Genomic DNA, 57,671 nt, shown 5'->3' with positions numbered 1-57,671 from the left:
TGTGTAGTGTTTTTGTATGACTCTAGCTACCGTACTGAAGGATTATAAATCTGAGAGATGAAAAGGTAGGCTTCCCCATAAATGAGTTTGGATTAATTGCACTGATTGGTAAGGGTTAAAAATAACCGGTATTCTCTTTTCCACTTGAGTGAAATCAATTTTAAGAAAATTCACCTAATAATAGGTGTTGTTTACTTTCAAATAAGTATTATTTCCATGTCTCTTCACAATAATAACATTATTTAACATATTAGTTTTATGTTTTTAGTTGAATTATTACTATACTTGTAGTAGTATGATAGTCAATAGTATAGTGCAATATTTCAGTATTTGTTGATTTTTTACTGAATGGTACTACTTGAAAGAAGAAAGTTTTGATTTGTTTAAAAAGATAACTATACGAAGAAGAGAAGTGAGGGGGCATATATTATTAGAATTTGAAGCTCAAGATTAAAATTTAAAAAAGTCGATTAAGCGATGTAAAAAATAAAACTCGTTCAACTACAACTTTTTTAGCTGGATTCATTTGCATCGCATTCAATCCTGAGCCTGTTTTCTGACACTACCAATTCACCTTGTAATAAATGAACTGATAGTGAAAAATGTTGTGATAGTTTTTAGTCAAATAAATTATTATTAAAAACATTAAACTAAAAAAAAATGAAATTACTCATTTCATGCCTTCTTCTGGCCTTCATCAATTTTGCCTCCTATGGCCAATCCAAACTTAGTATTCGGGGAGTGGTGAAAGATACCACGAATATGCCACTCGACTACACCTCCATTCTACTACTTAGTCCGAAAGACTCTGCCTTGGTGGCGTACACCCTAACGAATAAAGACGGAGAATACCAATTCAAAAACGTAGATAAACAACCACTACTCATCAAAGCCACCTATATGGGTTACCTGCCTGTGCAAAAGGAACTGGTTCTACCCGAAACAGGTGACTTGGAGGTCGATGAGATTCAGTTGATGCCCATCTTACAGGAACTCTATGAGGTGGTAGTGAAAGCCGCCAAAGCACCCTTGATGATGCGAGGAGACACGCTAGAGTACGATGCGAGCAAATTCAAAGTTCCACCAGGAGCGACCCTGGAAGAATTGCTTCGCAAGCTGCCCGGAATACAAATAGACAAGGACGGAAATATAGTGGCACAAGGGGAACAAGTACAAAAAGTAACAGTGGATGGAAGGCGCTTTTTTGGAGGCAACACAAAAATGGCTACACAAAACTTGAATGCAGAGTCAGTAAGCAAGCTTCAGCTATACGATGACAAGTCAGAACAGTCAAAGCTAACAGGCGTGGAAGATGGAGTGAAAGAAAAAACCTTAAACGTTGAGTTGAAGGATGAAGCCAGGAAAGGAGGTTTTGGTAAGCTTTCTGCAGCATTGGGTACAGATGGAAGATGGTCTACAAATGCCTCATTCAATAAATTTGACAAAGTAAACCAATTTTCGGTGATCGGCTACGGCAATAATGTCAACCAATCTGGGCTGAGCTGGGATGATTTGCAGGAGTTTAAAGGGAGCGGTGCTTTCCAATTTGGTGACACTGGGGACTTTGGTTTTAATGGAAGCGGTGGGAATTATTATTCGTTTTCAGGTGGGGACAATGAAGAATCCTTCGAAATTCCCTTCAATAACCTCAACTCTGGCTACTCCAACAACCAAGCCATAGGCGTTAATTATAACTACCTAAAGGATAAGAAAGATTTTAATAGCAACTATTTCTATAGCCGCAGTGACCAAGCACTAGAGAGTATCAATAGCAGGACAAATTTCTTGCAGGACAACACTTCGTTCACTTCCGTTGACCAAAGCACACAAAATAACATGGCAGGTCACCATAGGGTAAACCTTCGCTTTCAGAACGAATTGGACAGCGCCAACACCATCACCATTAACGCAAAAGGAAGGCTAAGTTCACTCACTACCTACTTGGCCAGTCATCAAGAGCTGATTCGCAGTAGCACGGAGCAAAGTCAAATGGATAGGAACAACCAATCGGATAAATGGTCAGGGGCCTTTCAGGGTACAGCAATTTATAGGCATAAGTTCAAAAAAAACGGACGAAACTTTGCTGCCAGTATAAGTGATACTTATAGTAAGGCAGATCAAAATGGCATACAAAAATCTGTCGTAGATCTCATGAACTCAACAGACCCAAATACCTATTTCCGAAACTTGGATCAATTGAACCAAGCAATGAATGGCGCTAACTTGATCAAGTCTAGCTTACTCTTTGTCGAACCAATCAAAAAAGTTTTTTTCTGGGAGACTTTTTACAATTTCAGCCAGTCACAGAGCGAAACAGACCGACAAGTATACGATGTAGAATCAAGCGACACCCAAGAGCTAAACCCTGACCTCAGTCGATTTTTTGAAAATACGATTACCTACAACAGATTTGGTTCTAGCATCCGATATGCCAACAAAGGCTCTAACTTAAGCCTAGGTTTAGCCGCCTCAAATTATCGATTAAATGGACAATTTTCAGTCGTAAAAAATAGTGAAATATTAGGCCGAGTGAACAAAAACTACCTCAATTTCACCCCTAATGTAAATTACTCAAAAACAATGAAAGGGAACAAGCGTATCAACGCAAGCTATGCCATGGGCGTCAATCCCCCGAATATCACCGACCTACAGCCTTACAAGGACATATCTAACCCATTGTATATACGAGAAGGAAATCCTGATTTAGAGCCTGAAGTATCCCATTCTTTCAATACAGGATATAGCATGTATGATCCAGCCACCTTTATAAATTTACGGTTTTCATTCAATTCAACATTCTATCAAAATCAAGTAGTTCAAAATCAGACCATAGACCCAGAAACTTTTGTCACTACCTACAAGGCAGGAAATGTTTCAGGGGGGCAGCGGTATAATCCATATTTAGGTTTTGGTTTTCCCATCGTAAAGACCAAGGCTTCTGCATACTTATCTGCAAATCCCTCTTATTCTAAAAGCCTCTCCCTCATCAACTCAGTGGAGACTGAGACCCAAACTTTTAGCAATAACTTTGGAATAAATTTTAATCTGACACCTTTAGAATGGTTCAGCCTATATACTGGGTCATCTTTCCGACTCAGCAAAACCAAATACGAACAAAATCCCTCCCAAAATCAGGACATAATAAATTGGAGTGCTTATGGTAATATGAACATTAAATTCCCCAAAGATTTTTACTTAGATGTGAAATTCAACTACAACCGATATAAAAACGAAAGTTTTGGATTTGACCAGAAAATACCTATCCTCAATGCATTCGTCTATAAACTACTTGGAAAGGCTAAAAAATGGGAAGTCAGGCTATCCGCATACGACATCTTCAAGGAAAATCAAACCATCAGCCAGTATGCAGGCCAAAATTACGTTTCCAATGGAAGGATTGAAACGCTATCAAGGTATTTTCTTCTTGGGGTAACCTATAATATGCGTGGGGTAGAGGTGAAAAGTCGTAGGTAGGTTAGGACGTTCTAAGATGTGGAAGTTATAAAGTCACCGGAGGCAAGTCTAATAAATGGACCTTTCCCCCGTTAACCGTTTCGGCATGATTAATAGTCGTCGGGATCTCATAAAATCTGCATTTTTAAGAGTTTAAACCACCTAGCTAATAGGTAAAAAAGCGGACTCTTTCTAGTTTACCATGGTAAATGCAGTTAAATAGCTTGATTCAACTTTGGTATATTTTGCCAATTCTTTTCACAAATACTGATTCAGCCAATTCTTAAATTTAAAAAAAATGAAATTAAAATACTTAAAGATCCTTATCTTATTATTGATTTCTACAGGACTGAGGGCCCAAAATATGGTGGGTGAGGTAGAGTACCGATACCGCATATTCTATGATAAAATCTATTCCAACCTCCCTCACATTACTGAGCAGGAAAAGGATAGAATCTTACTCTCCTGGAGTAATCCTGATGGCTACAGCACTCGGATGAAACTTCAGTTTTGGCCAGAAAAAAGTATCTATACTTTCGGAGAACCCTATCAAGTCCAAAGCTACTCTTGGCAAGTAAATGACTATCTCATAGAAAACAATTTAGAAGACCAGACCTATCTGAAATACATGGACCAAATGGGTAAAACTTATATCGTTCGTGATAGTCTAAACACTCCAAAATGGAGGGTAATGAACGAAATAAGGGACATTCTCGGACACATGTGTATGAAAGCGGTGTCTGAAGACAGCATTAAAGGCCAAAAGATCACTGCTTGGTTCGCCTCAGATATTCCCGTCCCAACGGGTCCGGAGGAGCAATTCGGGCTTCCAGGTTTGATTTTGGCTTATGATATCAACGACGGCATGCTTATCGTGGAAGCCGAGAAAATCACTTTTGGAGAACCGGAAGAAATCATCACCCTGCCAAGAAAAATGAGAGGGAGAGAAGTATCGGGCACTAAATATCAGGACTTAGCCCGAGAGTTTATCCAATCTTCCATCAAAAGCAAGCGAGCTTGGATGTGGGAAATAAGATATTGAAGGCTGTAGAAAATTACACCTGAAATATGCAATAGACCTGCGTAATCATTCAAATTAGCGTATTTGATTGCTCAACTATAGTGGATGTGGATTGTTGAAACCTGAGAAAATCAGGATCCGATCCAAATTTACTTTTGTTTAATTTTGTATATCAAATAGCGCTTCATTTGCACTAAAAATACATCTTTGGCATTTTTTAAGTCATTGCCCTATTCAGTCAAAAAAATTAATGGATGTGCTATAACAGGTTTATCCACCACCTGCTTTCAATTTGGCATTCCAATTGTTTACAATCCTTCAAATATTTTTAGGTAACGGTTATGAAAATCAAATTGATACAAGAGTTCAAGGAATTTGCTGTGAAGGGAAATATGATCGACATCGCAATAGGTGTGATTATAGGCGCGGCTTTCAACAAAGTAGTAGATGTATTGGTAAAAGAAATTTTCTTACCGCCTCTATCTTTTTTGACCAATGGAATCAATTGGGAAAATAAAAAAATAGTCTTGAGGGAAGAAGTGATCTTAGATGGGGTCGCCCACCCAGAAGAAATTGCAATTGGTTACGGAAAATTACTTGAGGCGAGTGTGGATTTTATGATTATTGGCCTTACGGTGTTTTTTATTGTAAAACTGATGAACTCCCTTCAGAAAAAAGCTGAAGATCCTAAAAACAACACCGTAACCACTCCTAAAAACATTGAATTACTAAGCAGAATGACAGAATTGATGGAAAAGCAAGTGAAACTCCTAGAAGCGAAAAACACTAAAACCTCTGAGTAGCATAACCGGTAGATACTAAGGTAGCCGCATTTCCCTTCTAAAGTTTTGGTGATAATATTGCAATTCGAAGTGTGTGCCAAACTGAACAATTTGCAGCTTTAGCGAAATTCGGGTATCCATCTTATAACAAGGCATTGGCCGCCACCAAATTTATTAAACATTTGCAAAACCAAGTTTCACTAACCTATTTATAAGATTACAAAGACCTATCTTTAAAAAAAGACCATGCCTGAATAAAATAAATATTTAACTGATTAAATATTTATTTAGCCATTCTAAGCTTTAATAAAACAATTTTACATAGAAAATTTAGCATTTTAAGATTAAACCAAGTTTGGCACAAATCTTGAGAAATTAAGGGTAAATGATTTTCTCATTTAACCAACTATTAAAATGGATAATAAAAATAATTTTCAGTTAAGAGGAACGGAATTAATTTCACGTAAAGTAAAAACGGCGAGAGATGAGTCTGTAGGCGCAGTCAAAGACATTGTTCTAAACAAAACAACGGCTCAGGTAGAATATGTAGTGCTTAAAGTAGACGAAGGTTTTCTAAACCTTGGTTCAAAACTTCTTGCGCTGCCTTTTGAATCTTTTGGCTTTAACCCTTCTTATGATGATGCCATATTTGTGAGAGAAACCAAAGAAACGCTAGAAAACGCTCCAGGTTTTGACGAAGACAACTGGCCCACTGGTCCTCAAGGGGAATTTCTTCATACCATGCGTACCTATTACAGCGCAGAGGACCGTAGTCTAAATGGACGATATGACTTTGAAAATCGGACCATTTTCAACCATCAGGATACTTTGGATGTAAGCGCAGAAAGAATTAAAGAAAAAAGTTCCGGTAGCGGTTTTCTAGAAAAAGACCGTAGAGGTGACAGACCTTCTCATGTTGAAAGAGGAGGAAATCCTATAATATAAAACGCCCTTAAATAGCGTTGTTGAAAGCTAATCCATCTAATGGGTTAGCTTTTTTTTGTGAAAAAATAAGCCATTCTTCTTCCTGAGTGGATTAAAACAAACCTCTTCATTATAGGTCACTTAAATAATTTAGAGGCAACATTAAGTAATATGCCTAAGACGGATGATTATTATTAAAGCATTTAAATAGGGCGTAATACCGGGATTTTTTCAAAATGGGAAAAATTGCCAAGTAGCAAGGCAATTTGACCTAACCATTAGGGCTGTAAATGCTGAATCTTTGTATTGTTATTAATCAACAAACAAAACTTAAAAACATTTTATTATGACAACTACAGCATCAGCATTTAACGTACCAACAAAATCTGAAGTATCTGAAAACAACCAGGCTATTTTTGATCAACTGGAAAAACAAATTGGCTTTGTCCCAAATCTTTACGCTTTTTATGCAAAAAATGAAACGGCATTAGCGGATTACCTTGCCCTTCAAAGTAGAAAAACTACACTAAAAGCCAAAGAGAAAGAAGTGGTTAACCTTGTTACGAGTCAAATCAATGGTTGCAGATACTGCCAGTCAGCCCATACTGCACTAGGTAAAATGAATGGATTTACCAACGAGCAAATTATTGAAATTCGAGGTGGTTCAGCCAGTTTTGATGAAAAGCTTGATGCCTTGGCTAAATTTACGTCCGCGACGGTAAGTAACCAAGGTAAGGTCGACGAAAAAGTCAAAGCATCATTTTTTGCGGCTGGATACAGTGAAGCGAATTTGATTGATGTGGTCATACTTATTGGTGACAAAATCATGAGCAACTACCTTCATAACCTTACAGGTTTTGAAATCGATTTCCCATTGGCTCCAGAATTATAATATTAACTAGGGTTTTGCAATAAGTATTTATTTTGAATATTGTTGCAAAACCTACTTTTAAACCCAGGTTATGCAAATCAAGATTTCAACACTCGGTTATAATATAGGAGTATTCGGCACAGCCCTCATACTAATATGGATAGGATTGTTTAAGTTTACTCCTACAGAGGCCGCATTAATAAAGCCATTGGTCGAAAATCATTTCGCGATGAATTGGCTTTACAGTATCTTTTCCCTACAGACGGTTTCAAACCTTATAGGTTTTTCTGAAGTAGTCATAGGGGCGTTACTAATTGGTACATTATACAGGCCACAATTAGGGAAAATAGCCGGAATAGGTTCCGCAGTGATTTTTATTACCACACTTAGTTTCCTTATCACCACTCCTGGAATTTGGAAATTAGTTGATGGCTTTCCAGTTACTGATTTCTTTCTGATCAAAGACATCCCATACCTTGCCATATCATTAATGGTTTGGGGAAATTATTCAAAGGCTAAAGTTGAAACTAAATTTTAAAAGACACAAAGATGAACGAGATAACACTTTATGGTGCCGATTGGTGTCCTGATTGCCGGAGAGCAAAAGCTTTCCTAATAGAAAACAATGTAGATTACACTTTCATCGATGTGGATCTCGATGAAGCGGCTACAAAAAAGGTTGAGGCAATCAACAAGGGCAAACGTATCATTCCGACCTTGATAATCAATGGTAAAAGTTATACCAATCCCGATAACCCTGCTCTTTCCAGTATTTTAGGGATAAATGAACAGGGCAGGGTCATACTTTACGGTGCAGATTGGTGTCCGGATTGTATCAAGTCAAAATCCTTTATGGTAGACAATAAAATAAATTTTCAATACATCAATATTGATGAAAACGAATGGGCCATTCCCATCATTGAAAAAATCAACAATGGGAAAAGGAAAATCCCTACCATTCTCATTAATGAGGACATCTTGGTAGAGCCTGAAAACGAAGCGTTGAGGATTGCTCTCAAACTTGACGAGGAGAAAATCACCAAGGTATTTGATAGTATTATCATCGGTGCTGGTGCCGCGGGCTTGACCACTTCCATTTATGCGCAAAGAGACCGATTCAGTACTTTAATTTTAGAGAAGAAAACAGTCGGTGGAAATGCCTTTTTAACCGAGAAAATTGAAAACTACCCAGGCTTTACTTCCATATCAGGTCCGGCGCTTATGGACAAAATGGAGGAACAAGCGCGTGTGTATGGTGCAACCATAAAGACAGGTGAAGAAGTAGTAAGCATAGAGAAGGTCAACAACCTTTTCAACGTGAGAACCAAAACGAATCTCTTTTTAGGGCGCTCCGTAGTTCTTTCTACAGGCTCTACTTATGAGAAGCTGAACATACCAGGCGAAAGTGAATTATTAGGTGCCAGCGTGCACTTCTGCCCTACCTGTGATGGTGCCTTTTACAGAGATCGCGAAGTAATTGTCGTAGGTGGTGGCAACTCAGCCTTGGAAGAAGGCATCTTTCTTTCCGGATTCACAAAGAAAGTAAAAATCATTAACCGAGGTGCCACCTTTAAGGCATCCCAGACTTATATCGATAAACTGCCTGAGCTAGACAATATAGAAACCCATTACAATAAGGAGGCTTTAGCGCTGGACATTGATCCCGATGGGAAATTTGCAGGACTGCGGGTCAGGGATTTGATAACTGGGAAAGAAGAGGTGATTACAGCAGATGGTGTTTTCATCTTTGTTGGCCTGAAACCCAATAATGCAAGTTTTAAAGGTTTGGTGGACATGAATGAACGCGGATTTATTACGACCACAGGTCTGGCAAAAACTTCGGTCAAAGGGATTTTTGCTGCTGGAGACAACCGTGATGGCGCCATTGCTCAGGTAGCCGCTGCTACTGGCGAAGGTGTTTTGGCCAGCTATGGGTTAAGAGAGTTTTTAAAAAATTAACGAAATAGCCTTGGCATCGTTTTTGGCAGATAAATACAATATAAAGGGAATCAAAAGCTAAAGATATTATGATCGAACAACCAAACATAACACTAAAAGTAGAATTGCAACAGCAAAAAGACAAGTTCAATGAAACTGCTCCTGATGATACTAAGATCATCTATAAAAAAGGCATAGATGAAGTTGTCCAAAGTGGTATTGTTGAAAAAGCCCAGCAGGTAGGGGACGTGGCTCCTGATTTTGCCTTGAGCAATGCAAAGGGAGAGATGGTAAAACTTTCCGATCAATTAAAACATGGCCCAGTAGTTCTCACTTGGTACCGCGGAGGTTGGTGTCCTTATTGCAACCTTACCCTGCATCATTTACAGGAGGCTTTGCCCGAGTTCAAGGCACTTGGTGCTCAACTTTTAGCGCTAACTCCAGAACTCCCTGACAAATCACTAAGTACTTCAGAAAAACACAATTTAGCTTTTGAAGTTTTAAGTGACATTGACAACAAAGTGGGTAAAGAATATGGTATTGTTTTTCATCTCATTGACGGAGTAGCGAAAATATATGACCAAAAGTTCAACCTCAATGCTTACAACGGCAATGAAGAAAATGAGCTCCCTCTTGCTGCCACCTATATTATTGGTCAGGACGGAATTATAGCCTATGCATTTTTGGATGCCGATTACAGAAACAGGGCAAATCCAGAAGACTTGATAGCCTTCTTGAAAAACAGGAATTAAAATACCTTTCAGGCTTCGATACTGTCCACAAGTCAAAACCTTTGGGCCAGAAATATTCAGCAAAAAATTTTGTTAGCATTGTTGCTTTTTTTCGCAACAATGCTGACAAAACCAAACGGAAATTAGTTCAATTAAAACTTTAATAGGTTGATTCCTCATTGCTTTGCAGCAACTAACGTTATATTACTAACTATACAAATGCTTTAATTTATCAGAAAAGTGAAATAAAATATTGGAACAATTATTGAACTACAATTGGCAACTCAAAAAATATAATCTTAAGTATTTATTTAAAGAAATTTGAAATGTTTAAACTAATCTCCATTTTCAGTTGTGTGCTCATATTGGCTGCCTGTGATGTTACTTCCGACAATGAGCCAGATAATGACATTAACCCTAAAGTTACCGGCACAAAATATGGGATAAGTAAAGTCTCCATGGATGAGACTTACTCCGCATTGAAAACGGCACTGAATAACAATGATCAAATCGGAATCGTGGCAGAAGTAGATCATGCACAAAACGCTACATCTGTGGGTAAAGCGCTAGAGCCAACCAAGATTATCTTTTTCGGAAACCCTAATCTTGGCACCCCTTTGATGCAGAAAAATCAGCTTGCGGGATTAGACCTCCCTCAAAAAGTGCTTTTTTACACAATGAAAGATTCCGTTTTTGCCCTCTACAATAGCACAGAATATTTGGCATCGCGTCATGCCTTAGGAGGAGAAGCGAGCCTCACTCAAATTTCCGCCGCACTGGAAAACCTAGTAGGTGGAGCAATACAAAATGACCTAAGCAGTAGTGTTTCTCAATCTGTCACAGCGAATGAGGGAATAGAAACAGTAACGAGCTCGAAGGATTTTGAAACAACCTATCAAAGTTTAAAAACCATTGTTTCGGAAAACGAAAACCTCTCCATTTTGGCGGAATTGGACCACCAGGCAAATGCCCAAAACAAAGGACTTGAATTAAGGCCTACAAAAATCATAATTTTCGGCAATCCCAATTTAGGTACGCCATTAATGCAGGAATCTCAAACAATAGGTTTAGATTTACCCCAAAAAATTCTTGTGTGGGAAGACGCTAATGGAGAGGTTCATCTTTCATACAATGATCCTGAATTTTTAAAAATGCGTCATCAGATAACAGGAAGTGATACGGAAATCGGTCAAATCAGCAATGCCCTTCAAAATATAACAAACGCCGCAGCTGGGAACAATTAATTTTTCCTCTTGCTCTGTTAGCTCCTTTTAGGCTAAAACTTCAATATGATTTTATAAGAATCTTCACTTGATCATTTGGTCAGGGGAAGATTTTACTTTTGGACCAATCCTACTCATTCTAATAGAAGAGGCTTTCTTAAATAATTTATTTGGTTTAAGTGCTTGTTTTAGGCAACACTTTTTGATAGCTTAAACAGCTCGAAATTTGCCTAACCTATTTAACCCGAAATATGCAATAGACATTCTATTACATGCGGAAATGGCTGTAAAATCAGCCACTTCGTTGCTGTTTTCAATTTCACCATAGCGGTGCTATGCTAAAATCTCCAAACAGCCTCATTTTCTTGCGATTGCAACACTCATCACAAATCCTATTACATAATCCGGGTTTAACATTAAACCTATGAAACCATTCAAACATTTTTCATTCCCATTATTATTCTTACTCCTCATAAATTACTTCTGTGGGGCGACTTATGCCCAGAAAAAACCATTTAAGCCAAGGGTCATCGTCACCAGTGATGGAGAAATAGATGATGAATGCTCCCTGGTTAGATTCCTGCTTTATGCCAATGAATGGGACATTGAGGGCATCATTACCTCAAGCTCTCAGTACCATTGGCACGGACACAAATGGGCAGGAGACGACTGGGCGGTTCCTTACCTGGAAGCTTATGCAAAGGTACAACCCAACCTCCTCAAACACGACAATGCGTATCCCTCCGCAGCTTACCTCAGAGAACGCACTTTTCTCGGTAATGTAGAAACCGAAGGGGAAATGGATAAAATAACAGCAGGATCTCAACACATCGTTAAAGTGCTGCTGGATGAATCAGATGATCGGCCAATTTGGATTCAGGCCTGGGGGGGTACCAATACCATGGCAAGGGCATTGAAAACAATTGAAGAAGACCATGCAGACAAGATGGAAAAAGTAGCCAGAAAAATCCGATTCTATTTTATCTGGGAACAAGACGATACCTACCAAAAATACATTCGTCCCGTCTGGGGAAAATTAGTTAAAATTTATGACTGGAAAATAAATTTTCCAGTCATAAATCTACTTTATCAAATGTCCGAATAATCGGTAGGGTATAAGAAAGTGGTTACATTTTTTGAGACATTGTTCTGGTATTGTGAAAGGGAAGACAACTCTTTCCAATAAGGATCTGAACGAAATTTATCCCAATGGGCATCACGGTCGGCTTTATTTTCAAAAGTCGTCATGTACATCAGGTTTGGCATTGTTGGACCCGAAATAACCTCACCATAGAAAACAGCATTAAACCCTAATCTTTTAAAAAGCCCTACTTCGTCACCATCATTGAACATCTTGATCTTGTTTTCTGATATCTTCTCCGTATGGCCTTCATAGCTACGCAATTCATAAATCCTGTCTTTATTTGGCCCACTCAAATCAGGAACACCATATTTTGGATTTTTCTCGAAGGCATTCAATAAAATTGATTCGATTCTATCGTATGGCGGATTGGTATAGGGTGCATTTAGATATTCGGCACCTGCTGATTGAAATTGTTGGTCCTTGGCAAGCTTGGAATCTATTTTAGAAAACTCCTTCTGTGAACTAAAGGGTATCAGCACATAAATTAACTTTTCACTGAGCTTATTTCCCTCAGTTGAAGCAACAGGTTTGAATACCCCAATATGCTCAATCCCTGCTCTATGCATGGCAGGAAGGTAGGCTTTTTCAAGGTATTCGTCAATAACACTTTCCTGATCGCTTGAGGAGAAGTGATAAATTTTTATCTGGTAAAAGTCTCCTTTTCCAGCAAAGGAAAACCCAGTATTCAGCATTATAATGGCTAGCGCTGAAAATAACATATTGGTGTTTTTCATGATATTTTGGAATTAAATGAAATTGCTTGTAAGTAATATGCCACTTAAATGTGTCACAGTCACAATGATTTGAACCTTCGTGATAAATTTTTCTCAAGTTATCTAAAAAAATAGATATCCTGAAACTTCTAAACCTACAATTTAAAAAGCCAAAATGATCAATTATTAAGATCCGTAAATATTATTGCTTACTGCTTTAACCTTAGTTTTGCCAATACCGGCAAGTGATCAGATGCGTAATGTTCTTGAATCACTTCATGAAACAATGTCTGGATTCCTAAACCAGAGGAAAACAAAATAAAATCAATGGCTTTACTGGGCTTGATCACAGGAAAGGTATTTGGGCAAGCCTGGGCACATGTTCGTTCATAGGTTTTGTCCAGATGAGCCATGGTCTGGCTGTTTGCCTCCACATTAAAATCTCCCACCAATACTACAGGTAACGCTTCATTTTGAAAGTAACTTGTGATGGCCTTTGCCTGAGCCAGTGCATTGGCGTCACTTGTATAATCCAAATGCGTATTGCCAAACCTGATTTTTTCCCCTCCGGGGAGTTCAACTGTAACAATGGAAAGTGTCCGTCTCTCTGTACCTGTTTCCTCGGGAAGGTAAAGGGTTTCCATTTGTGATATTGGATATTTCGATAAAATGGCCGTTCCAAAAGCGCCCCCTTTATAGTCGATACCTTTGGAAAAGTAAAATTCCATTCCCGTGAGCCTTGCCAACTCTTTAGCCTGATCCAGGTGTTTTCCAGATCTTTCATTGTTAACGTCAATTTCCTGCAATCCCACTATATCCGCCTTTGAATCAATTATTACCTTGGCAATCCCATCCACATCTATTAAACCTGGTTTACTTGCAGGATTGCAATGATGAACATTGTAGCTGAGTACTTTTAGCTCAAGCCCATCAACCTGTTCAGGTTGGTCTTCGGAATCACCAATGTCGGAAGGCTCCTGGGCATTGGTGCAAGAAGTAAAAAGAAGGGTGAAGACTAAAAGTAAAAGGTAAGGTGATTTATTCATAAAATTGGTGGTAGAAAGTTTATAAGTTGAGTTCGATCAAATTTCATATTTAATTGTCAACCATAGGTTTAGGAAGGACATTGAGAAGAGAAAACCAAGGGAATTTTCCCTGCGAAGAGGTACTGCCGAAACCTTTCTTGACTCAACTTCTCCTAAGAGGTCGAAGTGACTATTTGGTCGGTTTTAATTCGATTTAAAATCAAGTTCAGGTTTATAATTAATGATCAGTTAAAATTCAGTACCAAATGGGCTTCAAGGGGCAGATGATCTGACCAATGGATGCTAGGAATATGGACCTTTTTTACCTTTTTCAGGTTTTCCTTACTCGTCCAGATAAAATCAATTTTTTTGACCGGATGTATGGTGGGGAAAGTATTTATCAGATTTTCATCTGCCATTTTAAACTGTTGAGAAAGCAAGTTCATTTCGTCCGTGCCTGGTAAGGCATTGAAATCTCCAGTAAGGATCGCAGGCACATCTTTCTTAAAAAACTCCAAAGCCTCAGCAGCCTGAATCATTCTTGTAGCTTGGTCCAAGGCGTAATGAACCGTAGCAAAATCAAGCTGCTGTCCATTTGGTAAGGAGATTCTTGCACCCAACAACCCTAAAGACTTTTTTTCACCATTTTTCATGGAAGTGATCTTTCCATTTTGTTGGCTGTCTATGGGATATTTGGACAGGATTCCCAGGCCATAAGCACCACCGTCATAGGCAAAATGTCTTAGGAAAACATAATACATACCCGTAATCTCGGCCAAAACTTTCATTTGATCTACATTGCCTGAACGGTTGCACATACTGTCCACTTCCTGTAAACCGACCAAATCTGCCCGGCTGCGCTTGATGTATGCCCCCATTTCCTCAAGCGTATTGACTTCCTTTTTGTCTGCCCCATGGTGAATATTATAGGAAATTACTTTGAGAGATTGTGCATGCAAAGCTTGCTCCTTTACCAGGAGCAAGCAAAAGGCGAATAATAAAATTTTATAATTCATGGGGCTAAATAATTTACTTTTTCCCTTCGGTAGAAAGTATAAATTCAGTAGTTAGACCTGCATCAGGTGAAACCAGTACGTTTTCAACAGTTGCCTTAATGCGTGTTTCCTCAGGATATTTCCATACCGCTTTCAAGATTACTTTTGTGGTATCATGGGGGCTAATTTTTACTTGTCCTAAAGGATACCCTTCTATATCGTATTCAGCTGTAATTGTAGTCTGAAAAGGAATATCACTATTATTAACGAAGTTAACAACCATCAGTGGTTCTGCTTTCCGTAATTTTCGCTCTACATATACCTCTAAGGAAGCCTTGAATAAAGCTTCGGCTTCGGATTTTCTTGCGACAACATAGTCACCAAAATACAAAGCTGTTCGCTTCGCAAACAATGCTTCTTCGACCCCTGCTCCTGATTTTTCTTTTGCAAAAACCAAGGTCATGGGTCGGTGAGAATCTTTGTACCTCGGGTGATTGTCATAATGCTCATCCGTATTACAAAGCATGGCCAAATCATGTTCCATGGCCATCTTATGGGCTATCACATTGTAATTTCCGGAATTGACCACTTCCACACCGGCCAAAATATCTCTGTCCAATAATTCCTGATGAAAAGCAGTAAACAATACGGTGTCCTTCTTGTCCCACCAGCTCCAGCTTGGGTGATTATATACCACAAAGGCATTCTGTTTTTTGGCAGCAAGAAATGGCCCCATCAACTGATCATGCGTAATGCTGTCCTTCATCACAAATTCAGCTTTTCCACTTTTCATATAAGCGGTGGGTAAAATATTGGCATCCTCCAGAAATAATGCATTATGATGGTAGGGGGCTACCCGTGGGGAAATTTCTACCCCTCTGATGATGATCAATCCCTTATTGGCTGCCGCTTTTGATGCAATTTCATAGGATTGATTGTAATCTTTATCAATTAGATCGGGAAAGCCTTCGTAATCTATGTGCTCGATAAGCGAAATCACATCCAGGTCATCCCTTAGTGCCTCTTTGACCCGAAAGGTAGGCCATACATGTCCATCAGAAAAAACGGTATGCATATGGAAATCACCTTTGAGCGTATAAAACCCAGGAATATCAGGAACAGTTATTTTACTGTTTTGAGCGAAAGAAATACTGCTGATGACCATGGCCACCAGCAGTAAAATTTTAAATTTCTGTTGCATAATTAGCAATAAATCAATCCCAGCCTGGGTTTTGTTCAAGGTTTGGATTCAACAGAATGTCTGAATTGGAAATGGGATGAAGGTATTTCTTTTCAGAAAATTCTCTTTCTTCATCATCTCTCCAGATCAGGTGACCTTTAGTACCTTCAGAAAGTTGAGAAGCAGTTCCATCAATAATATAATAGATCACGCCAGGGACTTTTGTCTCAGGAACCGTCTGCACGAAAGAAACATCAGGTGTTCCATTGCCATCCAAATCCATTGGCATATCTAATCCGGGAACGTAGATTCCTTTCCATTGCATTTCCATTAATTCACCTTTTTTCCAACGAAGAAGATCATCATACCTAAACCCTTCGTAACAAAGCTCTATGCCCCTTTCCCTTCTAATTTCAAGTAAAAACTTGTCTGAAATATTAGGGAAGTAGGTGTTTTGGAGATAACTATCTGCAGTAGCCGGTACCACTGGATTAACGCCAGCTCTTTCCCGAAGCGTACCAACGGTTTGATACCAAATGTTTTCATCAAATTCTCCTAGTTCGGCTTTTGACTCTGCATAATTCAAGAGAACTTCTGCGTATCGGATCAGCGGAATAGAATTGTAGGCTTCTGAAATTCCGTCTAGTCTTTTGTCGTCAAGACTATGTTTCAATATATGATAACCAGTGAAAGTATAACCGAAATTTGGTGGGGCTGCACTCCCATCACTTCTGGTATAGCCAAGGGAACGGACAGTTTGTCCAAGTCGGGCATCTCTATCTTTCATTTCCTCAACAAATAAGAATTCATCATACCCTTGCTTGTCTGTAAAGCGACTTCCATCAGTCATCAGGTAGGTATTGACAAATTGCTTGTTCAAGCCCCAGCGTGCGCCATAGGTAGCGCTATTAAACTTCCATGTGATATTGTGCCACCTTCGCAAGGCATTGTTGTAAACCACAGCAAACATTGTTTCTGTGTTGACTGGATTTTCGCTGGTAAAAAGCACCCTATAATCTGTAGCAGGAGTTCCATTATTATACAGCGAATACATGCCGGCATCCATTACTTTTTTTGCTGCATCTGCAGCTTCCGTCAAAAATACATTTGCGGTAGCAGCTAGTCCAGCTTCAGAATGGTATTTTCTGAACGTTCCTTCAAAAAGAGTGACCCTTGATTTGAAAGCCAAAGCAACTTGTCGGGTAACCATTGAGGAGGTATTGTCCTTGGTGTCCCTAATATGCTCTACTGCAAAATTTAAATCTTCCAATACATTGTTCATCACCAATTCACGAGAATCTCTGGGTTTGTAGAGTTCTTCCTGATCAGAAGTATCAAGCGTTTTGGTATACCAAGGCACATCTCCATACTGTTTCACTTTTTCAAAATAGAACCAGGCTCGAAAGAATCTTGCAATGCCTTCGTAATGGTCTCTGGCTTCCTGCGGAATGACTTCATTGTCAAAGTTTTCAAGAAAATAGTTGATATTTCTTAAATTTGTCCAGTTCCATGAACCTTCATCTACGGAAGAATACGTTCCTGAAATGAAAGTAGGAGATTGATTTTTAGAAGTAAAATCACCCATTTCGTCACTTTGAACTACTGCCAACCCACTTGGAAGCATCCGTTGATAGAAGGAAGTGATATATAACTCCAGGTCTTTTTCGGATTGGAAAAAGGTATTCGGCACCAATTTATCCACTGGCTCGGTTTCCAAAAAGTCTTCACAGGAACTGAGAGACAAGATGGAAAAGATGGCCATTGATAGTAATAGCAATGATTTTTTCATAATCAAATAGCGTCAATAATTAAAATGAAAGGTTCAAACCGAGGGTATAGGTTTTTAGCATAGGATAGGCATCTCCCTGTCCATGGCTATTGGTCATGCCTCCAGTTGGAGATTCGATAATTTCCGGATCAAAATTGTCCGTATGTTTGTAGAGTCCTGAAAATGTCAGAATATTCTGGCCACTTACGTAGACCATCGCTTTTTTCAGCCCCACCTTACTAATAAGCTGTGCTGGAATAGTATAATCGAGGGTCACGTTTTTCAATCTTAAATAACTCGCATCTTGTAAAAACCTTGTTTGAGGTGCACCAAGTGACCTGGTAGTACTCAATGCGGTATAGCCTCTGAATCTTGGGAAATAAGCTTCAGGGTTTTCTTCAGACCAGATGTCATTCATCATGATTTCAGGCTGGAAACCATAAGGACGGTTATAAGGGCCATAGAAAAGATCCGCCTCAGGAGCAAAATACCAATCCCGCTTGCCTATACCCTGGAAGAATGCGGAAAGACCAAACCCATTCCAATCGCCAGAAAGCGTGAAACCAAATTGGTATCTTGGCGCATTGTTTCCAATAATTCTTCGGTCTCCCGGATCATCTACTGAGTTAGTACCTCGGTTTATAACTCCATCATTGTTCAGGTCAGCAAACTTTAAATCCCCTGGAAGCCATTGCCTGTTATTAGAGTTAATGATGTAACTCTGATCAGCATGGCTGGCAACATCTTCTGCTGAGGTGAACAATCCCATGGTTTCATATCCCCAGATTTCGCCAATACTGGAACCCTCATAATAGGTGCTTGAGATAAGTTTATTGGGATTATTAAACTTTGTGATTTTTGCTTTACTGTCCCATACTGAACCAGAAACACTATAACTGAAAGGTTTGGAGGCCAAGGAAAATTCATCTCTCCAAGCCATGGTGTATTCCCAACCTTTGGTAGACAAGTCCGCAAAATTCCCATATGGAACTGTTGCCCCAAACACATTTGGCAAGGGCTCACCATAGGTGAACATATCGGTAGTCAATCGATTGTACCAATCAAAACTTAAGGTGAATTTTCCACTGTACATAGAAGCGTCCAATCCAATATCTAAGGTGGTGGCCTTTTCCCAGGTAAGCCCAGAAGGAATCGCTCCAGGTAAATAAGTATACCCCTTTTGAATGCCATCCAAAATCACACTTGTTTTGGCAACAGTCATGGTTTCCATGTACCTGTAAGGCGCCACATTCCCATTGCCTAGTGTGCCATAGGAAGAGCGGATTTTAAGGTTATCCAACCAACTTTTAGTAGTACTCATAAAACTTTCTTCAGAAAGATTCCAACCTGCAGAAACAGAGGGGAAAAAACCAAATCGTTGATCACTAGGGAATTTGGAAGAACCATCATACCGACCATTGAATTCCAACAGGTATTTCTCATTAAAGCGGTAATTGAGTCGGTAAAAAGCTCCCATATATTTCCATTCACTGCCTCCACCACTTATGGTATAATTAAGGCCATCCATTAAGTTAAAATCTGGCTTGGTCTCAACTAATAAGCCATCTCGCTGTGCGTTTAAGTTTGCCGCACGATTGCTTTCCACGTTATAGCCCAGTAACAAGCTGAAGTCATGCACTTCGTTAAAACTCTTTTTTAACTCAGTAGTAATATTTGAGCCCCAATAGGTGTTTTCATCTGTAAGCTCCCGTAGTAAACTTTGACCAAATCTTGCGCTCTGATCAGGTGCCGAGCTGTAGTTCACAAAATTATTGAACCGAGAGTCTTTATTAAAGGTCTTGGAAAAAGTGAAATTGGCTTTAAAAGTCAATAAGTCACCAAAAGGGGTGGCGGTAAGCGTAGGGGTATTCCTAACAAAAAATTTGCTCTGATCCGATCTACTGCTACCATCTACATAGGATGCGCCAATATAAGATCCGGACTGCGTAAATGTACCGTCAGGGTTTTGCATTACCGCCATTGGAAAGCCCTGGACTGCTAAATACCTCCAAATCCCCGCATCACCATTGGCCAATAGGGGATATTCATATTTGTAAGTACTGAGGTCAAAGTTATTTTGAATGGTCAACCAATCCGTAAGCTTTACTTCTCCTTTTGCCCTTAGGTTGTACTTGTCAAACCTGTCTGAGGAGTACCTGAAAATTCCATCCTGGTGATAGTAGAGGCCTGAAATATAATAACTGGCTTTGTCAGTTGCCCCCGATGCACTTATAGAAGCTTCTGTGGCAGGCATTTTGTCTTTATGCAGGTAATCGAACCAATCGGTACTACCAAAATACTCATAACGATTCAACTCCTCATTAAAAACCGTTTCTGGCAAATTTGGGTTCTCGTTGTGATTTTTCAGCTCTTCCAGGTATTCGAGTGAAAAAGGAAAAATACTGTTTACAGAGATGGGGTGGGTTTTGTAATCGTACCAGCCAGTAAATGCCTCATCAAAGCTTTTTGCCCATTCATAACCATTGGTCACCAGGTTAGGAACAACTGTTCTTTGGTTTACAGAATGACTGATTTTAACATCTACTCCTGAATGTCCTTTAACTGGATTTTTGGTGGTAATCAAAACCACCCCAAAAGCTGCTCTAGAGCCATACACAGCGGCAGAGGAAGCATCCTTCAAAACAGTCACACTTTCTACATCATTGGGATTAACCAAATTTGGATCTCCTTCTACTCCATCTATCAAAACCAAGGCATCACCACCTGCTCCTATGGATGTCGCTCCACGAATATTGAAAGAGGCGGATCGTGTTGGGCTACCATCAACCATCTTGATGTTCAGGTTGGGCAAAGCTCCCTGAAGCATCCTTGTCAAATTGGGAGAGGGCCTGTTTTCAATGGCTTCTGAGCCTATTTGAGATACAGCCCCTGTCAGGTTTATTTTTTTCTGGGTGCCATATCCTACTATTACTACCTCTTCCAGCTCCTGAGGATTTAGGGTGAAAACAATCTTTTCTCTAACAATTGGTAGCACCTTAGAATCATAGCCCAATGCCGATGCCTTGATTTCTTTGCCTAACAATGATTCATCAATCTCCATAGACCAATTTCCATCAAGATCCGCCATTGCCCCTTGGCTGGTTTCTGATAGGTATACACTCGCACCTGTAATGGGCTCCTGCGTCTCAGCATCCAAAACCCTACCAGAGACATTGATCTTCACTTCAACCATTTTCTGGGATTTCTTTAAGGTAGGTTTTACGGCTATGGATTCATTCACTTGTTTAAAACCTAGCTTTGCCTGAGCTGCTACCTCATAAAGTAATGTTTCAAGGTCTGAATTACCAGAAAGAGCAATTGCTTTGTTTTCAACCGCCTCAGGGTTAAAGTGAAACCTAAACGTAGTTTGTTTTTCAACTACGTGAAAAAAAGCAAGTACAGAAGTCTTTCTAGACTCAATGGAAATTTGTGTTTCGTTTAAATGCTGCCCCTGAATTTTGTTGGCACTCGCCATTCCAGTTAGGCAATTGTTCAGCATAAACACAAGCATCAAGAACTTGGAGGTATCCCAAATGCTTTGTAGTAGTTTTTTTTTCATAATTTTGATAAATAATAAAAGGTTGAGACTGGTAGGTGTCCTATCGTCAAATTTGTACACCAACCCGCCAGTTAAATCATTCGATCTATTTTCCGGTGGTATCATTTACCACCGGATTTTATTTTGCATGGGGAAGCATAAATAGTTACATGAGTGTCATCTAGTTTATATGTTATGTTTAGTGCATAGCTGAGTGTTTCCAAAATTTGCTCGAGGCTTGCTTGTTTAAATTGACCACTGTAATGGCAGTTTTTTTTACTCCCCATTATTTCAATGGGTATTTTATACCATTTTTTTAAGGTGCTTTGAATCTCCTCTAGTCCAGCATTTTCGAAAGTAATCAAGCCCTGATGCCAATCAGGAAGTTTGCTAACATCAAATGAATGGATGTCACTAATTCCCTTCTCTTCCGTCCAACTGATTCTTTCTCCCTTTACCAGTATGGCTGAATTTTCATGGGATTGTTGGTCATAAAACATCACCTTTCCAGAATAAACAGAAAGTTCTATTTCATTCTGTTCATAAGATTTAAGGTTAAAAGAAGTGCCTAGAACTACAGTGGAAAATGCTCCAGTAGTAATTTGAAAGGGGAATTCTGGATTGCGATTTACCTTAAAGAAGGCTTCTCCACTGAGTTTAACTTTGCGGTTGTGGGAAAAATCTTCCGCATACTCCAATTCAGATCCTGTACTCATCAGAACTTCGCTGCCGTCAGGTAGAAAAAAAGTGGAGACTTTTCCTATGTCATTGGTATATATCCCAGCTGCTAATTTGACTGGCGTTTCCTCTACTGAAAGGCTCCTTAACAATCCGTAAGAAGTAAAACATATCCCAAGGAAAATTGCGGCCTTCCATAACCAATTCTTCAAAAATGGAAACTTTTTGTTCTCTAGGCGCCTTTCTACAGGATGTGTTTTTTCAAGGATAGTAACCCATGAATCGGATTTAATTTCATAAAGATTTTCAGGAATAACCGTCTGCTCATTAAGAGACTGGTACCAAAGATTTAATTCATCAACGGCTGTTTTGTTCTCTACTTCCCTATTGAAAAGCTTCCGTATTTGTTTTATTATTTTTTGTGAATTCATAAAGGTGCTCTCTGTATATAAGAGCTTGAAATCACTTTTTCTATCTAGTCAAAACCCATTAATGAATGATGAATAAAAAAATGAACTTGGTAACAAATTGGTAATAGAATCAAACGATAATTAAGGAAAGGATTGCTACTGAAAGTAAATTGTTCTCAAGTTGTCCTTGTATTTTTGCATTCGCCTGGCTTAAATGATTTCGAACTGTGGATTCTGCCACATTATAGGTCTCTGCCAACTCTTTGACGGTTTTGTTTTCAAACCTGTTTTGAATAAAAATTTGTCTGCTCTTTTGAGGCAAGGCATCTATCGTATCCATTAGGAAAACATACAATTCATTAAATTCCATAATCTTAAATCCATCGTCCCTATCAATAAAAAAATCATTAGGTACAGCGGTATCAAGCTCATCAAAAACAATTTTTTCCTGGTCGATCCATTTGAGAAACTGATATTTCAACATCGTAACCAAATAGCTCTTTAGGTTGTGGATTTGCTTGAGGCTTTTTCTATATTTCCAAAAGGCAATAAATGTCTCTTGAGCCAGGTCTTTCGCTAGATCTTGGGATTTTGTTTTTTGAAGGGCTTGAAGAAAAAGCAGTTCCCAATAGGCATCAAAAAGCAGTTTAAAGGAAGCCTCATCACCCTCATTTTGTATTCTCTGAAGAAGCAGTTGTTCGTTTGGAATCGCTTTCATGAGCTAAGTATTTAAAGCAAAGTTAGCTTTAGCACGATCGACCCAAGAAAAAATGATGTTAAGGATTGATTATGATTTAGACTTTGTATTTAACTCAAAATAAGCAAGAGACATTTCATGAATGAGACTACATCAATTCAAAATCAACTGGTTAACGTTTGGAAAACTTTTCGTGGCAACACTGTCCTAACCCTCCAAATGACCTGATTTTCTTGGGATTTCAACTGTTCTAGGTAGCGAAAAAAATTCTGTTCTATTATTTCAGTATAAATAAGGGGATTTATGATAATAGAGAGGTCGAAAAATAGGTAGTTTCTTTGCCTCATGTTTAAGCCCAATAGTCAAACAATAATTTTGACTGGTTTTTTATCCTTATCAATCGCCACAAAAGTGAAAGTTCCGGAAATGGCTTTTTCACGTCCGACTTCGTACATCTGTTCAATAAAAATTTCAACGCTTACTTTAAGACTGGTATTTCCTACGCGAACCACCCGACCACAAAGTTCGATAATTGTTCCTGCAGGAATCGGTCTGGTAAAATCAATTTTATCGCTGCTGATGGTCACCATATGCTGTCTACTGAAGCGAGTTGCGGTAATAAATGCTACTTCATCCATCCATTGCATGGCCTTTCCGCCAAATAAGGTGTCGTAATGGTTGGTAGTATTGGGGAAGACTGCTTTGAAGATCCGGGTTTCAGATTGATTGATTTTGTCTTCGAGAATCATGCTGGTTTATTTCTTGGTGATGAAAAAAAATAAATAATCAGGTTCTTATGGGTATCCAAAGGTAGGATATAAATACAATTAAACCGTACCCTACTGCATTTAGAAATAAAAGTTAAATCCTAAGTTACTCGATCTTAACGAGAGATTGCCTATTTAAGAAAATGCCTAAAAATGAAATAATTGCACTCGCAATAAGTTATTTAACAGATGAAAGTTGGTATCAAAATTACCTTTTGACAATAACATTTTAGCAGGTGAGTTTAATAATAAAAGTTTATAATTCTACTTAGAAAGGGCTCTTCCTTCAATAACTTTTTAACGTTTTCTACTGGCCAAAGGACTTAGGGACAAAAAAAGCGAGTCTTATTCAGACTCGCTTTTTATAATTATTTCTAAAGGTTCTCCTGAATTGTCCAGGAATTTATACTCCGTCACCGGTAATGAAGAATCTTTGACCAGGTTGATCCATTTATAATATTTAAAAAACCAATGCATCCTTTGAGAGAATATGCCATGTGTAAAATAGGCATGTAAATAGGGGTGCAGTGCAATTTTAATCTTTGATTCGTTTTGGTGAATTGCAATGTGCTCTAAATCTTTGACCAGTTTATCTGCCACGAGTATGGAGGCTTGTATTTTGCCTGTACCATTACAAGAAGGACAAATTTCTTTGGTAACTATGTTCATTTCAGGTCTAACGCGCTGTCTGGTGATTTGCATCAATCCAAACTTAGTAAGAGGAAGTACCGTATTCTTTGATCGGTCATCTCTCATTGCATCTTTCATCGCTTCAAAAATGGCCCTTTTATTATCGGCCTTTTTCATATCGATAAAATCGATCACAATAATTCCACCCATATCGCGAAGCCTTAGTTGCCTTGCAATTTCTTTTACGGCCACCATATTGGTTTTTAGGCCTGTATTTTCTTGATCACTTTCCTGATTTGATTTGTTGCCACTATTAACATCCACTACATGCAAGGCTTCTGTATGCTCAATGATGAGATAACCGCCTTGGGGGAGACTAATGGTGGTTCCAAACAGGCTTTTGATCTGTTTTTCTATACCAAAACTTTCAAAGAGCTTCGCTTTTCCGTTGTAAAGCTTAACAATTTTTTCTTTTTCTGGAGCAATGGATCTTATATAAGACCGCATCTGATCGTAAATTACTTCATCCTCTACCGTGATTGCGTCGAAAGATTCATTGAGCAAGTCTCTAATAATAGAAGAGGCCAAACTCATTTCTCCGATGATTTTGTCTTTAACTTTGGCTTTTTGAAGCTTTTTCATTCCATCTTCCCAAGACTCTAAAAGAGACCTAAGGTCTTTGTCCAGTTCGGTGACAGATTGTCCTTCTGCCACTGTACGAATAATAACACCGAAATTAACCGGTTTGATGGAGGTGATAAGCCGTGATAACCTTTTCCTTTCCTCAGCACTGCGTATTTTTTTGGATACGTTTACTGTGTTAGAAAATGGTACCAATACCAAGTATCGACCAGCAAGGGAGAGCTCACAGGATAGTCTGGGCCCTTTCGTAGAAATCGGTTCTTTGACAACTTGGACCAAAACCTGATTATTTTTAGACAAGACTTGGCTTATTTTACCAAGCTTGTCTATTTCAGGTTCGTTTTCAAAACCTTTAAGGTCGAAACCTTTATGGTTTTTATTTCGGGTTAATTTTACCAGCTTACTTAAGCTGTTAACCTGTGGTCCTAAATCCTGATAATGTAAAAAAGCATCTTTTTCGTAACCTACATCAATGAAGGCGGCATTTAAGCCATTTACGATCTTCTTTACAGCACCAAGATAGATGTCTCCAACTTTAAACTTATTGTCTTCTTCTTCTACATGAAGCTCAATTAAGTTTTTGTCTTTGAGAAGGGCAATTCGACTACCATTTTGAGAGGAATCAATTAATAATTCTGAACTCAAATTGTGTCTCTGTTATGAAATAAAAGAACGTGTTAGTTGCACAGAAATAAGCTTATTTCTTATTCTTGTGTCTGTTTTTTCTCAATCTTTTTTTGCGCTTGTGTGTAGCGATTTTATGTCTCTTCCTTTTTTTTCCGCAAGGCATAATTTTATAGTTTTAGTTTAACAATTTTTTATTATAATCTATCTAAATAATTCTCTATTCCCGAAAGAATTTGAGGATCTGTAGTTTTATTACGTAATCCCTCTAAATGGGTTTTGGCTTGTTTCTTCTGATTGGATTCAAACAAACTAACGCCCAAATAAAATTGCCCCTGAATGTTCTCAGGGTGATACTGAACAAGCGTTTCAAAACGCTCAACAGCCCTTTTGTACTGACCACTTTGCATAGACAAAATGCCCATGTTGAAAAGTGCTTCTTCATTCTTAGGATCCTCTTCCAAAACTCCCCTTAGCATGGTAATACCCTGCATAGGATTGGCTGAGGAAACATAAGTCATTGCTACTTTTGTTTTCAAATCAAGCCTGTCCGGTGTGGTCTCTAACACTTTATTCAAGTAAAAGCGTGTTTTGTCACCTAACCTTTTTGTCTTGATTTCTTCCATGGAAAAACCAAAAGCTTCATAATATGCATTCCCTGCTTTCTCCCAATTCTCAGGAGCTGGAGCCTTTTCAGCTATTAAGCCAAAATAAAATGCTGCACTGTCCAATTTACCGCCGCTTTGATAAACTTTAGCAATTGAATCAGCGAATATAACAAAATTTTCGGTACCAGCCTCTTCGTCTAAGTCAGCCATCAGTTTCTCGATGACTTCAAGATCGCTACTACTTAGGGAGTTTCCGTGGTTGTTTTCATCTGTTGATGAATCAGAACCCAAACCACTTCCGTCTTCAGTAAGCCCCTTGTCTTCATTGTCAACTACCACCATGGGTAAACTATACAATAAATAAGAAACGATTATACCAACAACAACGAAAATAATTTGGGATCTTTTCATAGTCTAACTAGTCAAAACTTTAGTCCTGTGGAGCCAATTCTTTAACGTTTTGACTGTTTTTAATTTTTTCAATAAATGATTTAGATGGCTTAAAAGCCGGGACATAATGTTCGTCAATCACAATCGCCGTGTTTTTAGAGATATTTCTTGCGATTTTTTTAGCCCTTTTTTTGTTTATAAAACTGCCAAAACCTCTAACATAGATATTATCTCCTTCTGCCATTGAATCTTTTACAACCTTGAAAAACGCCTCAACGGTCTGTGTAACATCATCCTTTTGGATTCCTGTCTTCTCCGAAATCTTTGTGATTACCTCTGCTTTAGTCACTGTCTTAATATTTTTTTGTGTAATTCAATTGAGGCTTAACCTCCTATTAACCAACTAATTTTGGGAGTGCAAATTTACAATAACCATTTCAATTAAAAAATTAAATCGATAAAATTAGCGTCATTTGTTCAATTATTTGGGAATAATAAAATTTTAAAATTTTGAGTTTCAACAATTTCACTGAGAATCTGCTCCGTTGGTATCCCCTTCATCGCCGTGATCTGCCTTGGAGAGAGACAAGGAATCCATATATCATTTGGTTATCCGAAATCATCCTTCAACAAACCCGCGTGGCACAAGGATTGCCCTATTTCCATGCTTTTATTAATAAATTCCCAACCTTAACAGATCTTGCTAACGCACCCGAAGAAGAAATCTTAAGGACATGGCAAGGGTTGGGCTATTACAGTAGAGCAAGAAATTTACATGCCTGTGCCAAATACCTCGTCTATGAAAACAATGGGGAATTTCCTGATACTTATGCAGGGTTATTAAAATTGAAAGGTGTTGGGCCTTACACGGCAGCAGCGATTGCATCCTTTGCCTATAAAGAACCTGTAGCAGTACTTGATGGCAATGTTTTTCGGGTATTGGCAAGGTTTTTTGGCCTGGACATGGATATTTCGTCTCCTAAAGGCAAAAAAGAGTTTGCAAAACTCGCCAATCAACTGATCTCCAAAAAATCCCCTGACCAATACAACCAGGCGATCATGGAATTTGGAGCGCTGCAGTGTGTACCAAAAAACCCGGATTGCAGTCAATGCCCAATAAGCACTGGATGCTATGCCCTAAAATATGGACAGGTAAATACGCTTCCAGTCAATGAAAAAAAAGTGAAAATAAAATCGAGGTACTTTTTATACTTCCACATTCATATTGGAGACTACACCGTCGTCAAGACGCGAAAGGACAAAGACATATGGCAAGGCCTGATAGACTTCCCCTTAGAGGAGCACAACTTATTAGATGAGATCGTGAATATTGATCCTGACCAGCTTAGTTTACCTTCAGCGCTACATTCATTGAACCCTCATTACAGCTTGGGTTCTGAAAAACCCTACAAACACATCCTCACACATCAAAGAATTTTTGCTTCCTTTGTAAATATAGAATTGAACGAAAAGCACAAAGTGGCACTTGAGAAATGGGCTAACGCAAATGAGTACGATCTAGTAAGCGAAGCAGTGTTAGAATCTCTTGGTAAACCCAAATTGATTGTCCGGTACTTGAATCAATAATATTAATTGTTTATATTTAATCAGCTTTTTAAATAACCTTAAAAATCTAGTAATGGCAGGAGTTAATAAAGTAATTTTATTGGGAAATCTTGGTGCAGATCCTGAAGTTAAGCACCTGGAAGGAGATAAAGTAGTCGCAAACCTTAGACTGGCCACCACTGAATCTTACAAAGACCGCTCTGGAAACCGCGTTGAAAACACAGAATGGCATGACTTGGAACTGTGGGATGGACAAGCCAGAGTGGCTGAGCAGTACCTAAAAAAAGGAAGCCAAATATATGTAGAGGGAAAAATCAAATCCGACACTTGGCAAGATGATCAAGGAAACAATCGTAAAAGAACAAAGATAAGGGTACAGAGTTTCACCATGCTCGGAGGAAAGAGCAGTGGACAGGAAAATGCTCAAGGTGGAAATCAAGGCCAACCTGCTCAAAACCCTAATTCAAATACAAACATGAACACGTCTTCTGCCAAAGCCTATGACGGTGATGACAATGAAGCGGATGATTTACCATTTTAATTGTAATGGAATTCGGTAAAATCATTAGTTTTGCATAAAATTATATACATAAATTAATGGACGACCCCTATCCGAGTTTGCTGCTCCTGACAGATGTCATAGCTGTATCACCGGTTTATTTGGTGGGTAATGCGGTATTGTTTATCGCATTATTGATAATATCAGCTTTGGTTTCTGGTTCAGAAGTAGCGTTTTTTTCTCTGAATCACGAAGATATTGAAGAAATCAGGGTGGCTTCAGATACGAGGTCAGGTAAAATTATTACCCTGATAGAAAATCCTCAAAAATTGCTGAGTACCATATTGATTCTTAATAACCTTATTAATATCAGTATTGTTACCCTCACCACTTTCTTCACCTGGAGTGTATTTGGAACTGATGCCACTGGAATTGTAATTATCCTATTTCAAACCATAGGCGTTACCTTTTCTATTGTTTTTATTGGGGAGATTGTTCCCAAGGTATATGCCAATGCAGCCAGCGTCAGCTTTTCGAAACTCACAGTTGGTTTCCTGTATTTCTTCTATGTGGTTCTCGCACCTGTGTCTTATTTACTTATGGCCATCAGTGATGTAATTGAAAAACGTATCGAGAAAAAAGGCTACTCTTTATCTGTAAATGAATTGCACCATGCCTTAGAAATAACTTCTGTAGACACAAGCAATAACGAGCGCGACATTCTTAAGGGAATAGTGAATTTTGGTACCCTATCTGTAAAGCAAGTGATGCGGTCGAGGATGGATCTTACGGCTGTGGACGTGGACATGGATTTCCATGAGCTAATGGACAAAATCAACAAAAGTGGCTATTCAAGAATTCCTGTTTATGAAGGTACCATAGATCAAATAAAAGGTATACTGTATATAAAAGACCTTTTGGACCATATTGAGAACGATGAACATTTCAATTGGAAAGACCTGATCCGAAAAGGGTATTTTATTCCCGAAAACAAAAAATTAGCTGACCTACTTAAGGATTTCAAAAATAAAAGGGTTCACATGGCCATTGTAGTAGATGAATATGGTGGCACTTCAGGATTGGTTACATTGGAAGACCTTATAGAAGAAATCATAGGCGACATCAACGATGAGTTTGATGAGATAGAGGAATATTTATTTAAAAAACTGGATGATAAAACCTTTCTTTTTGAAGGAAAAATTTCGCTAAATGATTTTTGTAAAAAATTAGATTTAGACATACAATTGTTTGATGAAGTCAAAGGTGAAAGTGAATCTTTAGGCGGTTTATTGCTTGAGTTAAACTCCAACCTACCTAAGAATGGTACGAAGATAAAATTCGATAATTTTGAGTTTACCATAATGGCTGTGGATACTAGAAAAATTAAAAAAGTAAAAGTAGTATTAGATGGACCAATTGATAAAAATGTTCCTGATCAAATTGATTGAGCTCAAAATCAAGATATTCACCTGAATAAATAGACCTGGCTTAATTTTTAGAAGTTAGTGCTTATTTTTTTCTTTTTTTTTCGTAATTTTAAAATTGGCAATTTTAGACTTGTAAGTGTAATTCAAGAGGCTGTCTTTCTCAAAATATGGTCTTAATTCAACTGAAACAATATACTTTCACAAAACTTTATATTTTTCCAGTAAGAATTTTAAGGCGTTCCTAAATTGACTTAATTATAATTTTTTAATTCTTATTCAGCTATTAATTCATTTTTGTTTTACCTTTATTGTCTAGAATTTAATAATTGAAAAATTTATTGTGAATTTTTCAAAGTGAGTTCAGTACCAAATACAATTAAATTTAACAGAATGAATCAAGGTTTATATCGTTCAGAGTTTGAGCATGATGCCTGTGGAATCGGGTCAGTTGTTAATGTGAAAGGCCTTAAAAGCCACGAAACTATAAGTGATGCTTTGCTTATGCTTAGCAATATGGAGCATAGAGGAGGACGAGGCAGCGACCCAAAGACAGGTGACGGTGCTGGTATTCTGATACAATTGCCCCATACATTCCTGAAAGAGGTTACGCAAAGGTTAGGTTTTGGATTACCAGAGGAAGGATTCTATGGTGTTGGTATGGTGTTTTTTCCAAACAACAAACAACTATACAAAAAGTGCAAATCAAACTTAAATAAGATAATCAACGAATTGGGCTTTAAGCTCATCGGATACAGAGCTGTACCCACAGATGATACTGTGCCTGGTTCAGGTGCTTTAGAAGTTATGCCCAATATTGAGCAAGTTTTTGTTCAGCACAAAGACAATCTTTCAGGGCTTGATTTGGAAAGGAAGCTTTTTGTGCTTAGAAATTATGCTACAAGTATTCTTAATTCTACGATCCCTGGAGTTAACAGTGCCTTCTATTTTGCCAGCTTTAGTAGTCAAACGTTGATCTATAAAGGACAATTGCGAACTGATCAGGTTTTGACCTTTTACAAAGACTTGCAAAACAACAAGCTTAAATCAGCCATCGCACTGGTTCACTCAAGGTTTTCTACGAACACCTTTCCAAATTGGAGATTGGCCCAGCCTTTCCGATTTCTATCCCACAATGGGGAAATCAATACCATCCGAGGAAATCTAAACAAGATGCGCTCCAAGGAGACCTTGATGAAATCCATCCATTTTACGGATGAAGAACTTCAGATGCTATTGCCAATAACTAACTCTAAAAATTCGGATTCTGCAAACCTGGATTCAATGGTCGAGTTACTTGCGCTAAGCGGTAGAAGTCTTCCTCATGTCCTTATGATGCTTGTACCTGAAGCCTGGCAGGATAACAAGACAATGGATAAAAAGAAAAAAGCTTTCTATAAATTCCATGCCTCATTGGTAGAGCCATGGGATGGTCCAGCAGCATTGTTGTTTACTGATGGCAAATCACTAGGGGCCACATTGGATAGAAATGGTCTTCGACCATTGAGGTACTTTATTACCTCAGATGATCGTCTGATTCTTTCTTCCGAAGCTGGTGCACTGCCTATTAGAGAGTCCACCATTATAGAAAAAGGACGTATCAGCCCGGGAAGAATGCTATTGGCTGACCTTTCGAAAGGGAAAATTTCCTTCGATGAAGAGGTTAAAGATGAAGTAGTCAACAGAAAACCTTATGATTCCTGGATCAAAAAGGAAAGGCTTAAATTAAGAATGATTCCGGCTCCAACGGATCTTTCTTTTCCTTACAACACAGATAACATCAAGAAAAAACAAACCATTTTTGGTTACAGCCAAGAAGACTTGAAGGTTATTTTATCGCCAATGGGAGATACGGCTTATGAGCCTATCGGATCCATGGGTGCAGATACTCCTTTGGCCGTCTTGTCTAAACAAAGTCAGCATATCTCCAATTACTTTAAGCAATTGTTTGCTCAGGTAAGTAATCCTCCAATTGATCCAATCAGGGAGCGTTTAGTAATGTCTTTGTTTACCAGAATCGGTGAAAGCTATAATATACTTGAGGAAAGTGCCAAGCATACGCGTCAAGTACATATTTCCCAACCTGTCTTACTCAATGAAGACCTTGAAAAATTAAGAAACCTTGAGGAGAAGGGTTACCATTCTGCTACATTGAATGCTCATTTTGAAGCGGATGGCAAGCCTGGTCGTTTACTGGAAGCCCTAAACAAGTTGTGTCAAGCGGCAGAAGATGCGATTGGAGAAGGAAAAAATATTATTATTATTTCTGATAGAAATTCTCAAAAAGATACCGCACCTATTCCATCCTTATTGGCAGTAGGAGCAGTTCACCACCACTTGGTGAACCAGAAATTGAGAACAAAAGCAGGATTGGTTGTTGAAGCAGGTGATATTCGGGAAACCCATCACTTTGCAACAGCAATTGGTTATGGTGCAAGTGCCATCAATCCTTACTTGGCTTTAGAAACACTTATTTCGCTCAACGACACTGGCATGTTGAGCAAGAAAATCTCTCAAAAGAAATTATTTGAGAACTATAAAGAAGCAATTGGTAAAGGACTACTTAAAGTTCTTTCCAAAATGGGTATTAGTACACTTCAATCTTACCAAAGTGCACAGATATTTGAAGCCATTGGCCTTGGGGCTGAAGTAATTGACAGGTGCTTTAAAGGTACGGTCAGCAGGATAAGTGGTGTTTCATTCGATGAATTAGCCGACGAAGTTCTTGTAAGACATCACACTGCTTACAAAACCCAAAGCCCTTTATTGGAAGCAGGAGGAGTTTACCAGTGGAAGCGTAGAGGTGAGAAACACCTTTTCAATCCAGAGACCATCCATCTTTTGCAAAAATCTACCCAGCTGGGAGACTATAATTTGTACAAGAAATTTGCAAAAAAGATCAATGATCAAACCAAAGATGCCATGACATTGAGGGGATTATTGGAATTTAAAAAGAGGATATCCGTTCCGATAGATGAAGTAGAGCCAGTAGAAGCTATACTGAAGCGTTTCGCAACAGGAGCAATGTCTTTTGGATCAATATCTCATGAAGCCCACAGCACTTTGGCCATTGCCATGAACCGTATCGGAGCAAAAAGCAACAGTGGTGAAGGTGGTGAAGACGAGGTAAGATTTGAGAAAAAAGAAAATGGTGACTGGCAAAGATCTGCTATCAAGCAGGTGGCTTCCGGTAGGTTTGGAGTTACGAGTAATTACCTAACCAACGCCGCAGAATTACAAATTAAGATGGCTCAGGGAGCCAAGCCAGGAGAAGGTGGTCAGCTTCCAGGTCATAAGGTAGATGATTGGATAGGAAAAGTTAGACATTCTACTCCCGGAGTAGGATTGATTTCACCTCCACCTCACCACGATATCTATTCTATTGAAGATTTGGCTCAGTTGATCTATGATCTAAAAAATGCCAATAGAAAAGCAAGAATAAACGTGAAACTAGTATCCCAAGCCGGTGTAGGAACTGTAGCAGCAGGGGTAGCTAAAGCTCAATCTGACGTAATCCTGATATCAGGAGCGGATGGTGGTACTGGTGCTTCTCCACTTAGTTCCATCAGACACGCAGGTTTACCTTGGGAACTTGGTTTATCAGAGGCACACCAAACCTTGGTTATCAATAACCTTCGAAGCAGGGTCACCTTACAGACGGATGGACAGCTAAGAACAGGAAGGGATTTGGCGATTGCAGTACTATTAGGTGCTGAAGAATGGGGTATCTCTACTGGTGCATTGGTGGTAGAAGGATGTATAATGATGAGAAAATGCCACCTAAACACTTGTCCAGTTGGAATAGCTACCCAAAACCCTGAATTAAGGAAACTATTCACGGGTAATCCGGATCACGTAGTGAACTTCTTTACTTTCCTAGCCCAGGACCTTAGAGAAATCATGGCTTCCTTAGGTTTCAGGACCGTTAATGAAATGGTAGGTCAAAGCAATATCCTTAAAGAAGCGAATGGTCAAATGAACCATTGGAAATGGGATAAATTAGATCTAAGTCCTATATTCCATAAAGTAGAAGTTCCTGACCATGTAGGTATTCACAAGCAAATTGATCAGGATTTCAGACTGAAAAAAGTGCTTGACAGAAAACTTATTGAAGCCGCTACTCCAGCGCTTGAGCAAGCAAATAAGGTTACGGGAACTTTCGACATCATCAATGTGGACCGATCAGTTGGTGCCATGTTATCCAATGAAGTCTCTAAATTCTTTGGAAGTCCTGGTTTACCAGACAATACCATACACTTTAAATTCCGAGGATCTGCAGGACAGACTTTCGGCGGCTTTTTAGCCAAAGGGATCACTTTCGAACTTGAAGGTGAAGCCAATGATTACTTTGGTAAAGGGCTTTCAGGTGGTAAATTGATTGTTTATCCAAATCGAAATGCCAATTTCGTAGCAGAAGACAATATCATTATTGGCAATGTAGCCTTTTATGGAGCCACTTCTGGTCACTCCTATATTAAAGGAAAGGCTGGAGAACGTTTTTGTGTAAGAAACTCAGGAGTAGAGGCAGTAGTAGAAGGTATTGGTGATCACGGTTGTGAATACATGACAGGTGGTTTGGTAATCATTCTAGGTGAAATAGGCAGAAACTTTGCTGCTGGTATGAGTGGTGGAATTGCCTATATCTTTAAAGAGAACTTGGGCAATATCAATAAAGAAATGGTTGACATTGATCCCCTGAACGAGGACGATTATGCAACCATCAAAAACTCTCTATCGGAACATGTAGCGCTTACCTCTAGTAACAATGGAGCTAATCTATTAGAAGATTGGGAAGCCGGTAAAGAACGGTTTATTAAGGTAATTCCTAAGGATTACAAAGAAGTATTGAGAAAAAGAGCATTAGAAAATTCTAAAACATTAGTATAAGATGGCGGATAAAGAAGGTTTCTTAAAATATAAAAGACAACTACCTGGATCCAGATCACCTGAAGAAAGGAAAAAGGATTACCAGGAGATATACAAGCCTTTGGATCCCAAAGTGCTCAACAACCAAGCTGCAAGATGCATGGATTGTGGTGTCCCTTTTTGTCACAATGGTTGTCCTCTAGGCAATGTCATCCCGGACTTTAATGATGCCGTTTACCAAAATGAATGGGAACGTGCTTATCAAATACTCCGTGGAACAAACAATTTTCCTGAGTTTACTGGAAGGATCTGTCCAGCACCCTGTGAAGCAAGTTGTGTATTGGGTATTAACAAAGACCCAGTTGCGATCGAACTGATCGAAAAAAGCATAGCTGAAAAAGCTTATGAGTTAAACCTCGTAAAGCCAAACATCCCTACAGAAAGGACCGGTAAAAAAGTGGCCGTAATTGGTTCTGGTCCTTCAGGATTAGCAGCAGCTGATCAAATAAATCAGGCGGGTCACGAAGTAACCGTGTTTGAAAAAGACAAAGAAGTAGGTGGCTTATTAAGGTACGGTATTCCTGATTTTAAACTGGAGAAATGGGTAATTGACCGTCGGGTTGATGTCATGAATGCAGAGGGAGTGATCTTTAGCAAGGATACGGAAGTAGGCTTTAATATTAAAGCTGAAAATATCCTTCATAATTTCGATGCGGTAGTACTTACCACTGGTGCACAGCACCCTAGAGATTTGAAAATCAATAACCGTGATGCCAAAGGCGTTCATTTCGCAATGGAATTTCTCGGTAAACAAAATCAGGTGAATGCTGGTGAATTGGAAAGCAATCCAATCCACGCTAAAGGAAAACATGTTATTGTCATAGGAGGAGGAGATACAGGAAGTGATTGTATTGGTACTTCTAACAGACATGGTGCAGCGTCAATAACTCAATTAGAATTATTGCCTAAGCCACCACAAGCGAGGAATACCTTAAACCCTTGGCCTGAATGGCCAATGACATTGAGAACATCAAGTTCTCATGACGAGGGAGCAGACAGGGTTTGGTCTGTACTTACCAAAGAATTTACCAAAGACGAAAGTGGAACTGTTACGGGACTTACTGTAGTAGATATTGAGTGGAAAGAAGAAAACGGCAGAATGCAGTTTTTCGAAATCGAAGGTACGGAAAGAACACTTCCTTGTGACCTAGCCTTTTTAGCCATAGGCTACTTAGGACCAAAATCAGGACTGCTAGAAGCCTTTGACGTAGAACTATTGGAAAATGGCCTTCCTAAGGCTAAGAACTACCACAGTTCAGTTCCTAAGGTCTTTCTTGCAGGCGATATGAGAAGAGGTCAGTCCTTAGTCGTATGGGCCATTGCAGAAGGACGCGAGTGTGCTGTGGAGGTAGATAAATTCTTGCAAGGTGAATCTTCACTTGCTAGAAGAGATCAGTCATTCTATTCTTATGAAGAAACGCTTGACTAAATAAGAAAAATTAAATATCATAAATTTATAACAGGCAATCCAAATTGGATTGCCTGTTTTTTTTGCCATGACCAATGACTCCATAGGTTTACCGCAGCTTGAAAAATTTAAGCCAAGGAACTGCGCTTAGCCTTGACTATTGACTTTTATCCATTTTCTTCACTATTTCTCTTAGCAGGTCATTCTGCTCCTTTTTCAGAGAAATAAATTTATTGACCCAGGTATAAATCAAATAAAAGACGCCGATAATTATTGCAAAATAAAAGACCATAAAAAATATTGAAACATACGGAATAAGGCTCATAGAATTGGAGTTTAAATTGGACTAAAGTAATTTCAGTACCAATATAATAAAAACGTAGTTCATAACTAAATTTTTTTCCTTATCAATACACTTATTATCATCCTTCACTATAAAATCACATTGGATTGATAGACATAGGTATACTAACTTTTTTGTAATGGGGTCTAAAAGATTGAAATTACTACAATGACGTATCCAAAGCCTTCACGAACAATATAATAAGGCTGCTTATTTATCAACTTAGGGAAATTAGGCCAACACTTAAGGTATTTCAACCTACCGTAAAATTCTTAACCATGGCTAGATTTGAAGTGTTAAGCAAAAAAAATTAACCTAAAGCTTCGTTCCGGTTGGAAAATTGCTAATGATACCATAGAAAAAGACAGGTCTCTTTGACGAAAGCTTGAGATTACGTAAAAAACAATTGAAACCTGATACAACTAGCCAACTGTTAATGGCTTAAATATAAGTTCAGCAGTTTCTGATAATTTTTAAAACTCCTAAAATGAATACCGATAGAATTAAGATCATAAATGAAAAAGGAAATGAGTTGGCAACCTCCATCGACTTCCCTAACCATCAAAAGCCGAAACAACTTGCTTTATTTGCCCACTGTTTTACCTGCACAAGTCAATTAAATGCTGTTAGAAATATTAGTCAGGCACTTAATAATAAAGGGATTGCGGTGGTCCGCTTTGACTTCACAGGCTTGGGAAAAAGCGAGGGCAATTTTGCGAACAGCCATTTTGAAGCCAATGTTGAGGACTTACTTGCCGTGAACAAATACATTACCCAGCATTATCAGGCGCCCACCTTAATGATCGGTCATTCACTCGGTGGTGCTGCAGCTATTGTTGCTGCTGCAAAACTCGACAATATACAGGCAATAGTTACCATAGGTACTCCTGCTGATGTCGAACACGTTACTAAACAATTTGAAGGACAGGCGAAAAATTTGGGGGTAGAGGAGGAGGCCGAAGTAGCCATCGGGGGTAGACCTTTTAAGATCAGTGGAGAATTTGTCAATGGATTCAAAAAGCACAATTTGCCTGAAACCATTAAAAGTCTTAGAAAGCCAATTCTAATAATGCATTCTCCAAGTGATGAAATCGTGGGAATCAACAATGCCCATGAAATTTATCATAATGCCATGCACCCTAAAAGCTTTGTTTCTTTGGACAATGCAAACCATCTGCTTACTAAAAAAGAGGATAGCATTTACGTTGGTGACATAATAGCCTCATGGGTAGCTCGATATATAGACCTTAGTCCATTTGAAACACCTAATCCTAATAATCATCAGTTAGTGGCTCATTTAAATTTGGTGGAGAATAATTTCACAACTTTCATCAATACAAAAAATCATGGTATCATAGCCGATGAACCAAAAAGCGTAGGAGGCTTTGATTTTGGAATGTCGCCTTTTGAATTGGTATCTGCAGGTCTATCGGCTTGTACCGTTATGACGATTAAACTCTACGCTGAGCGAAAAAAGTGGGACTTAAAAGAGGTATATGCCTATGTAAGCCATAGTAAGGAAATCATTGATGGTAAAACCAAGGATGTTTTTGCCAAGTCCTTATCTTTTATTGGCAACTTAGATGAGATCCAAAGAGAACGGTTGCGAGAAATTGCATCTAAATGTCCCGTTCACAAAACCTTGCAGCAATCTTCAACAATAAAAACTGAGATGAACAATGAACCAAGCAATTAAACATATACCCGAACAAAATCGTTTTGAACTTGAACTAGAAGGTGGACTCTCAGCGTTCATTTTGTATAAAAGGAACAAGGATCACTTAGACTTAATTCACTCTGAGGTACCCAAACCACAAAGGGGGCAGGGCATTGGGAGAACTTTAGTATTTAAAACCCTCGAACAAATAGAAAAAGAAGGCCTCACTGCCACAGCTTTATGCCCTTATATAAAGGCGGTAGTTCTGTCCAGTGAAAAATGGAAAAATATTATCAATCATTAATTAAGGAGTACATATGGAAGATTTAAAAAAGGCATACCTGGCAGGTGGCTGCTTTTGGGGAATGGAAGAGCTATTCCGAACTCAAAAGGGCATTAAAGATACAGAAGTGGGATACATAGGTGGAGAAAACCAAAACCCAACCTACAGAAACCACCCTGGACACGCAGAAGGAATTGAGCTTACTTATGATGCCAATGAGACCTCATTTAGAAATATCTTGGACTATTTTTTCCGTATCCATAACCCTACCACTATAGACCGCCAAGGCAATGACATAGGATCAAGTTATCGATCAGCTATATTTATTCAAAATGATGCGGAAAAGGCTACTGCTGAAGAGGTCATTGAAATTGTAAACGCGTCTAAAAAATGGGATGGAAAAGTAGCTACAACCTTAGAACCTATGGCCAAGTTTTGGGAGGCAGAGCCAGAACACCAGGACTACCTGGTAAAATATCCTAATGGATACACCTGTCATTTTGAAAGATTTGAGGAGAGCTTTTTGAAATAGAAAGCAACTTGCAAATGCCGCAAAAACCCTTTGGAGTATTTTGTGTCTCGAATTATGCAGTGGCTTAACTGTTGCCTAATTCGGGGCTTTTTATATTAATTATTGGCGTTTATTTTTTCTACAACCCTGCTAGCGCTTCGCTAAGGAATTGAAGAACACCTACCATCTCAATACAGTGAGCAAGCCCTGTTCCCGTACCTTCATATTCCTTTTTAGAATGTAACTGTTGGAAGATTACGGAAATCTTTTCTTGGTACTTTTTAGCAATCCCAATTCCGTTATCAGCAACACTAAACATCCAATAGCCCTTTTCTTGACTGGCGAAAACTTTGATTTCAGGCACCTTATCTGGATCCTTAAATTTGATGGCATTACTTATCAGGTTTTGAAATAAAATAGCATTTCACTCTCAAGACTTTTAATTTCGGGCAATTTATCTATGATTATTGATGTATTTGTTTCTTCGATAAGGAAGTGGAATTCTTTCTAAAGAAACAGGAGGAATTTAAATTACTGTTCTTCCTTCATAAATTTAGCATTATTTTAACGGCTCATCTTTCCCTTTGTCAACCCTCACATTAAAGTGAGGAACCTTATAATCATTAGGCAAGTAATCAGCGGGTATAGTGGTCATATTACCATCTCTTGCTGCCCGGTAATGTGGGGATAAAATTTCAATGTCACTTTCATTGCAAACGTCCTGAATATTTTGGTGTAAACTAGAATAAATAAGCGCTTGCTTACTTGCCTCCCTTGTGTAGGCATTTATTTGATAGGCTACGTAAAAATCCTCCAGGCTGGTCTGCAAAACATATGGTTTCGGATCGTCCATTATCATGTCTGTCCTTGTGGCTGCCTCTATCAAGACTTTGTGGACTTTTGGCCAAGGAACATCGTACCCAATTGTAACAGTAGTATGAACGACTAGGCCTTTATCTTTTGCTTCAATGCTATAATTTGTAGTATTCTCAGTAAGTACTGAGGAATTTGGAATGGTAATGACCTCGTTTTTTATCGTTCTAACACGGGTCACCAACAGGGTTTTCTCGATAATATCCCCAGTCACATTGTCAATCTTAATCCGGTCTCCAATTTTAAAAGGCCGCATATAGGTAATCACCAAACCAGCCACCATATTGGCGATGGCAGAAGATGATCCCAGAGAAAATAAAACCCCCACAAACACAGAAACCCCCTTAAAAATAACTGACTCCGATCCTGGTAAATAAGGGAAAATTAAAACAAACATAAAGGCATACAACAGGAATTGGATAATACTGAAGGTAGGCATGGCCCAATCGGAATGAAAATCCGATAGCACGAGTTTTTCTGCCTCAATTTCCTGAAAAATATACTTCACAAACTTAATGACATACTTCATTACATAATAGATCACTAAAATACTGAAAAGGTTGGGAAGGTAACTCCAAATAGAGACCAATAGTCCTTTGAAAGGCGACCAAATAAGGTAAAATAGCGCATTGGCCCAATCACGTGAAAAAGGGAAAATGCTGAAAATGATGGGCAAAGTAATGTACAGCAATAGAAAGTAAACAAACCACCGCAAAACCTTAATCAAAAAAAACAATATCTGCGTTTCCTGATCAACAGTAAGGAAAATATAATCCTTGTAAGACAGATCCTGAAGCCACTTTTCCTTATTGGTGTCAAAATTTATTATCAATTTTCCATAACCTCTGCTGATAAGTCCAATGAATATCCAAGCCACAAGCATTACAAATGCCACTAAGCCTATTCTTGATAGCAGCTTTAACCAACTGTTTTCATCCCTCGCTTGATCTATGGCAAGTTTTATTATTTGCTGAAAGTCCTCCGCTAGCTCCTCCTTGCTTTTCCCATACCAAAGGGCATCATTTTCCGAAATACTGGTAATAATCAAGTCTTTATAAATGATATCATAGGTGTCCTCTGCCTTAGATATATAAATAGAGTCACTTATTAAAAAATCATCTTCATAAAGTAAATTGATCTTTCTTGTGATACTTAGCGCCCTTTCCATTGGTGATGAAGCGCCCATCTTTGTATAGATAAGAAATAAAGTATCTTTCTTAAACCCTAAAACAGGGTATCCTATTTCCGTATTTCTCAGGGAGTCAATTTGAGCAATTTTATCAGCTAGCCTCTTTTTATCATTTTCTTTGATCGTTTCAAGTTGTTTGATCAAATCTGCTTTTTGAAGATTATCTGTCGTTTTAAGTGCCAAAAGCTGGGCTTCCAACTCCGCTTTTTTCAGGGAATCAGCTACTCTCTCCTTTTCAACTTCCGCTAGCCTTTTATTGTACTCGAGTAAATTGGCGTTATTGATAGAGTCATTGTATAGTGAAAGACTATCTGTCTGCCCTAAGGAAACCCAAGCCATGCCACACAATAGCAAAAGAAATGGTAATGCGCTTTGAAAAATTTTCCTCATAATGCTATTTTAAGCTATAAATATAGCAAAAGAAGGTTAATAAAGAAGTAGATAGCTGTGGACTACCCAAAGCCCTAGAAAAGAAAATCATTCGGTAAGTCAATTCAACGGGCTTCAATTTCAACTTTTTGTATTTAAAAGATTATCTTCTAACTTATCTGTAGGTAAGGGGAGTCACCTTAAAGCACTTTTTTATACTCGCGCCGAACGTCAAATAGTAACAAACACATGAAATGCCGAGACCAAAATCAAAAAAAGAATTGATAGCCTCAAGTCAATTAAATTTCGATAAGCTTATTGACCTGGTAAAGAATTATCCAGAGGAAAAAGTAAAACAAGCGTTTCCTTCTACTGCTTTAAATAGAAACATCAAAGATGTATTGGCTCATTTGCACCAATGGCATTTGCTGATGTTGGAATGGTACAGGGTAGGAATGAATGGAGGCAAGCCTACTATTCCATTCCCGGGTTTTACCTGGAAAACCCTTCCAGAATTAAACAAAAAGATTCGGGAAGAAAATAAAGACGTTCCACTGATGGAAGTCCTAAATTTGTTGCATCACTCACATCTGGAAATCCATAAAATTATGGACAAGCATAGCGATGAAGAGCTATTTGAGAAAAAGCGATACCATTGGACAGGCACCACCTCACTGGCTGCTTACCTGATCTCTAATACTTCCAGTCATTATGATTGGGCATTAAAACTGATAAAAAATTCCCTGAAATAATTATGAAATACGGCTATACAATATTCTACGTAGACAATGTCTTAGAGACGGTAACATTCTACGAAAAAGCATTTGGCTTCCATAAAAAATTCGTGACGCCCGAAAACGATTATGGTGAACTTCTCTCCGGTGAAACAACCATATCCTTCGCCTCCATGGCGCTTGGCAATTCGAATTTCAGTAAGGGCTTTAATCCTCTGCCCAAAAGTGATCAGCCCCTTGGAATGGAAATGGCCTTTGTATCCGAGAACATTGAAGATGACTTTAAAAGGGCCCTAGATGCGGGAGCTACCGAATACGAAGGCATCAAAGAAAAGCCCTGGGGGCAAAAGGTCGGTTATGTAAGAGACATTAATGGAATTCTTATAGAGATTTGCACGCCAATTGATAACAATTAAGTAGCAAGTTTTAATTATTTCTGGCTTGCTAATTATCTGCCTTTATTCTCCCGGATCAGGGTCAGGAGCAAGTTCATAACAGCCGATGGTAGGAAAATTACGCATTTCATTTCCCTCCAGATCATAATCTTGTTTCAATTCTGTTGCCGCTCCGATTAAAGGTGAGCCAGGTGCTGGTCTGTAATTTCCACCAACCATGTCCACAAAATAAGAAGGTTTCAAAGGACTTATTGAAGTAATTATCTTACCTCCACCAAATCCTAATAATCTACCATATACGGTATTAATAATGGTAGTAGTAGCCCTTCTATCTATAGTACCAGGAACGGTGCAGTTCCTTATTACCGTGCCCGAAGTATCTGGGAATACAACGATTCCAGGGGAATCCCCTAAGTTGCACATTTCTATAAGGGTATCTGATGCATCCTGAGCAATGGTGAGACCTCCTCTGGCAGCAGATGAATTCACCACATCAATATTTTTGAAATAGATGCCAGTCGGTTTTTTGTCAGTAGCTCCATTGTTTACCGATTGACATATAAACCTGGTACAGCCGTCTATTAGAATATGCTTATAACCGGAATTTTTAATCCCGAAACTTTCATCTAAACCATTGTGAGCAACATGCCGAAATGGATTCATCGCATCCATATAGCCTTTCAAGTAAAACCACTCATAGGTGTGTTCTTCGGCTCTTATTTGAATACCCAAACTTTTTGTATTATTCGAGCATTGGAGGTCGGCATACTTAAGTTCAACAAAGGGTGCGTTGGCAGCTGATAAAGGTGTTTCTGAATCGGTCACGGTCGTATGGCACCGGAAATTCCTGCCTTTTATAGCGCCACCTTCAAATTTTATTGCCCTGAATTTGCTATCGTACGTTTCAATATCCTGAAACAGTGCCTCCAAGTAACCTGAGCCTTCAGCTCCTGGATGATTTTTGACCCAGAAAAAACCATCTTCCCATTCAAGTTCAGTACTACATTTCAGCCGTATAAACCGGTTGCCTTTTCCATACATTCCTACCTGATAAGGGTACCATCTTCCATCACCGTCAAAATCAGTTTCAATGTCCATTATACAGATATTGTGCGCTACACCTTCCGGGTGGGTAGCCACTGTAAATGATGTACCATTTAACCTGGCATCACCTACATCGCAAAAACGCTCAGAGTTCTTGTTATTGCTCCCATCTATAATCGGTCGGGCACCCTTTCCCCAGGCACCCAAAGTGATGTATGCTGGCCTTTTTCCCTCAATTAATGGGTTTTGAACTTTGGTCCAATCTTCTATCCGTTGTCCTCTTTTCCACAAATAAAATTTTCCTGACTTTCCAGTTGCAATTGCAGGAGCGCTTCCATAAAAATGGTGTTTCCATGCCTTATAAGGGCTATTTCTTGTACCCGCACCTTTCTCCTTTACATCGTAGTCAAAATAAACACAATGCTTGATTGGGATTCTATAAATCTTGCAGATGGTTTCCTCATAATATGTTTCAAACAACTTGACCTTTACAGTAAGGTACCTTGTTGCCGCAAAAAGTGAGGCTTTATCGATTGTCAGCTCACCTTCAGCCGAAATGGAGAAAGCGTTGTCCCCATTTCCATTGCTTATTTCAAAAGTATACGATGAATCGTCGATAGCCGTTCCCCACCTTCTATTGAAAAATTTTTGATGGCTCCACAAAAAGTTAACCTTGCCAACCTGATCACCATTTTCACAATCTTGAGGCAAAATATAGTATTGGTTATAAACCGGTTCCTTCGAAACAATTTCAGAAACTGTTCTAATGTCTTCCGTATGTGTAATTGGATGCTTAAATGAGGAATAATCTTTCATAATTAACGCAATCTTTCCTTCTTGATTTAACTACTGGCCGATAGTTCATATAGATCCTTTTATTTAAAAAAACACCTAAACTATTTGATCTACTTGTGCTTGTAAATTAAAAATGACCTCTTAAGTCTCAAGTTCAAAGGTACAAATTATTTATTTTCAAGATCCTTGCTCAGCTTACCTCATTCTTAAAACCATCTTTGCAAAAGCGCTGTTTTAATTTCACCTAAAAATAAAATTGCCATTCAAACTTTACTCCTGGGATCTGTTATAAAAGACATTCGTTAAGCCCACCATACCAGGCTATTGCTGCCACCAGTTGGGTTCAGAAATGATAAGGCTTTCCAACACAATTGGTTCGCCTATTCTTGGTGTAATTATACCTATCCCCAATTCTTCAGCTTTTTTAGTAACCCGCTCTACAGGGTCAGTCCAAGTATGGTGAGACAATTTGAAAGCTCCCCAGTGAATCGGCATTATTGTTTTGGCTTTTACATCTACTCCTGCCCTAGCCGTTTCTTCGGGAAACATATGTACCGTTGGCCATAATTCATTGTATTGGCCACACTCCATCAGGGCCAAATCAAATGGGCCATACTTTTCTCCTATTTCTTTGAAATGGGGCGCATAGCCACTATCGCCACTGAAGAATAAGTTTTCGGTAGGAGATTGAATGATCCATGAACTCCACAAAGTTTGTGCCCTGTCTGAAATACCCCTTCCTGAAAAATGCTGGGCAGGTGTACAACGAAAAGTCAAATCCTCAAAATCCACTTCCTCCCACCAATCTAATTCGACAATATTTGCCCGGTCAACACCCCAAGCTTCTAAATGTGCTCCAACTCCCAATGGGGTATAAAAGGTTTTTACCTTTTCTTTTAACTTTTTAATAGAACCATAATCCAAGTGGTCATAATGATCGTGAGAAATGAAAACAGCATCTATCGACGGTATTTTCTCAATCGCAATTGGAAGATCATTGCTAAACCGCTTGGTGCCCAGCATCGGATGCGGAGCAGGTACATTTCCAAACATTGGGTCTATAAGGATCGTTTTATTCCGTATTTGTACTAGGAAGGAGGAATGACCAAACCATACCAACCTTGTTTTAGGCCCATATTGTACAATTTCTAAAGAGTCGATTTTTAGCGTCTCAATGTTTTCATCTGGAACTGAATGAGGTATAGGGGTAATCATTCCTTTTATGGCTTTGAGCATATCTCCTCCACTCAAGTCCATATTTACATCACCATTATTGATAAACTTCCCCTTCTTAAAGTGCGCTGATTTGGCGTATTGTGCTCTTTGTTTTTCGCTGGCCTTACCTCCAAATTCGGGACTAAAATGTAAGAACAAAAAACCACCAATGACTACTAAGGCAATTGTTCCTATCAGAAATGCTATCATACTATATATAATCTTTTTAAGTGTTTTCATTTATTTCAATTGGGATAATAAACTTTTCTTTAAAACTGTTTTTTCCTGCCGCTAGTTATAAAATACTCATAGTATTACCCCGGGCTGTCGAAGGAATAACCTTTTTATTTTGTTTTAGAATTAATTCCAAAGTTTACGGTCAAAAGATATTTGCGGTTTGATTTATTTCCTCAAGTAGAAATGGTCACTAGTATTTATAAATCATCTTTAAATGCAGGTCGTTGCTATGGACAATGCAAATAAATAATTTGAGACAAATGCGTTTCTGCTGCTGAATTTACGAATAGTATTTTCTAATGGTGGTTCTTACTCGTTTTAAAATACAACAGGTTTTAATTACCTTCGTTTTTTCATCAAAATAGTTTAGAAAATGGAAATATCAGGAAAAATCATACAAGCACTTGAGGAACAATCTGGAAACGGTAGAAATGGCACCTGGAGAAAAAGGGACTATATTCTGGAAACAGGAGGTCAATATCCGAAAAAAGTGTGTCTAACAGTATGGGGTGACAAAATCGATCAATTTAATATCCAACAAGGACAGGAATTGACTGCAAGCATAGAGGTTGAAAGCAGGGAATTCAACAGTCGCTGGTATACCGATGTCAAAATATGGAAGGTAAATACTTCAGGTACTGCCAATTCTGCTCCAGCGCAAAACAATGACATGCCAGATGTAACCACTTTTAACGATGAGAATGATGGTGACGTTTTACCTTTCTAAATTGCAAATTCAAACCCTAGAAGAAAAAAACCCATCTGGCTAAGCTTAATAGGCAGTAAACCAATTATAATACATAGCCGCTTTCAATCAATATTTTTATCAACTCCAATATCAGTCCAATAAATAATGGACAGAAAAGGCGGACGCTTTAATAGCATCCGCCTTTTTTATTCAATTTAACTTTTTAGCACCTTTTGCCACCCAAGCGCTTCTACATTTCTAGCAGATTCCTCCACTTTATCTGATAGCGATTGTTTAAATCTTTCCAGGTTTTGTGAAACTTCCTCATCAAAAGCCCCTATAATCGAAGTGGCAAGTATTCCGGCATTCTTGCCGCCATTTAATGCGACAGTGGCTACCGGAATTCCTGAGGGCATTTGTAATATCGAAAGTATACTGTCCCAACCATCTATGGAGTTAGAAGACTTCACAGGCACGCCGATCACTGGCAAACTTGTAAGGGAAGCCACCATTCCTGGTAAATGAGCTGCTCCTCCTGCTCCTGCTATGATTACTTTCAGACCCCTTTTTTTAGCTTCGTGGGCATAATTGATCATGCGAACTGGTGTTCTATGTGCAGAAACAATTGTCAGTTCGTAGCCAACATTCATCTCCTCCAAAAATTTTGCTGCTTCAGACATTATATGAAGATCTGATTGACTGCCCATGATGATCCCTACTCTTATCTCACTCATGCTTTTATCTTTATAAGTTCTTTTATTCTTTCTGCTTTCTCTTTTAGCAAGTTCGCATCTTCGGCTAAAAGCGTTACATGTCCCATTTTCCTAAATGGCTTGGTTATCTTTTTACCATACAAGTGAAGGTAAACGCCTTGCTCCTTTATGGCTTCATCCAAGCCTTCCACTATGGCATCACCTGTATATCCGTCTTCCCCCAGCAAATTAATCATAGCTGCAGGACATCTCAGTTCAGTTTCGCCCAATGGCATTCCCATTACTGACCTTAAATGCTGTTCAAATTGAGAAGTAAAATTGGCCTCTATGGTATGATGCCCACTATTATGAGGCCGAGGGGCAATTTCATTAACGAGTAGCTCTCCAGACTTGGTCAAAAACAGCTCTACAGCCAACAAGCCCACCATGTCAAGCTTTTGGATAACCTCCTCTGCCAATTTCCTGGCTTTTTCATCCAACTCCCTACTAATATCGGCAGGTGAAAACAAAAATTCTACCAGGTTGTGCTCTGGGTGAAAGGCACATTCTACAGAAGGGAAGCTCTTCACTTCGCCCGCTTCATTTCTGGACACTATCACTGCCAGCTCTTTGTCAAAATCTATTAACTTTTCTAATAAACCTGGTGCATCAAAAGCCTTTTCCAGGTCCTCGGCTTTTCTCATCATTTGCACGCCTCTTCCATCGTAGCCTTCCTTACCCAATTTATTTACAGCTGGCAAGAAAGCAGCATTTTGCTTTACATCCTCCTTATTTTCTGTTAATATAAAGGGAGCCGTAGGAATTCCATGGTCTAAATAAAATTGCTTTTGGACCCTTTTATCCTGAATAAGGGCGATAATATGAGGCTGAGGAAAGACTTTTTTTCCCTCTTTCTCAAGTTGAAAAAGCGCTTCAGTGTTTACGTGTTCTATTTCAATTGAAATAACATCACAGTGTTTACCAAAGGCATAAACAGCATCGTAATCTTTCAGATCTCCATTTACAAATTTATTGCTTAAGTATTTGCAGGGAGCATTCGGGTCTGGGTCTAAAATATGAACCTCAAGGTTATAATTGATGGCAGATTGGATAAGCATTCTTCCCAATTGACCTCCACCCAAAATACCAAGTGTTTTTTGCTGATAGTTTTTCTGCACAGTGTAGTATTTTTACGTTTTAGTAGTGCAAAATTAAGGATTATCCCCGATTTTGTTGCAGTGAACACCAGTAGCTAGCAAAATTTATCTGCACAATGAATTTCAAAGTGGCAAATACTGGTTTTCACTGAGGAGGTATTTTAGGAAGTAATCACCCGTAGTTATTCACCATTGTCCTAAAAGCAAAATAACTTCCAGCCTAAAAACAGGTTTTTGAACTTTCGAATATACGCTTTCTGATAAATTTAAATAGACAAAAAAAATGGGCTACCCATTTAGGATAACCCTCAATATCTTAAATTATGTATTGCGTATGCTAAACCGATCTTCCGCTAATAAGACGGAACAATACGGCTATCACCGCCAAAACAAGTAAAATATGGATTAGACCACCTACGCTATACACAAAGGCACCTAATATCCATCCGATAACAAGGATAATTGCGATTATATACAATAATGAACTCATGGTTGTTTGGATTAATTATGGTTATAAAATTTAAAGAATTATTACCAATATTTGTGCCAAACCTAAAATTCCACCTGCTTTAGGATACGTTTTCTATTCTAATCCCCATTAGTTCCATTAGTTTTTGGGCATTAAAATTTGGGCAAGCTCCCTTCTTTATGGTATAGTCAAAAACGATTTCATCCTTCTTTATGTCATGGTGAAAACTGTAATTCACCAAAAAAGGAAGTTCCTTTTCCAAAGTACTTAGCTCAATATCGTGGGTAGAGATAATACCCTTTGCCTGGGTTTTCGCCAATTGCCTGATCAAGGCCTCACTTCCCAAAACCCTATCTGCTGTATTTGTACCTTTCAATATTTCATCCAATAAGTAAAAAACAGGTTCGCCAGAGGCGGCCTTTTCTAATACACCTTTAATTCTAGCCAATTCCGCATAGAATGAACTCACACTCTCACCTAGACTATCAGTGTTTCTCATACTTGTATACAATAAAAACGGGCCAGTGCTAAATGAACTCGCAAAAGGAGGGACACCCATCCCTGCCAAAACTAGATTTATACCAAGAGTACGCATAAAGGTCGTTTTACCAGACATATTGGAACCGGTTAGTAATACTACCTTTTCTTTTTCATTCAAGCTAAAATTATTGGCGACGCAAGTCTTAGGTACTATCAGCGGATGCCGGATGGCTTCTCCTGAAAAGGAAAACGCTTCCGTCCAATTCACCTTAGTAGAGAGGTTTTCCTCTTCAATGAAGGATGCCAAAGAAACCAATGCTTCCCAGTTTTCAAAAGTCTCTTCCCATTCTTTCATGTTTTGACCGGCAAGTTTGTTCCATTTCTTTAGGCGGTATAAAACATAAAAATCTATCCAAAAAAGAAGATTAAAAATGAGGTACAGCATATTGGTCCTGTTCTCCACCAAGAAGGTGAGACTTTCCAATTGTTTAAGCGCCTTAGAGGCCAGAAAATCTTTTTGCTTGAGAGGGGTTTGGTGCATTAATAATAGCGGGTTTTCAAACTGCTCTTTTTCAAGTAGCTTTGCCCAGGCTTGTAAGGTCTTGAGGTCATTGTCATTAGGCAATGCTTTCATTGCTTCCAGCAAAGGCTTGAAGACCAAACTCAAAAGGCCCATTCCTACTAAAATAAATATACTCAAATACAGGGTAGAGAAAATACTGTACAAAGTACCAAAAAGGACAATTAAGCCTACAGTTGGGCCCAAAACCATGGGAAGAAAATAAAGTGAATGCCATGGTTGACTGTTTTTGAGCCAGGCATAAAACCTAGCCTTTCCATCTGTGGCATTGTCTTTCTTCATAAAAGCCTTTCCAAAGGCTTCAAAAGTAAAGATAAAGTCTTTCTTACCACTCAACTCAAACAATGCTTGTTGCTTTTCGGCTGCTTTTTTAGGAGTTAGGGGCATTTTTAACCAATTGGCCAATAGTGCTTTTCCGCCTCGGCTGACGGTATGGTTGATCATTTGAAAAAGAGAGTGCGTTCCAAATAAATCCAGGTCACTTGAAAAAGGATGGGCCGAATCCATAAACTCTAAGCCAGAATCGAATTCTTTCAATTCTCGATTTTTACGTTTTTCCCTGTTTTCGATCATTTCCTTTACAGCCTTGTAAAAGGCCTCCCGGTCTTTTTCCTTGTTAAACTTCAGGATCAAGGATACAAAAACAAAACTTGCAGGAAAGAAAAGAATTAATAGCCAGTGTATTTCAGAAATTCCGACTACAAGAAGTACGAGCATTAACAAGAAAAGCCCAAGCCTTCCAAAGGACAATAGGAGCACTTTGTCCCGAATGGATTCTAGTTTTTTATCAGGATCGGAAAGGTCAAATTCAGTATTCATGAAATAGCGGATATTTTGTTTAAAGGCGGAAACAAGGAACGAACACGGGCATTTTTAATTGCCGGTCAAACTATTGCTCAATCCTAGCTTATTAAAATATAAATGTAGTATAAAAAGTTAAAAGTATTGGAGCAATTCCGATAGGCATTAACCGTAAACCCCATCTTCAATTCAAATCAAACTGAATAAAAATATCCAAAACCATAGGGCCAAGTATTTACAGCCCTTAAAGCAAAACCCCATAGCGGTGCTATGGGGTAGTAAAATTATACAACCCTCCTGTTTTAACTTAAGCAGGCATCAATTTCTCCGCTTTATCCGGTACGGTTTTTTTATCCTTGATTTGTAATGCAATGAGCAAGATGCTAATAGAAGTAACCAGCCAAAAGGCATCAATTAGAAAGATATCCGAATAACCTCTTGCCAAACTTACCCAGAGCCAGTTTCCTGTAACTATTCCATTGGCTATCGGAACCATTAGTCCCAAAACAGCCCCCAATACCAAGGTCCACTTATTGGTTAAGCCATTGTTCTTAATAAAGGTAAAAACCAAAGTTAGCAAGAGCCAGGACCAGAAAAATACCTGAAATATAAATGCCACCCGATCAGCCGAAGGATCTTGAAGCCCTAATTTAACCATAATAAAACTAAAGGCTGTAACAGGGTACATGCTAAGACATGCAGCCAAATAAAACCATACTAGCCAGGCATTAAACTTGCGTTTGGCGGGGGACACATGCTTTTTATCCCTTGCTACCAACCATATCATTACCCCAGAAATAATCACAAAGCAAGTGATCATTCCCAAAATAAAGTAAATCAACTTTACGGAAATACCACCAAAATCACCAAAATGAAGGCGCTTCAATACCGCCCTGGAACCATCTATATAGGAAACAGCTTTGAAAGGGTTTTCTTCACTTACAACTTCTCCTGTAGAAACCTTATAGGTGACAATCCCTGCGCTGGCAAATTTTCGGTCAAAGTCTGCCATACCTGAGAAACTTACATGCATGTTTTGATCTCCATAATTGTAAATAGTAACAGAGCGAATGTCAAATTGAGGCCATTTTTCTTTTGTTTCCTTAAGAAATGGATTGATAGCGTATTCACTTTGCAAAGTTTTTCCTGAAAACGAATACTTCGGAGGATTAAAGCCAAAATCATCGTAGGCCTTTTCTGTATTGTCCTCATAAATAAACTTCACAATTGCAGGTGACATTATCGTAGTCCCTACAATTAAATAAACACCAGTTAATGCAAAAATGAATTGATAGGGCAATCCCAAAATCCCAAGTGCAGTATGGGCATCTGTCCAAAGGTTCTTAATACTTGCTTTGGGTCGAAACATGAAGAAGTTGCTAACGATTTTTTTCCAATGAACCAATACACCGGTGACAACTGCAAATAAGAAAAAGAAGGCTACAATCCCTGCCAGCAGATAGCCTGATCGACCATAGAAATTAAGCTGTGCGAAAAAGTGTAAGCGATAGAGAAACTCTCCCAAGGAATAGGAACTTTTATAGTCATAGGTTTTCAAATCCTGAGTATTCATATACTTGAAAGTCCCTCTCCGACGTCTTTTGGTCTGCTTTTCTTCAACACTTTTGGGTGGGGAAATATTTAAAGACAAACGCTGTTCATCATAATATTGGTTAAAACTAATGTCCCTGTTTACCAAAGTATCGTTGGCTTTTAAAGAATCTATCACCCTATCAAAATCCATTTCGCCCATCATCCACCCTTCAGCCAGTGGCTCATTTCTTTCCCAACTGTTGATTTCATCACGGAAGAATGAAAAAGATCCGGCAAAGAAAATCACGTACAATGCCAGGCTGATGAAAATACCTGAAATGGTGTGGGTGTGAAAAAGAATATTGTATATTCTATTGCTCATAAGTTGAGGATTATATGGATGTGGATTTACAGAAATAAACGACTGAGGAAAAGACAAGAGTGAGCAACAAATAAATGGCCCATACTTTCCAACCTTTCTCAGCAATAAACGCTAGAAGAAGAAGTGCTACCCAAAGTAAAAACCCACCAAATACTAATGTGTACAACACAGATACCTTATCCCATAGGAAGGAGAGGGCGAGAAAAAAAGATACTGTAACTAGATAGCCACCTACAAGGCCTGCGGAAATTCTTGAAAAGCGATGTAAAAAGGCGGGTGAAAGGTGTTTTTTATTGGCTGGCATGATTATATTAATTCAAGGATAAATAAAACGCCAAAGCCAGTAAGTAGCCAGCCTGTTTTAACCCATCCTAATGGGGAAATGATCACTACCAGGCTTGCTATCATCATAAGGATACAGGTGAATGCAATGCTGCCTGAGCCTAAACCTAAGGTGATAACTGATAAAACAAGTCCTATAACCAATAAGACGGAGCCTAAGATTTTCGCCAATTTTTCATTGGTTTTGAACCATGCTTCCAATTCAGCTGGCCGTATAAAAGTGGCTTTGTGAGACGTTTGGTAAAAAAATTCAAACCCTGCCAGGGTGAAAATTGTGCTTAATGTAATCATCCTTTTATCTTTCTATTGTTCTATATTTATCCTGTACCAAGCAATAGGGTTAGTGGCCGCTATTGCCAATTTTCATTCGTTTATCCTGCTACTTTTTCATTATCAATGAAAAACATCAGAGCGACCACGAAGCAATAATGGTCGCCCTAATGAAAAAAATCCGTTCTAAAAGTATAGGATCTAAGTATAAAAATTACGTTAAAAAGTACCCACTGATTTTTGGAAATCACTCCATCTCAATCACTTGAGTGGCACATCTCCAAATTGCTTTTAAACCTGAAGGGTCTCCAGCATTTAATTTGTCAGTATAAGTCACTTCTGCATAATATTTTCCATTCTCCTGCATATTTGCTGAAGCTTTACCCTTTTTCCCGGTAATTATCTTTTGGACTTCATTTTCTGGTCCCAAAACATTGATGGGTGCATCCGCTAGTGCATCATCTTTATACTTTACTAGAAAAACAGATGATTTTGGATTCCTTGTCAGTGAAAGATCCTTTTGCTGTTTTGAAACCTTTTTACCTTTTCCAGCCCATACCTGAGCATAAGCATTGAACTGATAGGCTGTGGTTCCTTTTAATACCTTAGCCGTATGGCTTATCTGCAATTGGTACTCCCCTTTTTCTTCCACTGCAAAACTCCCTTCAAAATGATCCTCATTTGCTATCGGCTCCAATTTTGTTTTCTTCCCTGATGGACTGATTAACCATAGCTCAAAATCCTGTACATCAGAATACCAATCTGCGACAGCTTCGATGGCATTTTCATGGTAATCAGCATAATACACCTTAAAGTCATGGCGCGCTCCAATTTCAGTAGTGGAAGAAGTATGTATCCACAATGCATGCGCCTGAGCACCAAAAGCGAATAGCAAAAGCAATAGGGTCAGGTAAACTGTATTAAATGTTAACTTTTTCATTTTAAATATTTGACTTAAAGTTTTCGAATCATTTCTAATAATTGAAGCTGTTCATTGGCTTCAATGGCGCCAGCCTTGAGTTTGTAAAACTCCTCCTCTGAAAATGTAAGTTGAATGTCTTGGTGATAGGTTTCTATAAACACCCTATCCACTCCGTCAAGGCAAGGAAATTTGTAAAGCTCAAAATCCAACTGTTTCAAATACCTAATGAAAGCCGCAAAGTTTATCTCATCGAAGCCAATCATTACTTGGTGGTACATGAGACCCATTCGGGCACAATCCACACATTTGGTGAAAATGAAATCATAATTTTGATAGATTATTTCGGTTCTACATACTGACATTTTCGGTTATTTAGAGGTTTTTAATGCTCTTTTTACTGACTATGCAATGATTTTGGTCATGAAAGCAGCCAAAATATGAAGACAAATTGATCGTTGAAAACAGCTTTCATATGGCTGGCATTTTGCTTTTCGAATCAATTAGGGCCTGGGGTTAATTGTCACATCTGCTGGCCGAAACAATGTAACAACCCACCCAGGACTTAAAAATTTTTCTCCAAACCAGCTTATTCCACAGGGTCTAGATGGCTGATGGCGGTAATTCTTCCACCTTCCACTTTCAATCCTTCTGTGGCTGTGGCGGTATTGGCATTGAATTCATATACCCAACTTCCGTCTTCAGTCGTGATACCTATATAAGCAAGGCCATCCTTTGCAGAATAATTATTGATCGTCACATTCACGATAGAAGCTTCTGCAGGAGAGCCGGTTACCCATGTGAAAGTCTTGTTATATACATCAGCTACCCCAAAGCGCTTGCCTACAGTATATGCACCTTTCTCTTTATTCATGGTCACAATGAATTTACCGTTTCCTACATAGGTGTTTGCGGTTATGTAATAATCGTCAGCAAGTTCCTGCACATTGAAATAGTAGGATTCGTCGAATGCTAATGTTTCTTTTTTTATCCTCGTGATAGCCGATGGTAGCGTCGAGGTCATCTCCCCATTGGAGGAAGCTACGGAACCTGAAAAACCATATGCATCACCTTGCTCATCCACCTCAAGTCCTGAAAGGAAGTACCTACCCAGAAAACTTGTTCGGTCATCTTTAATCACTGTATTCAATTCCATGCTAGGATAATCAAATACTGCAACCCAGGCACTATCAGGGTAGTTTGTTCCGAAAGTATCGTTGCAGCATGCCTTGATGCTGAAATATGGAGCGAAAAGTTTGTCTCCTACTTGAGTAACCCATGAGAAAAATGCACGTTCCCCGCTATTGGCTATTTCTTCCTGATTCCAAGTACCCTCATCGACAATCTGCAATTGATCAGCATCCATTCTATACCATGAGGCAAAAGGATTGGTCTCACTCCGGCTTATTTTCACCATCACGATATCATCATCTATGGCTCCAAAAGCCTGTACAGTTTCGGATTGGAAATCAGACAATTTTTCTAATGCGCCCTCGGCGTTCAATTCATAAGTAGTTACTGCACCTGGATTTCCCTGCCCGTATAGCATGCTGAAAAACTTGTTCTTGTGTGTCACATAATACCTGTAAGTCCCATCTTGCTCCACGCCATTTCCTAGTGTGCTCACCGTTCCTTCGGTCAAACTTTCAGCAGTCAAGAGGTAATCCGCTACTCCGTCAGAAGAGGTAGGAGTGGATGCAATTATATAGCGACTCCCAGCGGTCGATTGACCAGGATCAGGTTCAGGATCATCGGTAGGATTACAGCTAGTGAATCCCACAGTAATGGCTGCTGCAACAGCTAATAGATAGTTAAAATTGGTTTTCATAAGAATTAGTGTGTAAGGGTTAATAAATAAAGTATCTTATTTTGCCTGAGAAGCTTCTTCCTGGTTTCTGCAAGCTGAAATTGTCATAGTGTTTACTGTCCAATAAATTTTTACACTCAGCAATCAGCTGAAGTCTGCCTTTTTCCCCGGTGGTATAAGTGAAATTGACATCATGAGAAAGCTGCTGAGGCACATCGAATTTCTCAGCCCCTAGGCTCGGCCAGTAGAGGTAAAATGCATGCACAAAAAGTAGGTTGTATCCGAAGTTGAAGTCATTACCTTTCCCAAAAGCATCCTGCAACATCAGACTTGCATCTGCATTCCCAAAGAGATAGGGCATATTTGGCACCCGATCACGATAGACTATGCTTGAAGCTGTCTGACCTTCTTCAAATTCCGTATTGTTTCTAAGGTCTTGGTAGGTAATATTGGCACCAGCAGAAAGCAGACTCTTGTAGTTCCAGCGAATATCTCCTTCCACACCGATATTGGTCACGCTGTAGAGGTTGTCCATCACCTGCATGGCTTGGTTGTTGTTCAGTCTGGCACGAATGAAGTCTTTAGCGTCACGGTAGAAACCATTGGCAGAAACATCAATCCGATGATCTTTGTTGACTTGTTTCCAGATACTCAGTCCCAAATTATAGTTATAGCTGGTTTCTGGCTTTAGGTCCAAATTCCCCTGCAGGTTTACCATGTCACCAAAGAGTTCTTCTGGCTCTGGAAGACGGTAGCTTTTCTCAAAAGAGGCTTTGGCCTGAATGTTTCCCGTGACAAAATAGGAACCTGTAATCCCATATCCCGGATAGGTGAAATTTTCCCTTTCATTGCGGTACGCCACATCTCCATAATCACCCGTGGGATTATAAGACATTGTGAAATAATTGGTCTGCTTGTAGATTTTAGTAAAAGCTGAAACACTGGCTTTCTCTTCCCAATTCAACTGATAGCTTAAGCCCGTAATATTCTTTTGACTTTTTCGAGGTTGTTCGTATTTATCATTTTCTGGATTAAGGGCATCGCTACCCATTCGGTTGAAGCTATTGAATACATTGCTGATGGCAAACGTGTGAATTCCAAAATTGTAGTGGGCATTGGCCGTAAATACAGCATTGTTGTTATTAAACTTATAAAGCGTGTACGAGCGCTCTCCTCCTGGTACATCATATTCTTTATACTGCTGAAACCAGTTGTAGCGACGATTGACCGTATCAATATTTTGTTCGGAGCCAAAATTGTAATTGGCATTCACATTTAGATCTAGTCCTTTCGTGAAAAGGTCGCGCTTCTGATATTTGAAGGTCGGCATA

49 protein-coding genes and 1 pseudogene (2 of these 50 cut by a window edge) are annotated in these 57,671 nt (G+C 38.9%); 21 read left to right on the top strand and 29 right to left on the bottom strand.

The window, feature by feature from the left end; translation table 11 throughout:
- Positions 1–42 (bottom strand): annotated as a pseudogene (locus AAC073_RS19720) (transposase) (its annotated part extends 144 nt beyond the left edge of the window); the annotation flags it as partial.
- Positions 43–660: 618 nt separating this feature from the next.
- On the opposite strand from AAC073_RS19720, the gene AAC073_RS19715 reads away from it, so the two are divergent.
- The 10 genes from AAC073_RS19715 (at position 661) to AAC073_RS19670 (ending at position 12,048) form a co-directional block, all read left to right on the top strand.
- Positions 661–3,474, top strand: coding sequence for a TonB-dependent receptor (locus AAC073_RS19715; RefSeq protein WP_339925526.1), 2,814 nt, complete (start codon positions 661–663; stop codon positions 3,472–3,474).
- A gap of 277 nt (positions 3,475–3,751) precedes the next feature.
- Positions 3,752–4,495 (top strand): GLPGLI family protein, encoded by a 744-nt coding sequence (locus AAC073_RS19710; protein ID WP_339925525.1) that lies wholly within the window; start codon positions 3,752–3,754, stop codon positions 4,493–4,495.
- A 320-nt stretch (positions 4,496–4,815) separates the two neighbouring features.
- Positions 4,816–5,277, top strand: coding sequence for a large conductance mechanosensitive channel protein MscL (gene mscL, locus AAC073_RS19705; protein ID WP_339925524.1), 462 nt, complete (start codon positions 4,816–4,818; stop codon positions 5,275–5,277).
- 393 nt (positions 5,278–5,670) lie between these two features.
- On the top strand, positions 5,671–6,201 hold the full coding sequence (locus tag AAC073_RS19700) for a PRC-barrel domain-containing protein (RefSeq protein WP_339925523.1): 531 nt from the start codon (positions 5,671–5,673) through the stop codon (positions 6,199–6,201).
- A gap of 325 nt (positions 6,202–6,526) precedes the next feature.
- On the top strand, positions 6,527–7,072 hold the full coding sequence (locus AAC073_RS19695; protein WP_339925522.1) for a carboxymuconolactone decarboxylase family protein: 546 nt from the start codon (positions 6,527–6,529) through the stop codon (positions 7,070–7,072).
- Positions 7,073–7,142: 70 nt separating this feature from the next.
- Entirely contained in the window at positions 7,143–7,589 is a 447-nt protein-coding gene (locus tag AAC073_RS19690; RefSeq protein WP_339925521.1) for a DUF417 family protein, read from the top strand.
- 11 nt (positions 7,590–7,600) lie between these two features.
- A complete protein-coding gene (locus AAC073_RS19685; protein WP_339925520.1) occupies positions 7,601–9,010 on the top strand; it encodes an FAD-dependent oxidoreductase in 1,410 nt (469 codons plus the stop codon).
- Between the two features lie 68 nt (positions 9,011–9,078).
- On the top strand, positions 9,079–9,741 hold the full coding sequence (locus AAC073_RS19680) for a peroxiredoxin-like family protein (RefSeq protein WP_339925519.1): 663 nt from the start codon (positions 9,079–9,081) through the stop codon (positions 9,739–9,741).
- A 305-nt stretch (positions 9,742–10,046) separates the two neighbouring features.
- Positions 10,047–10,964 (top strand): DUF302 domain-containing protein, encoded by a 918-nt coding sequence (locus AAC073_RS19675; RefSeq protein WP_339925518.1) that lies wholly within the window; start codon positions 10,047–10,049, stop codon positions 10,962–10,964.
- A 403-nt stretch (positions 10,965–11,367) separates the two neighbouring features.
- The gene (locus tag AAC073_RS19670) at positions 11,368–12,048 is read left to right on the top strand and encodes a DUF1593 domain-containing protein (RefSeq protein ID WP_339925517.1); all 681 of its coding nucleotides are present in this window, start codon (positions 11,368–11,370) and stop codon (positions 12,046–12,048) included.
- Here AAC073_RS19670 and AAC073_RS19665 read toward each other — a convergent pair.
- The 12 genes from AAC073_RS19665 to AAC073_RS19610 form a co-directional block, all read right to left on the bottom strand.
- Positions 12,033–12,821: an NIPSNAP family protein gene (locus AAC073_RS19665; RefSeq protein WP_339925516.1), complete on the bottom strand. Its 789-nt coding sequence runs from the start codon at positions 12,819–12,821 to the stop codon at positions 12,033–12,035. The two genes, AAC073_RS19670 and AAC073_RS19665, sit on opposite strands and share 16 nt — an antisense overlap.
- 188 nt (positions 12,822–13,009) lie before the next feature.
- Positions 13,010–13,846, bottom strand: coding sequence for an endonuclease/exonuclease/phosphatase family protein (locus AAC073_RS19660; RefSeq protein ID WP_339925515.1), 837 nt, complete (start codon positions 13,844–13,846; stop codon positions 13,010–13,012).
- 224 nt (positions 13,847–14,070) lie between these two features.
- Entirely contained in the window at positions 14,071–14,841 is a 771-nt protein-coding gene (locus tag AAC073_RS19655; protein WP_339925514.1) for an endonuclease/exonuclease/phosphatase family protein, read from the bottom strand.
- A gap of 13 nt (positions 14,842–14,854) precedes the next feature.
- Positions 14,855–16,021, bottom strand: coding sequence for an Sb-PDE family phosphodiesterase (locus tag AAC073_RS19650; protein ID WP_339925513.1), 1,167 nt, complete (start codon positions 16,019–16,021; stop codon positions 14,855–14,857).
- Between the two features lie 13 nt (positions 16,022–16,034).
- A complete protein-coding gene (locus AAC073_RS19645; RefSeq protein ID WP_339925512.1) occupies positions 16,035–17,789 on the bottom strand; it encodes a RagB/SusD family nutrient uptake outer membrane protein in 1,755 nt (584 codons plus the stop codon).
- A 19-nt stretch (positions 17,790–17,808) separates the two neighbouring features.
- On the bottom strand, positions 17,809–21,327 hold the full coding sequence (locus tag AAC073_RS19640; RefSeq protein WP_339925511.1) for a TonB-dependent receptor: 3,519 nt from the start codon (positions 21,325–21,327) through the stop codon (positions 17,809–17,811).
- Positions 21,328–21,428: 101 nt separating this feature from the next.
- The gene (locus tag AAC073_RS19635) at positions 21,429–22,415 is read right to left on the bottom strand and encodes a FecR family protein (RefSeq protein ID WP_339925510.1); all 987 of its coding nucleotides are present in this window, start codon (positions 22,413–22,415) and stop codon (positions 21,429–21,431) included.
- Between the two features lie 109 nt (positions 22,416–22,524).
- A complete protein-coding gene (locus AAC073_RS19630; protein WP_339925509.1) occupies positions 22,525–23,112 on the bottom strand; it encodes a sigma-70 family RNA polymerase sigma factor in 588 nt (195 codons plus the stop codon).
- A 341-nt stretch (positions 23,113–23,453) separates the two neighbouring features.
- Entirely contained in the window at positions 23,454–23,840 is a 387-nt protein-coding gene (locus tag AAC073_RS19625; protein ID WP_339925508.1) for an acyl-CoA thioesterase, read from the bottom strand.
- 363 nt (positions 23,841–24,203) lie between these two features.
- Complete coding sequence (locus AAC073_RS19620) at positions 24,204–25,775, bottom strand: Rne/Rng family ribonuclease (protein WP_339925507.1); 1,572 nt, start codon at positions 25,773–25,775, stop codon at positions 24,204–24,206.
- Between the two features lie 176 nt (positions 25,776–25,951).
- On the bottom strand, positions 25,952–26,773 hold the full coding sequence (locus tag AAC073_RS19615) for a tetratricopeptide repeat protein (protein WP_339925506.1): 822 nt from the start codon (positions 26,771–26,773) through the stop codon (positions 25,952–25,954).
- 19 nt (positions 26,774–26,792) lie between these two features.
- Positions 26,793–27,101, bottom strand: coding sequence for an HU family DNA-binding protein (locus tag AAC073_RS19610; protein ID WP_162342569.1), 309 nt, complete (start codon positions 27,099–27,101; stop codon positions 26,793–26,795).
- A 161-nt stretch (positions 27,102–27,262) separates the two neighbouring features.
- On the opposite strand from AAC073_RS19610, the gene mutY reads away from it, so the two are divergent.
- From mutY to AAC073_RS19585, 5 genes are all read left to right on the top strand, one after another.
- A complete protein-coding gene (gene mutY, locus AAC073_RS19605; protein WP_339925505.1) occupies positions 27,263–28,339 on the top strand; it encodes an A/G-specific adenine glycosylase in 1,077 nt (358 codons plus the stop codon).
- A gap of 52 nt (positions 28,340–28,391) precedes the next feature.
- Positions 28,392–28,859, top strand: coding sequence for a single-stranded DNA-binding protein (gene ssb, locus AAC073_RS19600; RefSeq protein ID WP_339925504.1), 468 nt, complete (start codon positions 28,392–28,394; stop codon positions 28,857–28,859).
- Positions 28,860–28,915: 56 nt separating this feature from the next.
- Positions 28,916–30,265: a gliding motility-associated protein GldE gene (gldE, locus tag AAC073_RS19595; protein ID WP_339925503.1), complete on the top strand. Its 1,350-nt coding sequence runs from the start codon at positions 28,916–28,918 to the stop codon at positions 30,263–30,265.
- A gap of 369 nt (positions 30,266–30,634) precedes the next feature.
- Positions 30,635–35,128, top strand: coding sequence for a glutamate synthase large subunit (gene gltB, locus AAC073_RS19590; RefSeq protein WP_339925502.1), 4,494 nt, complete (start codon positions 30,635–30,637; stop codon positions 35,126–35,128).
- A gap of 1 nt (position 35,129) precedes the next feature.
- A complete protein-coding gene (locus tag AAC073_RS19585; RefSeq protein ID WP_339925501.1) occupies positions 35,130–36,596 on the top strand; it encodes a glutamate synthase subunit beta in 1,467 nt (488 codons plus the stop codon).
- Positions 36,597–36,732: 136 nt separating this feature from the next.
- Here AAC073_RS19585 and AAC073_RS19580 read toward each other — a convergent pair whose 3' ends face one another.
- Complete coding sequence (locus AAC073_RS19580) at positions 36,733–36,900, bottom strand: hypothetical protein (RefSeq protein ID WP_339925500.1); 168 nt, start codon at positions 36,898–36,900, stop codon at positions 36,733–36,735.
- A gap of 505 nt (positions 36,901–37,405) precedes the next feature.
- Here AAC073_RS19580 and AAC073_RS19575 point away from each other — a divergent pair.
- Genes AAC073_RS19575 through msrA form a run of 3 tightly spaced genes read left to right on the top strand, consistent with a single transcriptional unit; the run spans position 37,406 to position 39,390 of the window.
- Positions 37,406–38,614 (top strand): bifunctional alpha/beta hydrolase/OsmC family protein, encoded by a 1,209-nt coding sequence (locus tag AAC073_RS19575; protein WP_339925499.1) that lies wholly within the window; start codon positions 37,406–37,408, stop codon positions 38,612–38,614.
- Positions 38,598–38,879, top strand: a complete 282-nt coding sequence (locus tag AAC073_RS19570) for a GNAT family N-acetyltransferase (RefSeq protein ID WP_339925498.1) — start codon at positions 38,598–38,600, stop codon at positions 38,877–38,879. The genes AAC073_RS19575 and AAC073_RS19570 overlap by 17 nt, the downstream gene beginning before the upstream one ends.
- Positions 38,880–38,892: 13 nt before the next feature.
- Positions 38,893–39,390, top strand: a complete 498-nt coding sequence (gene msrA / locus AAC073_RS19565) for a peptide-methionine (S)-S-oxide reductase MsrA (protein ID WP_339925497.1) — start codon at positions 38,893–38,895, stop codon at positions 39,388–39,390.
- Between the two features lie 118 nt (positions 39,391–39,508).
- On the opposite strand, the gene AAC073_RS19560 is transcribed toward msrA, so the two are convergent.
- On the bottom strand, positions 39,509–39,733 hold the full coding sequence (locus tag AAC073_RS19560) for an ATP-binding protein (RefSeq protein ID WP_339925496.1): 225 nt from the start codon (positions 39,731–39,733) through the stop codon (positions 39,509–39,511).
- A gap of 195 nt (positions 39,734–39,928) precedes the next feature.
- Positions 39,929–41,821 carry a mechanosensitive ion channel family protein gene (locus AAC073_RS19555; protein ID WP_339925495.1) on the bottom strand — a complete coding sequence of 631 codons (1,893 nt, stop codon included), beginning with the start codon at positions 41,819–41,821 and terminating at the stop codon, positions 39,929–39,931.
- A 233-nt stretch (positions 41,822–42,054) separates the two neighbouring features.
- On the opposite strand from AAC073_RS19555, the gene AAC073_RS19550 reads away from it, so the two are divergent.
- Together AAC073_RS19550 and AAC073_RS19545 are read left to right on the top strand one after the other, a co-directional pair.
- Positions 42,055–42,552, top strand: coding sequence for a ClbS/DfsB family four-helix bundle protein (locus tag AAC073_RS19550; protein WP_339925494.1), 498 nt, complete (start codon positions 42,055–42,057; stop codon positions 42,550–42,552).
- 2 nt (positions 42,553–42,554) lie between these two features.
- On the top strand, positions 42,555–42,950 hold the full coding sequence (locus AAC073_RS19545; RefSeq protein WP_339925493.1) for a VOC family protein: 396 nt from the start codon (positions 42,555–42,557) through the stop codon (positions 42,948–42,950).
- 42 nt (positions 42,951–42,992) lie between these two features.
- Here the strand turns inward: AAC073_RS19545 and AAC073_RS19540 are convergent, their stop codons facing one another.
- Together AAC073_RS19540 and AAC073_RS19535 are read right to left on the bottom strand one after the other, a co-directional pair.
- Positions 42,993–44,789, bottom strand: a complete 1,797-nt coding sequence (locus tag AAC073_RS19540) for a hypothetical protein (RefSeq protein ID WP_339925492.1) — start codon at positions 44,787–44,789, stop codon at positions 42,993–42,995.
- Between the two features lie 300 nt (positions 44,790–45,089).
- Positions 45,090–46,193 carry an MBL fold metallo-hydrolase gene (locus tag AAC073_RS19535; RefSeq protein ID WP_339925491.1) on the bottom strand — a complete coding sequence of 368 codons (1,104 nt, stop codon included), beginning with the start codon at positions 46,191–46,193 and terminating at the stop codon, positions 45,090–45,092.
- A 400-nt stretch (positions 46,194–46,593) separates the two neighbouring features.
- On the opposite strand from AAC073_RS19535, the gene AAC073_RS19530 reads away from it, so the two are divergent.
- A complete protein-coding gene (locus tag AAC073_RS19530; RefSeq protein ID WP_339925490.1) occupies positions 46,594–46,947 on the top strand; it encodes a DUF3127 domain-containing protein in 354 nt (117 codons plus the stop codon).
- A 176-nt stretch (positions 46,948–47,123) separates the two neighbouring features.
- Here the strand turns inward: AAC073_RS19530 and purE are convergent, their stop codons facing one another.
- The 11 genes from purE to AAC073_RS19475 all read right to left on the bottom strand — a co-directional run.
- Positions 47,124–47,642 (bottom strand): 5-(carboxyamino)imidazole ribonucleotide mutase, encoded by a 519-nt coding sequence (gene purE / locus AAC073_RS19525; protein ID WP_339925489.1) that lies wholly within the window; start codon positions 47,640–47,642, stop codon positions 47,124–47,126.
- Positions 47,639–48,778, bottom strand: a complete 1,140-nt coding sequence (locus AAC073_RS19520; RefSeq protein WP_339925488.1) for a 5-(carboxyamino)imidazole ribonucleotide synthase — start codon at positions 48,776–48,778, stop codon at positions 47,639–47,641. The genes purE and AAC073_RS19520 overlap by 4 nt, the downstream gene beginning before the upstream one ends.
- Before the next feature lie 316 nt (positions 48,779–49,094).
- Positions 49,095–49,247 carry a lmo0937 family membrane protein gene (locus tag AAC073_RS19515; protein ID WP_157470385.1) on the bottom strand — a complete coding sequence of 51 codons (153 nt, stop codon included), beginning with the start codon at positions 49,245–49,247 and terminating at the stop codon, positions 49,095–49,097.
- Positions 49,248–49,326: 79 nt separating this feature from the next.
- Positions 49,327–51,105, bottom strand: coding sequence for a DNA mismatch repair protein (locus AAC073_RS19510; protein ID WP_339925487.1), 1,779 nt, complete (start codon positions 51,103–51,105; stop codon positions 49,327–49,329).
- 289 nt (positions 51,106–51,394) lie between these two features.
- On the bottom strand, positions 51,395–53,002 hold the full coding sequence (locus AAC073_RS19505; RefSeq protein ID WP_339925486.1) for a PepSY-associated TM helix domain-containing protein: 1,608 nt from the start codon (positions 53,000–53,002) through the stop codon (positions 51,395–51,397).
- 10 nt (positions 53,003–53,012) lie between these two features.
- Positions 53,013–53,306 carry a hypothetical protein gene (locus AAC073_RS19500; protein ID WP_339925485.1) on the bottom strand — a complete coding sequence of 98 codons (294 nt, stop codon included), beginning with the start codon at positions 53,304–53,306 and terminating at the stop codon, positions 53,013–53,015.
- Between the two features lie 2 nt (positions 53,307–53,308).
- On the bottom strand, positions 53,309–53,635 hold the full coding sequence (locus AAC073_RS19495) for a hypothetical protein (RefSeq protein ID WP_339925484.1): 327 nt from the start codon (positions 53,633–53,635) through the stop codon (positions 53,309–53,311).
- A gap of 226 nt (positions 53,636–53,861) precedes the next feature.
- The gene (locus AAC073_RS19490) at positions 53,862–54,554 is read right to left on the bottom strand and encodes a hypothetical protein (protein ID WP_339925483.1); all 693 of its coding nucleotides are present in this window, start codon (positions 54,552–54,554) and stop codon (positions 53,862–53,864) included.
- Between the two features lie 14 nt (positions 54,555–54,568).
- Complete coding sequence (locus AAC073_RS19485) at positions 54,569–54,898, bottom strand: DUF6686 family protein (RefSeq protein WP_339925482.1); 330 nt, start codon at positions 54,896–54,898, stop codon at positions 54,569–54,571.
- 224 nt (positions 54,899–55,122) lie between these two features.
- Entirely contained in the window at positions 55,123–56,361 is a 1,239-nt protein-coding gene (locus AAC073_RS19480) for a DUF4374 domain-containing protein (protein ID WP_339925481.1), read from the bottom strand.
- A gap of 19 nt (positions 56,362–56,380) precedes the next feature.
- Positions 56,381–57,671 carry the 3' portion of a TonB-dependent receptor gene (locus AAC073_RS19475; protein ID WP_339925480.1) on the bottom strand. 1,079 nt of this gene lie beyond the right edge of the window, so only the last 1,291 of its 2,370 coding nucleotides appear in the window; its start codon lies beyond the right edge, outside the window — the gene reads right to left on this strand; its stop codon occupies positions 56,381–56,383.

This window comes from uncultured Cyclobacterium sp., from assembly GCF_963977555.1.
In the GTDB taxonomy this organism is placed as follows: domain Bacteria; phylum Bacteroidota; class Bacteroidia; order Cytophagales; family Cyclobacteriaceae; genus Cyclobacterium.
The sequence above is the reverse complement of the archived record's forward strand: the minus strand, read 5'-3'. Positions and strand labels throughout refer to the sequence as shown.

Coding starts and splice junctions, on each gene's coding strand:
- AAC073_RS19715 (WP_339925526.1), top strand. CDS start 661: ATGAAATTACTCATTTCATGCCTTCTTCTGGCCTTCATCAATTTTGCC.
- AAC073_RS19710 (WP_339925525.1), top strand. CDS start 3,752: ATGAAATTAAAATACTTAAAGATCCTTATCTTATTATTGATTTCTACA.
- mscL (WP_339925524.1), top strand. CDS start 4,816: ATGAAAATCAAATTGATACAAGAGTTCAAGGAATTTGCTGTGAAGGGA.
- AAC073_RS19700 (WP_339925523.1), top strand. CDS start 5,671: ATGGATAATAAAAATAATTTTCAGTTAAGAGGAACGGAATTAATTTCA.
- AAC073_RS19695 (WP_339925522.1), top strand. CDS start 6,527: ATGACAACTACAGCATCAGCATTTAACGTACCAACAAAATCTGAAGTA.
- AAC073_RS19690 (WP_339925521.1), top strand. CDS start 7,143: ATGCAAATCAAGATTTCAACACTCGGTTATAATATAGGAGTATTCGGC.
- AAC073_RS19685 (WP_339925520.1), top strand. CDS start 7,601: ATGAACGAGATAACACTTTATGGTGCCGATTGGTGTCCTGATTGCCGG.
- AAC073_RS19680 (WP_339925519.1), top strand. CDS start 9,079: ATGATCGAACAACCAAACATAACACTAAAAGTAGAATTGCAACAGCAA.
- AAC073_RS19675 (WP_339925518.1), top strand. CDS start 10,047: ATGTTTAAACTAATCTCCATTTTCAGTTGTGTGCTCATATTGGCTGCC.
- AAC073_RS19670 (WP_339925517.1), top strand. CDS start 11,368: ATGAAACCATTCAAACATTTTTCATTCCCATTATTATTCTTACTCCTC.
- AAC073_RS19665 (WP_339925516.1), bottom strand. CDS start 12,821: ATGAAAAACACCAATATGTTATTTTCAGCGCTAGCCATTATAATGCTG.
- AAC073_RS19660 (WP_339925515.1), bottom strand. CDS start 13,846: ATGAATAAATCACCTTACCTTTTACTTTTAGTCTTCACCCTTCTTTTT.
- AAC073_RS19655 (WP_339925514.1), bottom strand. CDS start 14,841: ATGAATTATAAAATTTTATTATTCGCCTTTTGCTTGCTCCTGGTAAAG.
- AAC073_RS19650 (WP_339925513.1), bottom strand. CDS start 16,021: ATGCAACAGAAATTTAAAATTTTACTGCTGGTGGCCATGGTCATCAGC.
- AAC073_RS19645 (WP_339925512.1), bottom strand. CDS start 17,789: ATGAAAAAATCATTGCTATTACTATCAATGGCCATCTTTTCCATCTTG.
- AAC073_RS19640 (WP_339925511.1), bottom strand. CDS start 21,327: ATGAAAAAAAAACTACTACAAAGCATTTGGGATACCTCCAAGTTCTTG.
- AAC073_RS19635 (WP_339925510.1), bottom strand. CDS start 22,415: ATGAATTCACAAAAAATAATAAAACAAATACGGAAGCTTTTCAATAGG.
- AAC073_RS19630 (WP_339925509.1), bottom strand. CDS start 23,112: ATGAAAGCGATTCCAAACGAACAACTGCTTCTTCAGAGAATACAAAAT.
- AAC073_RS19625 (WP_339925508.1), bottom strand. CDS start 23,840: ATGATTCTCGAAGACAAAATCAATCAATCTGAAACCCGGATCTTCAAA.
- AAC073_RS19615 (WP_339925506.1), bottom strand. CDS start 26,773: ATGAAAAGATCCCAAATTATTTTCGTTGTTGTTGGTATAATCGTTTCT.
- ssb (WP_339925504.1), top strand. CDS start 28,392: ATGGCAGGAGTTAATAAAGTAATTTTATTGGGAAATCTTGGTGCAGAT.
- gldE (WP_339925503.1), top strand. CDS start 28,916: ATGGACGACCCCTATCCGAGTTTGCTGCTCCTGACAGATGTCATAGCT.
- gltB (WP_339925502.1), top strand. CDS start 30,635: ATGAATCAAGGTTTATATCGTTCAGAGTTTGAGCATGATGCCTGTGGA.
- AAC073_RS19585 (WP_339925501.1), top strand. CDS start 35,130: ATGGCGGATAAAGAAGGTTTCTTAAAATATAAAAGACAACTACCTGGA.
- AAC073_RS19580 (WP_339925500.1), bottom strand. CDS start 36,900: ATGAGCCTTATTCCGTATGTTTCAATATTTTTTATGGTCTTTTATTTT.
- AAC073_RS19575 (WP_339925499.1), top strand. CDS start 37,406: ATGAATACCGATAGAATTAAGATCATAAATGAAAAAGGAAATGAGTTG.
- AAC073_RS19570 (WP_339925498.1), top strand. CDS start 38,598: ATGAACCAAGCAATTAAACATATACCCGAACAAAATCGTTTTGAACTT.
- msrA (WP_339925497.1), top strand. CDS start 38,893: ATGGAAGATTTAAAAAAGGCATACCTGGCAGGTGGCTGCTTTTGGGGA.
- AAC073_RS19555 (WP_339925495.1), bottom strand. CDS start 41,821: ATGAGGAAAATTTTTCAAAGCGCATTACCATTTCTTTTGCTATTGTGT.
- AAC073_RS19550 (WP_339925494.1), top strand. CDS start 42,055: ATGCCGAGACCAAAATCAAAAAAAGAATTGATAGCCTCAAGTCAATTA.
- AAC073_RS19545 (WP_339925493.1), top strand. CDS start 42,555: ATGAAATACGGCTATACAATATTCTACGTAGACAATGTCTTAGAGACG.
- AAC073_RS19540 (WP_339925492.1), bottom strand. CDS start 44,789: ATGAAAGATTATTCCTCATTTAAGCATCCAATTACACATACGGAAGAC.
- AAC073_RS19535 (WP_339925491.1), bottom strand. CDS start 46,193: ATGATAGCATTTCTGATAGGAACAATTGCCTTAGTAGTCATTGGTGGT.
- AAC073_RS19530 (WP_339925490.1), top strand. CDS start 46,594: ATGGAAATATCAGGAAAAATCATACAAGCACTTGAGGAACAATCTGGA.
- purE (WP_339925489.1), bottom strand. CDS start 47,642: ATGAGTGAGATAAGAGTAGGGATCATCATGGGCAGTCAATCAGATCTT.
- AAC073_RS19515 (WP_157470385.1), bottom strand. CDS start 49,247: ATGAGTTCATTATTGTATATAATCGCAATTATCCTTGTTATCGGATGG.
- AAC073_RS19510 (WP_339925487.1), bottom strand. CDS start 51,105: ATGAATACTGAATTTGACCTTTCCGATCCTGATAAAAAACTAGAATCC.
- AAC073_RS19505 (WP_339925486.1), bottom strand. CDS start 53,002: ATGAGCAATAGAATATACAATATTCTTTTTCACACCCACACCATTTCA.
- AAC073_RS19500 (WP_339925485.1), bottom strand. CDS start 53,306: ATGCCAGCCAATAAAAAACACCTTTCACCCGCCTTTTTACATCGCTTT.
- AAC073_RS19495 (WP_339925484.1), bottom strand. CDS start 53,635: ATGATTACATTAAGCACAATTTTCACCCTGGCAGGGTTTGAATTTTTT.
- AAC073_RS19490 (WP_339925483.1), bottom strand. CDS start 54,554: ATGAAAAAGTTAACATTTAATACAGTTTACCTGACCCTATTGCTTTTG.
- AAC073_RS19485 (WP_339925482.1), bottom strand. CDS start 54,898: ATGTCAGTATGTAGAACCGAAATAATCTATCAAAATTATGATTTCATT.
- AAC073_RS19480 (WP_339925481.1), bottom strand. CDS start 56,361: ATGAAAACCAATTTTAACTATCTATTAGCTGTTGCAGCAGCCATTACT.